53 protein-coding genes (2 of these 53 only partly in view) are annotated in these 57,671 nt (G+C 59.6%); 26 read left to right on the top strand and 27 right to left on the bottom strand.

What is annotated here, in order from left to right; genetic code table 11:
* The 4 genes from RD1_RS12770 to guaA all read right to left on the bottom strand — a co-directional run.
* Window positions 1-306, bottom strand: partial view of a DMT family transporter gene (locus tag RD1_RS12770; protein WP_011568929.1) — the 5' portion only. 606 nt of this gene lie to the left of the window's left edge; the window shows 306 of its 912 coding nt (coding positions 1-306); it begins with the start codon at window positions 304-306; the stop codon falls past the left edge of the window.
* 107 nt (window positions 307-413) lie between these two features.
* Window positions 414-1,535 carry an outer membrane protein transport protein gene (locus RD1_RS12765; RefSeq protein WP_011568927.1) on the bottom strand — a complete coding sequence of 374 codons (1,122 nt, stop codon included), beginning with the start codon at window positions 1,533-1,535 and terminating at the stop codon, window positions 414-416.
* Between the two features lie 133 nt (window positions 1,536-1,668).
* Window positions 1,669-2,532: a DMT family transporter gene (locus RD1_RS12760; protein WP_011568926.1), complete on the bottom strand. Its 864-nt coding sequence runs from the start codon at window positions 2,530-2,532 to the stop codon at window positions 1,669-1,671.
* A gap of 40 nt (window positions 2,533-2,572) precedes the next feature.
* On the bottom strand, window positions 2,573-4,141 hold the full coding sequence (gene guaA / locus RD1_RS12755; RefSeq protein WP_011568925.1) for a glutamine-hydrolyzing GMP synthase: 1,569 nt from the start codon (window positions 4,139-4,141) through the stop codon (window positions 2,573-2,575).
* A gap of 199 nt (window positions 4,142-4,340) precedes the next feature.
* Here guaA and RD1_RS12750 point away from each other — a divergent pair, with 199 nt between their 5' ends.
* Window positions 4,341-5,882 (top strand): trimethylamine methyltransferase family protein, encoded by a 1,542-nt coding sequence (locus RD1_RS12750; protein WP_044033461.1) that lies wholly within the window; start codon window positions 4,341-4,343, stop codon window positions 5,880-5,882.
* Here the strand turns inward: RD1_RS12750 and RD1_RS12745 are convergent.
* Window positions 5,875-6,174 (bottom strand): DUF6477 family protein, encoded by a 300-nt coding sequence (locus RD1_RS12745; RefSeq protein WP_044033130.1) that lies wholly within the window; start codon window positions 6,172-6,174, stop codon window positions 5,875-5,877. The genes RD1_RS12750 and RD1_RS12745 overlap by 8 nt on opposite strands.
* Before the next feature lie 332 nt (window positions 6,175-6,506).
* On the opposite strand from RD1_RS12745, the gene RD1_RS12740 reads away from it, so the two are divergent.
* The 4 genes from RD1_RS12740 (at window position 6,507) to RD1_RS12725 (ending at window position 9,842) form a co-directional block, all read left to right on the top strand.
* Window positions 6,507-7,673, top strand: a complete 1,167-nt coding sequence (locus RD1_RS12740; protein WP_050759088.1) for a DUF6456 domain-containing protein — start codon at window positions 6,507-6,509, stop codon at window positions 7,671-7,673.
* Between the two features lie 189 nt (window positions 7,674-7,862).
* Entirely contained in the window at window positions 7,863-8,474 is a 612-nt protein-coding gene (locus tag RD1_RS12735; RefSeq protein WP_011568921.1) for a hypothetical protein, read from the top strand.
* A 97-nt stretch (window positions 8,475-8,571) separates the two neighbouring features.
* Complete coding sequence (gene lipA / locus RD1_RS12730) at window positions 8,572-9,525, top strand: lipoyl synthase (RefSeq protein ID WP_011568920.1); 954 nt, start codon at window positions 8,572-8,574, stop codon at window positions 9,523-9,525.
* Between the two features lie 125 nt (window positions 9,526-9,650).
* A complete protein-coding gene (locus tag RD1_RS12725) occupies window positions 9,651-9,842 on the top strand; it encodes a hypothetical protein (protein ID WP_050759087.1) in 192 nt (63 codons plus the stop codon).
* Between the two features lie 64 nt (window positions 9,843-9,906).
* Here the strand turns inward: RD1_RS12725 and hpt are convergent, their stop codons facing one another.
* Window positions 9,907-10,452: a hypoxanthine phosphoribosyltransferase gene (gene hpt, locus RD1_RS12720; protein WP_011568918.1), complete on the bottom strand. Its 546-nt coding sequence runs from the start codon at window positions 10,450-10,452 to the stop codon at window positions 9,907-9,909.
* Between the two features lie 68 nt (window positions 10,453-10,520).
* Between hpt and RD1_RS12715 the strand changes: the two genes are divergently transcribed.
* Entirely contained in the window at window positions 10,521-10,979 is a 459-nt protein-coding gene (locus RD1_RS12715) for a type II toxin-antitoxin system RatA family toxin (protein ID WP_011568917.1), read from the top strand.
* On the opposite strand, the gene RD1_RS12710 is transcribed toward RD1_RS12715, so the two are convergent.
* Genes RD1_RS12710 through ispD form a run of 4 tightly spaced genes read right to left on the bottom strand, consistent with a single transcriptional unit; the run spans window position 10,976 to window position 13,070 of the window.
* A complete protein-coding gene (locus RD1_RS12710) occupies window positions 10,976-11,443 on the bottom strand; it encodes a CinA family protein (RefSeq protein WP_011568916.1) in 468 nt (155 codons plus the stop codon). The two genes, RD1_RS12715 and RD1_RS12710, sit on opposite strands and share 4 nt — an antisense overlap.
* Before the next feature lies 1 nt (window position 11,444).
* On the bottom strand, window positions 11,445-11,939 hold the full coding sequence (locus RD1_RS12705; protein WP_011568915.1) for a phosphatidylglycerophosphatase A family protein: 495 nt from the start codon (window positions 11,937-11,939) through the stop codon (window positions 11,445-11,447).
* Complete coding sequence (ispF, locus tag RD1_RS12700; RefSeq protein WP_011568914.1) at window positions 11,936-12,415, bottom strand: 2-C-methyl-D-erythritol 2,4-cyclodiphosphate synthase; 480 nt, start codon at window positions 12,413-12,415, stop codon at window positions 11,936-11,938. The genes RD1_RS12705 and ispF overlap by 4 nt, the downstream gene beginning before the upstream one ends.
* Window positions 12,405-13,070 carry a 2-C-methyl-D-erythritol 4-phosphate cytidylyltransferase gene (gene ispD / locus RD1_RS12695; RefSeq protein ID WP_011568913.1) on the bottom strand — a complete coding sequence of 222 codons (666 nt, stop codon included), beginning with the start codon at window positions 13,068-13,070 and terminating at the stop codon, window positions 12,405-12,407. Before ispD ends, ispF begins: the two co-directional genes overlap by 11 nt.
* 177 nt (window positions 13,071-13,247) lie before the next feature.
* Here ispD and dusB point away from each other — a divergent pair, with 177 nt between their 5' ends.
* The 5 genes from dusB (at window position 13,248) to RD1_RS12670 (ending at window position 20,449) form a co-directional block, all read left to right on the top strand.
* Window positions 13,248-14,231 (top strand): tRNA dihydrouridine synthase DusB, encoded by a 984-nt coding sequence (gene dusB / locus RD1_RS12690; RefSeq protein WP_011568912.1) that lies wholly within the window; start codon window positions 13,248-13,250, stop codon window positions 14,229-14,231.
* Window positions 14,228-15,307: a two-component system sensor histidine kinase NtrB gene (locus RD1_RS12685; RefSeq protein ID WP_011568911.1), complete on the top strand. Its 1,080-nt coding sequence runs from the start codon at window positions 14,228-14,230 to the stop codon at window positions 15,305-15,307. The genes dusB and RD1_RS12685 overlap by 4 nt, the downstream gene beginning before the upstream one ends.
* A 12-nt stretch (window positions 15,308-15,319) precedes the next feature.
* Window positions 15,320-16,684 carry a response regulator gene (locus RD1_RS12680; protein WP_011568910.1) on the top strand — a complete coding sequence of 455 codons (1,365 nt, stop codon included), beginning with the start codon at window positions 15,320-15,322 and terminating at the stop codon, window positions 16,682-16,684.
* A 131-nt stretch (window positions 16,685-16,815) separates the two neighbouring features.
* Window positions 16,816-19,044, top strand: coding sequence for a sensor histidine kinase NtrY-like (locus RD1_RS12675; protein ID WP_050759137.1), 2,229 nt, complete (start codon window positions 16,816-16,818; stop codon window positions 19,042-19,044).
* Window positions 19,037-20,449, top strand: a complete 1,413-nt coding sequence (locus RD1_RS12670; protein WP_011568908.1) for a sigma-54-dependent transcriptional regulator — start codon at window positions 19,037-19,039, stop codon at window positions 20,447-20,449. Before RD1_RS12675 ends, RD1_RS12670 begins: the two co-directional genes overlap by 8 nt.
* Before the next feature lie 83 nt (window positions 20,450-20,532).
* Here the strand turns inward: RD1_RS12670 and RD1_RS12665 are convergent, their stop codons facing one another.
* Window positions 20,533-21,570 (bottom strand): ester cyclase, encoded by a 1,038-nt coding sequence (locus RD1_RS12665; protein WP_011568907.1) that lies wholly within the window; start codon window positions 21,568-21,570, stop codon window positions 20,533-20,535.
* Window positions 21,571-21,623: 53 nt separating this feature from the next.
* Window positions 21,624-22,160, bottom strand: a complete 537-nt coding sequence (locus tag RD1_RS12660; protein ID WP_011568906.1) for a hypothetical protein — start codon at window positions 22,158-22,160, stop codon at window positions 21,624-21,626.
* A gap of 38 nt (window positions 22,161-22,198) precedes the next feature.
* Here RD1_RS12660 and trkA point away from each other — a divergent pair, with 38 nt between their 5' ends.
* From trkA to hflX, 4 genes are all read left to right on the top strand, one after another.
* Window positions 22,199-23,575, top strand: coding sequence for a Trk system potassium transporter TrkA (gene trkA, locus RD1_RS12655; RefSeq protein WP_011568905.1), 1,377 nt, complete (start codon window positions 22,199-22,201; stop codon window positions 23,573-23,575).
* A gap of 4 nt (window positions 23,576-23,579) precedes the next feature.
* Entirely contained in the window at window positions 23,580-25,133 is a 1,554-nt protein-coding gene (locus tag RD1_RS12650) for a TrkH family potassium uptake protein (RefSeq protein ID WP_011568904.1), read from the top strand.
* Between the two features lie 128 nt (window positions 25,134-25,261).
* On the top strand, window positions 25,262-25,501 hold the full coding sequence (hfq, locus tag RD1_RS12645) for an RNA chaperone Hfq (RefSeq protein ID WP_007119530.1): 240 nt from the start codon (window positions 25,262-25,264) through the stop codon (window positions 25,499-25,501).
* Complete coding sequence (gene hflX / locus RD1_RS12640; RefSeq protein WP_011568903.1) at window positions 25,498-26,796, top strand: GTPase HflX; 1,299 nt, start codon at window positions 25,498-25,500, stop codon at window positions 26,794-26,796. Before hfq ends, hflX begins: the two co-directional genes overlap by 4 nt.
* Here hflX and RD1_RS12635 read toward each other — a convergent pair whose 3' ends face one another.
* Both RD1_RS12635 and RD1_RS12630 read right to left on the bottom strand, forming a co-directional pair.
* The gene (locus RD1_RS12635; RefSeq protein WP_011568902.1) at window positions 26,797-27,360 is read right to left on the bottom strand and encodes a pseudouridine synthase; all 564 of its coding nucleotides are present in this window, start codon (window positions 27,358-27,360) and stop codon (window positions 26,797-26,799) included.
* Window positions 27,361-29,826, bottom strand: a complete 2,466-nt coding sequence (locus RD1_RS12630; protein ID WP_011568901.1) for a penicillin acylase family protein — start codon at window positions 29,824-29,826, stop codon at window positions 27,361-27,363.
* Window positions 29,827-29,925: 99 nt separating this feature from the next.
* Between RD1_RS12630 and RD1_RS12625 the strand changes: the two genes are divergently transcribed.
* Complete coding sequence (locus RD1_RS12625; protein ID WP_011568900.1) at window positions 29,926-30,798, top strand: NAD(P)-dependent oxidoreductase; 873 nt, start codon at window positions 29,926-29,928, stop codon at window positions 30,796-30,798.
* Window positions 30,799-30,847: 49 nt separating this feature from the next.
* On the opposite strand, the gene RD1_RS12620 is transcribed toward RD1_RS12625, so the two are convergent.
* Window positions 30,848-31,414 carry a YSC84-related protein gene (locus RD1_RS12620; RefSeq protein WP_011568899.1) on the bottom strand — a complete coding sequence of 189 codons (567 nt, stop codon included), beginning with the start codon at window positions 31,412-31,414 and terminating at the stop codon, window positions 30,848-30,850.
* Window positions 31,415-31,524: 110 nt separating this feature from the next.
* Window positions 31,525-32,523 carry a porphobilinogen synthase gene (gene hemB, locus RD1_RS12615; RefSeq protein ID WP_011568898.1) on the bottom strand — a complete coding sequence of 333 codons (999 nt, stop codon included), beginning with the start codon at window positions 32,521-32,523 and terminating at the stop codon, window positions 31,525-31,527.
* Window positions 32,524-32,643: 120 nt separating this feature from the next.
* On the opposite strand from hemB, the gene RD1_RS12610 reads away from it, so the two are divergent.
* A complete protein-coding gene (locus RD1_RS12610) occupies window positions 32,644-33,171 on the top strand; it encodes a hypothetical protein (protein WP_011568897.1) in 528 nt (175 codons plus the stop codon).
* A gap of 33 nt (window positions 33,172-33,204) precedes the next feature.
* Window positions 33,205-36,669: a transcription-repair coupling factor gene (gene mfd, locus RD1_RS12605; protein WP_011568896.1), complete on the top strand. Its 3,465-nt coding sequence runs from the start codon at window positions 33,205-33,207 to the stop codon at window positions 36,667-36,669.
* On the opposite strand, the gene RD1_RS12600 is transcribed toward mfd, so the two are convergent.
* The 3 genes from RD1_RS12600 to RD1_RS12590 form a co-directional block, all read right to left on the bottom strand.
* Window positions 36,666-37,886 (bottom strand): MFS transporter, encoded by a 1,221-nt coding sequence (locus tag RD1_RS12600; RefSeq protein ID WP_011568895.1) that lies wholly within the window; start codon window positions 37,884-37,886, stop codon window positions 36,666-36,668. The two genes, mfd and RD1_RS12600, sit on opposite strands and share 4 nt — an antisense overlap.
* 125 nt (window positions 37,887-38,011) lie before the next feature.
* Complete coding sequence (locus RD1_RS12595; protein ID WP_011568894.1) at window positions 38,012-38,653, bottom strand: DsbA family oxidoreductase; 642 nt, start codon at window positions 38,651-38,653, stop codon at window positions 38,012-38,014.
* Complete coding sequence (locus RD1_RS12590; RefSeq protein WP_011568893.1) at window positions 38,631-40,163, bottom strand: class I adenylate-forming enzyme family protein; 1,533 nt, start codon at window positions 40,161-40,163, stop codon at window positions 38,631-38,633. Before RD1_RS12590 ends, RD1_RS12595 begins: the two co-directional genes overlap by 23 nt.
* A gap of 65 nt (window positions 40,164-40,228) precedes the next feature.
* On the opposite strand from RD1_RS12590, the gene RD1_RS12585 reads away from it, so the two are divergent.
* A complete protein-coding gene (locus RD1_RS12585; RefSeq protein WP_011568892.1) occupies window positions 40,229-40,852 on the top strand; it encodes a helix-turn-helix domain-containing protein in 624 nt (207 codons plus the stop codon).
* On the opposite strand, the gene RD1_RS12580 is transcribed toward RD1_RS12585, so the two are convergent.
* Entirely contained in the window at window positions 40,853-42,670 is a 1,818-nt protein-coding gene (locus RD1_RS12580; protein WP_011568891.1) for an extracellular solute-binding protein, read from the bottom strand. It lies immediately after the preceding gene.
* Window positions 42,671-43,002: 332 nt separating this feature from the next.
* Between RD1_RS12580 and RD1_RS12575 the strand changes: the two genes are divergently transcribed.
* Entirely contained in the window at window positions 43,003-43,788 is a 786-nt protein-coding gene (locus RD1_RS12575) for a 3-hydroxybutyrate dehydrogenase (protein ID WP_011568889.1), read from the top strand.
* Between the two features lie 75 nt (window positions 43,789-43,863).
* On the top strand, window positions 43,864-44,901 hold the full coding sequence (locus RD1_RS12570; RefSeq protein ID WP_011568888.1) for a patatin-like phospholipase family protein: 1,038 nt from the start codon (window positions 43,864-43,866) through the stop codon (window positions 44,899-44,901).
* On the opposite strand, the gene RD1_RS12565 is transcribed toward RD1_RS12570, so the two are convergent.
* The 4 genes from RD1_RS12565 to RD1_RS12550 form a co-directional block, all read right to left on the bottom strand.
* Window positions 44,902-45,618, bottom strand: a complete 717-nt coding sequence (locus RD1_RS12565) for a DUF502 domain-containing protein (RefSeq protein ID WP_011568887.1) — start codon at window positions 45,616-45,618, stop codon at window positions 44,902-44,904.
* 81 nt (window positions 45,619-45,699) lie between these two features.
* Window positions 45,700-46,632, bottom strand: coding sequence for a pseudouridine-5'-phosphate glycosidase (locus tag RD1_RS12560; RefSeq protein WP_011568886.1), 933 nt, complete (start codon window positions 46,630-46,632; stop codon window positions 45,700-45,702).
* On the bottom strand, window positions 46,629-47,522 hold the full coding sequence (locus tag RD1_RS12555) for a PfkB family carbohydrate kinase (protein ID WP_011568885.1): 894 nt from the start codon (window positions 47,520-47,522) through the stop codon (window positions 46,629-46,631). The genes RD1_RS12560 and RD1_RS12555 overlap by 4 nt, the downstream gene beginning before the upstream one ends.
* 51 nt (window positions 47,523-47,573) lie before the next feature.
* Window positions 47,574-48,386 (bottom strand): DUF4198 domain-containing protein, encoded by an 813-nt coding sequence (locus tag RD1_RS12550; RefSeq protein WP_011568884.1) that lies wholly within the window; start codon window positions 48,384-48,386, stop codon window positions 47,574-47,576.
* Here RD1_RS12550 and RD1_RS12545 point away from each other — a divergent pair.
* Entirely contained in the window at window positions 48,385-49,578 is a 1,194-nt protein-coding gene (locus RD1_RS12545) for a HupE/UreJ family protein (protein ID WP_011568883.1), read from the top strand. The two genes, RD1_RS12550 and RD1_RS12545, sit on opposite strands and share 2 nt — an antisense overlap.
* A 2-nt stretch (window positions 49,579-49,580) precedes the next feature.
* Here the strand turns inward: RD1_RS12545 and RD1_RS12540 are convergent, their stop codons facing one another.
* The gene (locus RD1_RS12540; RefSeq protein WP_011568882.1) at window positions 49,581-50,201 is read right to left on the bottom strand and encodes a thiamine phosphate synthase; all 621 of its coding nucleotides are present in this window, start codon (window positions 50,199-50,201) and stop codon (window positions 49,581-49,583) included.
* A gap of 145 nt (window positions 50,202-50,346) precedes the next feature.
* Between RD1_RS12540 and RD1_RS12535 the strand changes: the two genes are divergently transcribed.
* From RD1_RS12535 to RD1_RS12525, 3 genes are all read left to right on the top strand, one after another.
* Window positions 50,347-51,102 (top strand): RNA methyltransferase, encoded by a 756-nt coding sequence (locus RD1_RS12535; RefSeq protein ID WP_011568881.1) that lies wholly within the window; start codon window positions 50,347-50,349, stop codon window positions 51,100-51,102.
* A 62-nt stretch (window positions 51,103-51,164) separates the two neighbouring features.
* Window positions 51,165-52,313: a heme A synthase gene (gene ctaA / locus RD1_RS12530; RefSeq protein WP_011568880.1), complete on the top strand. Its 1,149-nt coding sequence runs from the start codon at window positions 51,165-51,167 to the stop codon at window positions 52,311-52,313.
* A gap of 2 nt (window positions 52,314-52,315) precedes the next feature.
* Window positions 52,316-53,794, top strand: coding sequence for a carboxypeptidase M32 (locus tag RD1_RS12525; protein WP_011568879.1), 1,479 nt, complete (start codon window positions 52,316-52,318; stop codon window positions 53,792-53,794).
* A 228-nt stretch (window positions 53,795-54,022) separates the two neighbouring features.
* On the opposite strand, the gene gyrA is transcribed toward RD1_RS12525, so the two are convergent.
* The gene (gene gyrA / locus RD1_RS12520) at window positions 54,023-56,779 is read right to left on the bottom strand and encodes a DNA gyrase subunit A (RefSeq protein ID WP_044033129.1); all 2,757 of its coding nucleotides are present in this window, start codon (window positions 56,777-56,779) and stop codon (window positions 54,023-54,025) included.
* Between the two features lie 192 nt (window positions 56,780-56,971).
* On the opposite strand from gyrA, the gene RD1_RS12515 reads away from it, so the two are divergent.
* Entirely contained in the window at window positions 56,972-57,241 is a 270-nt protein-coding gene (locus RD1_RS12515; RefSeq protein WP_013961746.1) for an usg protein, read from the top strand.
* 13 nt (window positions 57,242-57,254) lie between these two features.
* Here the strand turns inward: RD1_RS12515 and RD1_RS12510 are convergent, their stop codons facing one another.
* On the bottom strand, window positions 57,255-57,671 hold the 3' end of the coding sequence (locus RD1_RS12510) for a radical SAM protein (protein WP_011568876.1). 531 nt of this gene lie beyond the right edge of the window; 417 of the gene's 948 nt are visible here — the last part of the coding sequence; its start codon lies off the right edge, out of view; it ends in the stop codon at window positions 57,255-57,257.

Raw genomic sequence — 57,671 nt, 5'->3', positions numbered from 1 at the left:
GGAGGTGAGGCCGCTTTCGATGTGCAATTGCCCCCAAGCCATCAGCGAGAACGGGATGACGTTGTTCAAAAGGCCCATGATCAGAAAGGCGCGCCAGACGGCAAGGTCGCGCGGGATTTTGATGCGCAGGGCCAAGACCACACCCCAAAGCACCAGCATGGCCCAGAACGTGCGATGCGCAACCGACGTCAGCGGGCCTATCTCATCAAGGGCGATGCGGATGGAGACGAAGGATGCGCCCCAGATCGTGCCCAGCAGAACAAGCGCAACCCATGCACTGCCGGAGATGGTTTTCTGTTCAATCATGCGGGCAGGGTAGAAATTGCCATGATCCCGGTCCACCCGAATCCTGCGCAAAGAAAACGCCCGCGCGGGATGTCCGGGCGGGCGTTCAAATGCACTGTCAGTTCAGATCAGAAACGGTATCCAACCTTGACCCCAAAAGCGACGACGTCGTTGTTGTTGAATTCCGCCGCCGGGTTTCCCTGAACCGCAGTCGTTGTGTCACCAATGCGAATATAGCGCACACCTGCCGTGATTTCGTATTTACCCTGCGAGTAGATTGCCGCGAGGCTGATGCTTTCCTGCCCATCTGCCGGACCGAGGTTGGTAAAGAGGTTGCCGGTGTTTTCCTCATATCCGATGGACCCTGCAACCGACCAGTTCTCGTTGATGCGATGCCCGATACCCAAAGTGTAGGTGATCACGTCTTCTTCATAACTGAGCAGCGGTTGCCCCACTGTGTCCACATAGAGCGATGGGTCCAAGGCAAAGTCCGACCAGTCGACCCAACGCACGCCACCGAACATGAGAGTGTCCTGTGCCACGCCGGTCTGGAACTCAAGATTCAAAGACTGCGGTGTTGAAAAATTCGTAGAGGTTTCACGGGTGACCGCGCCACCAGACAGAACCTCAACCGTATCGACATCATGGTGTATTTCAGAGTTGTAGGTCAGTGAGACCCGCAGAGCGATATCGGGGCGTTCATAGGCGGCGCCCGCAACATAACCGATACCGTAGTGCACATCTGCATCGGCGGTGTAATTCAGGGCCGGCCCGAAAACGTTGGAGAAAATGACGTCCGCATCGGCTTCTGCGGATTGCAGACGCAGACCGCCATAAACGGAGAAACCGGAACCTGCGTTATATTGGAGCAATCCCGTCAAAGCGCGGCTGGTAAAATTGGCATTGGATGTCTGGGCGAAGTAACCGCTGCCATCCGCATAATTTGTCTCAGCACCATAGGGTTCGTCGTAGATGATCGCGTAGGACCAGGTGTCGTTAATGTCGGCTTTATATGCTGCACCAAACCGGAAGTAGTTCTCGGCGATGTCGCCTGACCCATTCCCGTTCGGAAGGCCCGGGTTTATCGACTCGCCTGTCAAATCCGGTGACACGCTGGTCGCGCTGAATTCCAGATAGCGCCCTTCTTCGAACAGCACAGCAATGGATTGGCCCGACCGGTCAATTCCGCCTGCATGCGCGCCACCTGCGGCAAGGCAAAGCGCTGCCGTACTCGTAATGTAGTTTCTCATAAATCTCCTCCCCAGAAGACGTGCTCTGCTCAAGGTTACCGTTATGTTAACGCAGATTGGCGCAATAAAGCACGTAATTGTGATGGGTCAATCACTGACGCAGGGGAAAAAGCTGCTGTGACCTAACGTCAGATCAGGTTTTCACGCGGGTTTCCGACCATATGTTCAGATAATTTCCCGCAAAGATGATCGCAGCCCCCGCGAATACCCAGATATCCATCGCTTCGTTGTAAAGCAGCATGCCCACCACTGCGATGGCAGGCAGGCGGATGAAATCGATAGGCACGACCACGGTCGCTGGCGCCAGCGCCAGCGCGTTGGTCAGGCAAAAATGCGCAAGCAACCCGGCCGCGCCAATCAGAATGACGAGGGGCAATGCCTGCAGGGATGGCACCGCAATATCACCGTCATACCCGGCGGCGATGATACCAAAGCCAAGCTGCATGGTTGTGAGGTAGAACAGAATGCAGGTGATGCTTTGGGTACGTGTCAGACGTTTGGTCAGCATGATCGAGAGCGCAAAGAAAATGGCGCTTGAGGCGGCGGCCAGAACACCTGCGTTCAGGCCGGCCATATCGGGGCGGGCCACGATCAATATGCCGATAAACCCCATGACAGCCGCCACAGCCCGCATGAAGGTGAGCCTTTCGCCAAGGATCAAGGGTGACAGCACGATGACCCAGAGCGGAGAGGTGAATTCAAGCGCGAACACCTGTGCGAGCGGAATGACGGTGACGGCGTAGAACCAAAGGTTCTGACCGGTGAAATGGGCAAGGTTACGCACAAAATGCAACCGCATGTTGCCTGTGTTGATCTGACCCAGCGTGCCGGCAAACCCGGCGATGATCACCACGATCAGCACCCCGAAGAGGCTGCGGAACATCATGATTTCAAAGGTATCAAGCTCGCTCGCGACTTCGCGCCCCGCCACGGCCATCGTGGAAAAGGACGCAATGGATCCGAACATCCACAGCATGGCTTTCAGTGTCGCGCTCATACCGGTACAACCGGGATGATCGAACCCCGGCCCTGTTTGGTTATTCCCACTCGATCGTGCCGGGTGGTTTTGAGGTGATATCGTAGGTCACGCGGTTGATGCCGGGCACCTCGTTGATGATGCGTGTTGCGGTCTCTCCGAGAAACTCATGTGTGAAGGGATAATAGTCAGCGGTCATACCGTCCACGGATGTGACAGCGCGCAGGGCGCAGGCGAAATCATAGGTGCGCCCGTCGCCCATCACACCCACGGTGCGCACGGGCAGGATCGCCACAAAGGCCTGCCAGATTTCATCGTAGAGCCCGTGTTTACGGATCTGGTCGATATAGACGGCATCGGCCTCGCGCAGGATATCGAGTTTTTCGCGGGTGATCTCGCCGGGGCAGCGGATGGCGAGACCGGGCCCGGGGAAAGGATGGCGGCCGATGAAGCTTGCAGGCAGGCCCAACTCGTGACCCAGCGCGCGCACCTCATCCTTGAAAAGTTCGCGCAGCGGTTCGACCAGTTGCATGTTCATCCGCTCCGGCAGCCCGCCGACGTTGTGATGCGATTTGATCGTGACCGAAGGGCCACCGGAGAAGCTGACCGATTCGATCACATCCGGGTAGAGCGTGCCCTGTGCCAGGAAATCGGCACCGCCGATTTCCTTCGCGTATTTCTCGAAAACCTCGATGAACAAACCGCCGATGATTTTGCGCTTGGTTTCGGGGTCGCTGACGCCCTCCAGCTTGCCCAGAAACAGGTCCGATTCATCCGCATGGATCAGCGGCAGGTTGTAGTGTTCACGGAACATGCCGACGACCTGTGCCGATTCGTCTTTGCGCATGAGCCCGTGATCCACATAGACGCAGGTCAGCTGATCCCCGATGGCTTCATGGATCAGAACGGCGGCGACCGAACTGTCAACGCCGCCCGAAAGGGCGCAGATCACCCGGCCACTGCCAACCTGTTCGCGAATCTTTGCGATGGCTTCCTCGCGGTAGGCACCCATGGTCCAATCGCCTTTGAAACCGGCCAGCCGCACAAAATTTTCGTATAATCTGGCCCCATTGGGCGTGTGGTGGACTTCGGGATGGAACTGCACCGCATAGAAATGGCGTGTTGTATCAGCCGTGATTGCAAAAGGCGCATTGGGCGAGGTGCCGAACACTTCAAAACCGGGGGCGATCTGGCTGACGTGATCGCCGTGACTCATCCAGACCTGTTCGCGGTCCTGATCGGTTTCAAACCACCCCTGCAGCATGTCCAGCTTTTGCGCGGTCGGGGTGACATAGGCGCGCCCGAACTCCGCCGTGCCATGCCCGCGTTCCACCTTGCCGCCGAGGCAGTGCATCATCACCTGCTGACCATAGCAAATGCCCAGGATCGGCACACCGCGCTCAAAGACGCTGGCCGGGGGCATCGGAGCACCATCGGCGAAAACAGAAGAGGGCCCCCCCGAGAAGATCACGGCTTTCGCACCGAAGGCATCCAGAAAGGCGTCATCCACCAGATTAAAGGGGTGAATTTCGCAATAGACATTCAGCTCACGCAGGCGACGCGCAATCAATTGCGTCACCTGGCTGCCGAAATCAATGATAAGAAGGCGGTCGTGATCAGATGTGCTCATACGCGCTGAGTATGCCGCCTGCGCAGGCGTGGCAAGCCTGAGATTGCGGGGGCTTTGGCCGCCGGGGCCTCTTTTTCAACGATTGATGATAAGGAGAGGTCAGCCATGTCGCTTTTTGACCTGCATCGCCGTTCTGAGCGGGCGGGCCAAAGGCCGGATGGGCTACATCCGGTGCAACAGCGAGCATGAGGGTGTGAACATGTCAGTAGCAGAACGCAGAAGAGGGCGCGGTGGTGGCGGTGCGGCGCGCAGGGCGGCAAGGACTGCCGTGTCGTTTGAGACCGCACGCTACATCGAACGCAACATCCCCAACTTCGAAGTGCTGAGCGAAGAGGCGCTGGAGATCATCGAGACAAACGCCGAAACGGTGCTTGCGGAAATTGGCGTGAATATCGTCGAAAACCCGGCGGCCTTGCAGCGCTGGCGCGATGCCGGTGCGGATGTGGATGGCGAACGCGTGCGAATCCCGCGCGGGCTGGCACGCCAGCTTTGTGCGACGGCCCCGTCCGTCTTTACCCAGCATGCGCGCAATCCGGAGCGGTCGGTCGTGGTGGGCGGCAGGAACCTCGTGCTGGCCCCCGTCTATGGCCCGCCCTTTGTGCGCGATCTTGCGGGCGGGCGGCGCTATGCCACGATGGAGGATTTCCGAAAATTCGTGAAGCTCGGCTATATGTCCAAGTGGCTGCACCATTCCGGCGGCACCGTCTGCGAGCCAACAGATATTGCCGTGAACAAACGCCATCTGGACATGCTGCATGCGCATATGACGCTCAGCGATAAACCGTTCATGGGCTCGGTTACGGAGCCGAGCCGCGCGCAGGACAGCGTGGATATGTGCGGTCTGCTCTTTGGCAATGATTTCGTACAGGAAAACACGGTGATGACATCGCTCATCAACATCAACTCACCAATGACTTTTGATGATGTGATGATGGGCGCACTGGAGGTTTACGCACGCAACAATCAGGCTTGCATCATCTCGCCCTTCATCGTGGGCGGCGCGATGGCGCCTGTTTCCGTGGCCGGCACGCTGACACAGGTTCTGGCCGAGGTTCTGGCAGGCATTGCCTATAGCCAGCTGATCCGCCCCGGCGCACCCGTGATCATGGGTGCCTTCGTGACGTCGATTGATATGAATTCAGGCGCACCGACCTTTGGCACGCCGGAGGCTGCGCATATCACCTATGGCGCCGGACAATTGGCGCGCAGGCTCGGTCTGCCATACCGCTCTGCCGGGTCATTCTGCGGCTCCAAGCTACCGGATGCGCAGGCGGCATATGAGACCTCGAACAGCCTCAACATGGGGCTGTTGTCGGGCGTGAACTTTATGCTGCATGCCTGCGGCTGGCTGGAAGGCGGCCTGGTGTCGTCTTTTGAGAAATTCGTGATGGACGCGGATCAGCTCGGTACGTTGCACCATCTGGCGCGCGGTATTGAGATCGACGAGAATGCGCAGGCGATGGACGCCATTCGCGAGGTGGGGCCGGGTGGCCACTACCTTGGTTGCGATCACACGCAGAACAATTTCAAGTCAGCCTTCTGGAAGTCCGACCTGCTGGATTACAAACCCTTCGAGACGTGGGAAGACGAGGGCGCACGCGATACGCAAACTCTTGCCAGTCTGCGTGTCGAGAAAATGCTGGCAGATTATCAGCAACCTGCACTCGATCCGGCGATTGCCGAAGCCTTGTCCGATTTCGTCGCGCGTAAGAAATCGGAAGAGCCTGACAGCTTTATGTAGAGCACGCGGTTTGTGCGGCGCGCAACACGCGCGCTTCACTGACCATTGCGATCAGCACGTCCACATGTTTGACAAGGCTGTAGCTGCTGTTGCCGCTCACGCGCTGCGCGTTCAACTCGCTTTCGATTTCCATCAACTTCATCAGCGCCGATCCATGTCGCGGCAGGACACCGTAGCCCAACAGCCGTGGGAGATGCGTGGCGCGGCGGTAGTCTTCGGCACCAATTCGGGCCGCGCGCATCAGAAGTGCGGGGCGGCGCAGGGCGTGCAACATGGAAAGAATGTCTTGCATGGGTCGTGTCCTTTTCTTGATCGACATCACATGAGCTGATGTTCGAGCCACGTTTATGACACAGGTTATGCGGGTGTTGCGCAGGCCGCCGGACGGTCGCGCGGGGTGGTTTATACCTTGTTTACCCTTTTTATGGGTAGGCCGGATATTCGAAATAAGGCAGCACTGTTGCGCAAAACAGTATTAGACCGGGCGGTGCTTTAAATACTGTTTATGTAAAAGATACAATACTTTGCATATCTAGCCAAATTAACGAACAGGTAACCAAATTCTTCCTTAGGTTGCATTAATGAATACCATTGCAACCTTAGAAAATGACTGGTGACTGCCCGATGAAAGATCTTGAGACGCTGAATTATCCCCATCCGATTGATGGCCTGCAGCTCCCCGACTGGGTGCCATCTGCGGCGCAAATGTATCTTGCGCATACGGAGGCAGGCCTGCCGATCCGTGCTCTGGCACGGGCAGCAGGCTGCCATGCGTCCACGATACTGCGCCAGATCAGACGAATAGAAACCAAACGTGACGATCCATTGGTAGATGCCGCTTTGCGCAATCTGGGGAATGTGCATTTCAAACCCTGCCTGACGCCCGTTACACCCGAACAAGAGGACCCCACCGGCATGACCTTCCAATCGAAAATCCGCCAATCCGATCAGGCCGCTGACGCCGCCAAAGACGCGACCTTTGAGGCCGAAGCGGTGCGTGTTCTGCGCCGTTTATGTGAAACGGGGGCTGTTCTGGCAGTGGCGGCTGAAATGGAAAAGGCCGTTATCGTGCGCGACGGTGTTGCCGGTGCTGCCACGCGAACCGGGGTGGTCAACCGAAGCTTTGCCGAGGCGCTGGCGCTCAAGGACTGGATTTCGCCCCAGCAGAATGGAAAAATCACGCGCTATACGATCACGCCTGCGGGCCGCTCGGCGCTTGAGGGCATGATGGATCATGTCAGGGCGGACGACCCGCCGGGGTTTGCAGAGAGCCAGACAGCTTTTGTCGGATCGACATCCTCGTGGGGTGCATCGCAGGACATTGAAACCGAACGCCCGCGCCGGATGCGCTATAACCTTGCGGAAAGCCCGCTGACAGCGCTGGCGCGTCGCAAGGACAAAAACGGTGAACAGTTCCTGACAGACAATCTGGTGTCTGCCGGCGAGCAACTGCGCGAAGACTTCGAACTGGCTCAGATGGGGCCGCGCGTGGCGCAAAACTGGGATAGTTTTCTGACCGCCGGAGATCGTGGCAGCTATGTCCCCGACAGCGGTGTAAACGATGGGCCATCCAATGCCCGCCGGCGTGTGGCGGATGCTCTGGCGGAGCTTGGCCCCGGCCTGTCCGATGTCGTGCTGCGGTGTTGCTGCTACCTTGAGGGTCTCGAAACCGCGGAAAAGAAACTCGGCTGGTCGGCGCGGTCGGGCAAGATTGTGCTGCGCATTGCCTTGATTCGCCTCAGACGCCACTACGACGAAACGGTCGGGCCGGGTGGGCCACTGATTGGATGATTGCGTTTCTGATATTGCGGGACGGCGCGATTATGCTGGTTTTGGCATCATCGCAAAGCCTGTGCGCTGCGTAATTCACAACCTATGCTGGATTAATCAAACGATCATCGGTTCGAAGCACAATGCGGTTGAGATCACGTCTAAAACCGTGCATCTCGGTAGGGGAGCAGGGCGATTTTCGGGGCGGGCATGCGTGATAAACACAACAGAGGATCATGGGTTGGCTTGTCCGGGGCATTGATCCTGTTGCTCTGGGGGACATTCGCATCTTATCCGGCCCGCGCGGACGTGCCCGACGAGGGGACGTGGTCACTGGGCTATCAGACGGGGGTCATGACCAATCAACGCGCGCATGAGGCGATCAACCCGTCGGTTGTCGAATTTGTGGACAGTTATCTGCTCGGGGTGCTTGCGGGATATGATGTGCCGATCGGTGAAAGCCGGTTCTCATTCGGCATCGAGTTTCAGGCGAATATGCATTTTGGCGATCAGGGATTTTACGAGATCGTCGTGCCGGTTGTTCTGCGATACCATCCCGAAGAAAGCTGGTGGGATGCTTTTGACAGCTTTTCCTTTGGCCTTGGCGGATCGCACTATTCGGAAATTTCGAACGTTGAGCGTGAAAACTACGGAGAATCGCGCCGCGACCTTGTCTATTGGTTTCTTGAAGCGGAATTTGCCACAAAAAATGCAGATGAAACGATTTTTGCCCGTATTCACCATCGCTCAAATGCCTTTGATGCGCTGGAACCGAATGGGGGATCGAACGCCTTTGTTGTCGGTTTCAGGCGCGCGTTCTGACGATATCGCCTGAGGAATAGCGGCCATGCGTCGCGGGACCTTTCGCTGAAACGTCGGTGTGATACACAAGGGGCAGACAACCACTCTGGAACAGCAGATGCGTGACATTAAAATTCCCGAGCAGCGCCATCCGGAAAAACAGCGCCGCGCCGACAGCCCACAGCCAAAAAAACCCGACTGGATTCGCGTGAAGGCCCCCGGTGGCAAGGGCTATGCGGAAACTGCGAAGATCATGCGGGAAAACAAGCTTGTCACGGTCTGCGAAGAGGCCGGCTGCCCCAATTTGGGTGAATGCTGGAGCCAGGGCCACGCGACCATGATGATCATGGGCGAGGTTTGCACCCGTGCCTGCACGTTTTGTAATATCGCAACAGGCAAACCCCCCGAAGATCTGGATGCATTCGAACCGGGCCGCGTCGCCCATGCGGTCGAAAAGCTGGGGTTGAACCATGTGGTCATCACCTCGGTTGATCGCGATGATGTCGAAGATGGCGGTGCCGATCATTTTGCACAGACGATTCGGGCCATACGTCACCGTAGCCCCGCCACCACCATCGAAATCCTGACACCGGATTTCATCAAATGTGCGCCCGAGGCGCTGGAAACGGTCGTCGCGGCGCGACCGGATGTCTTTAACCACAACCTCGAAACCGTGCCGGGGCTTTACCCGGAAGTGCGCCCGGGCGCGCGCTACTTCCATTCGCTGCGCCTGCTGCAACGGGTGAAAGAGCTTGACCCGCGCATGTTTACCAAATCCGGTATCATGGTGGGCCTGGGCGAAGACCGGCAATCCGTGATGCAGGTCATGGATGATATGCGCGCCGCTGACATAGATTTTTTGACGATCGGTCAGTACCTTCAACCGACGCCGAAACATCACCGTGTTGATCGCTTCGTGACGCCGGATGAATTTGCATCCTACGAAAAGGCGGCATTTGGCAAAGGGTTCCTGATGGTGTCAGCAACGCCGCTGACACGCTCTTCCTATCACGCGGGGGATGATTTTGCGCGTTTGCGTGCCGCACGCGAGGCGCGGCTCAGTGCCGGATGAAAATCGTGTCAAAAATGTGCTGCTTCCATAAAAATGTGCTTGAGCACTTTACACAACCTTAACGATAGTTGAGTGTGGCACAAAATTTCACCCTTTCTACGAACCAAACCGCTGGACGCTACCATATGCCAAGTCAACATTGGGCCATATTCGCATTGCGAGACATCCAAACCGCTTTGGATTGTGACAAATATGATGTCGCATCCTGCCACATCGATGATGCCATTGCGGCCATCTTGGCACAGGACGAGCAGGACGCAACGGGGCACCACAAAGACGCTGGTGACATGGGCTTGGGCGCGGGGATCGGTTCGTAACTGGATCATCACGCGGCGGTGTGTTGTATGAGTACAGTCGAAAAACTGTACGGGCACCGGTACCTTACTCAGGCTCGGTAAAGCGAACTTTTCCGATGAACGGCAGGTTGCGGTTACGCTGCGCGAAATCGATACCATAGCCGACGACGAATTCATCCGGGATCTCGAATCCGGTCCAGTCCGCTTTGAAATCGACTTCGCGTTGGCTTGGTTTGTCGAGCAAAGCGATGGATTTCAGACGTGCTGGCAGGCGGCTTTTGAGCAGGCCCGTCACATGGTTCAGCGTGTGGCCTGTGTCGACGATGTCTTCGACAACCAGCACATCGCGACCTTCGATTGCGCCGCGCAAGTCCTTGAGAATGCGCACTTCACGGCTGCTTTCCATGCCATCGCCATAGCTGGACGCCTCAAGGAAATCGACTTCGATGGGCAGATCAAGCTCGCGCACCAGATCAGCGATGAAGACGAAACTGCCGCGCAGCAGACCAACCACCACCAACTTGTTCGTTTCGGAAAACTCGCTTTGAATTTCCTTGCAGAGTTCTTCAATGCGCGCCGCAATGGATTTTGCCGAGATCATCTCGTCTATGACATAAGGACGCGCTACCATGGGTTTTACCTTGAATTAATCGGGTGGACATAGGACATGAGGGCTAACCGCACGAGCCTGACAAAGCAATGCCAACGCACTCTGAAACACGTACTCTACCGTATAGCGCACAACAAATGTATGATCTGGTTGCAGATGTGGGCCAGTATCCGAAGTTTTTGCCGTGGTGTTCCGCAGCCCGCGTAAAGTCAACCGTGCCGCATGATGCGTCCTTCATCATGGAGGCTGATCTGGTGATCAGCTTCAAGGTCTTTCGCGAACGCTTCACCAGCCGCGTGGTGCTTATGCCAGAGGATAAAAAAATCGACACGGAGTATCTGGACGGCCCGTTCCGCTACATGAAATCCAACTGGGCATTCAAGGACGTCGAGGGCGGGTGCGAGGTGTCCTTTTTCGTGGATTTTGCGTTTCGCAACATGATCTTGCAGCAATTGATCGGTGTGGTTTTCAACGAGGCGATGCAACGTATCGTCCGCGCGTTTGAAATGCGGGCAAAAGACCTGTACGCCAGCACCGCACCCTCTTAGCGCAGCGCAGACAAGAGCATTTTCAGCGCATGATCACGGGCAGCCGCACGCACGCGGTCGCGGCCCAAGGCGCCGAACTCAACGGTTTCCACGTGCAGGGTCGCATCCGATGCGCAGGCAAAACAGACACGGCCCTCTGGCTTGTGCTCTGAACCGCCGGGCCCCGCGATCCCCGTGACGGAAATGGCAAGACCGGCCTGTGAGGCGCGCAATGCGCCAAGCGCCATTTCCTTTGCGATGGGCTCGGATACCGCGCCGAACGCGTCCAATGTCTCAGGCCGAATGCCCAGCATGTCGATCTTGGCCGCGTTCGAATAGGTGACGAAACCGCGATCCACCACCAGCGAGGATCCGGCGATATCGGTCAATGCCGCAGCCACCATGCCGCCCGTGCAGCTTTCGGCTGTGACGATCATCACGTTTTTGGACTTCGCAGCCTGCAGCAAGTCAGTGGCGAGCGTCATCTCACATCATCCCGTGATAAAGTCCGGCAAGCAGCAGCACGCCAAGCGCGGCAAGCAGGCCCGCGATCACATCGTCCAGCATCACACCCAGCGCGTCCCCGCGCCGATCGGCCCACCCGACCGGACCGGGTTTCCAGATATCAAACAGGCGGAACAAGGCGAATGCCGCGATCCAGCCGGGCCACATGACGAGAATATTCATCCCCATGGACCACGCGGCATAAGACAACGGCAGCAGCGCGATCCATTGTCCGACCAGTTCATCCACCACGATTTCCGACGGATCATGCTCGCCACCGCCCCTCGTCATGACGCCCGTTGCCCACCAGCCCTTGGCAAAGGCCACGACCACGCCAAGGCACAACAGGGGGAACCCGCCGATCACATGCAAAAGCCACGCCCAAGGCAGCGCCACGAGAGAGCCCCATGTGCCGGGGGCAGGGCGCACATATCCCACGCCAAGGACGGTGGCGATCATCTTGGCCAGACCGCTCATGCGCGCACCAGGGCCGCGGTGGCGATGCAGGCGATCCCCTCACCACGGCCGGTAAAGCCAAGCCGTTCCGACGTGGTCGCCTTAACGGAGATGCGCGACAGGGCCATGCCCATAATCCGGGCCATCGCCTCACGCATGGCCTGTGCATGCGGGCCGATCTTGGGGAACTCACAGATAAGCGTGCAATCCACGTTATTGATTTCAAACCCCTGTTCACTTGCCTGCGCCACCGCATGTTTCAGAAAGATATCGGATGCGGCCCCTTTCCACTGCGGATCACTCGGCGGGAAATGCTGGCCGATATCGCCCATCGCCAGCGCGCCATAGATCGCGTCCGTCACTGTATGCATCGCCACATCCGCGTCTGAATGCCCAACCAGCCCCTGCCCATGGGGTATTTTCACACCGCAAAGCGTCACATGATCGCCGGGCCCGAAAGCATGCACGTCAAAACCGTTGCCAAGTCTAATGTCCATCGCGGGCCCTCAGGATTGCCTCCGCCCGGGCAAAGTCGCCGGGCAGCGTTATTTTCAGGTTATCTTCATCTCCGGGCACGATGACAACGTCAAGCCCGGCGCGGCGTGCAACCTCCACGTCATCGGCTGCGCCTTCGGGAAACTGCCGGTGCGCTTTAATGATCGCATCAAGGTGAAAGCCCTGCGGCGTCTGCGCGCGATAAAGCCCGGTCCGGTCTGCGGTGCCCGTGACCTGTCCGTTCTCACCGGTCCACAAGGCGTCGACCACGGCGACAGCGGGCGCGGCGGCCTGTGCCGTGCGCAGCGCACTGATGACATCATCAATCACGCGGGTGGTCACGCAGGGCCGGGCGGCATCATGGATCAGCACCGCATCTGTTTTTCCGTTAAGCATGCGCAAACCTGCAAGCACCGATGCGCTGCGTGATGCGCCACCGCTGGCAACAATCAGCCCGGGTTCGCGCGGCCAGAGATCCGTGTCAATGTCATCAGGATGCAGCACCAGCACGACGTCACGGATATCCGCATGTCCGGTGAAGGCGCGAATGGATGCTTGTGCGACTGTCCCCTTGTGCAAAGCGCGCCACTGCTTGGGAATGCCGCCCCCCGCTCGTACTCCGCGCCCCGCCGCGACAATGACCGCACCAACCTTCATGGTATGCCCGCCTCGTTCCTGACATGTGTTTATGGCTTTGTGCTGCGCTGCGCAATCATTGTGAGCGGTGCCTTAAATTTAGGCAAACAGGTAAACCGCGCGTCTTTGAGGGCGTTGGATTATTGAGAGAAAAACCCGTAACTGTTAATAAACGGGCATTGCTCAAGGATTAAGCAGATGAATTCCGCCGCTTTCAACATAGATCTGAGGCCTCCGGTGCTTTTGGCGCCCATGGCCGGAATCACGGATCGGCCGTTCCGCGATCTTGTGGCGTCGTTCGGGGCGGGTCTTGTCGTCTCTGAGATGGTAGCGAGCGCGGACATCCTGAATGCGCGCCCGGGCACCCAGGAAAAGGCGGAGCTTGGTTTATCCGCAGAGGGCACGGCGGTGCAACTGGCAGGGCGCGAACCGGGCTTGATGGCCGAAGCTGCGCGCATGGTCGAAGGGCAGGGCGCGCGCATCATTGACATTAACATGGGGTGTCCGGCCAAGAAGGTCACGCAGGGCTACTCCGGATCCGCCCTGATGCGCACGCCGGATCACGCCATGACGCTGGTCGAGGCGGTGGTGAAGGCCGTCAACATCCCCGTAACCCTCAAAACACGGCTGGGGTGGGATGATGCGATGCTCAATGCGCCCCAGATCGCGCGCCGTGCCGAAGAGGCCGGCATCCGGATGCTGACGATTCATGGTCGCACCCGGTGCCAGTTCTACAAAGGTCATGCGGATTGGGCCGCCATCGCGGGGGTAAAATCCGTGGTCTCGATCCCGGTGATCGCAAATGGTGATATTCTGTGCAGCGCGACCGCCATGGAAGCGTTGCGTCTGTCCGGAGCGGATGGTGTCATGATCGGGCGTGGCGCACGTGGCAAACCCTGGCTGCTGGCACAGATCGCGCATGATGTGTACGGCACGCCAGCGCCAGTCGTACCCATGGGCGGGGATTTTGCGGATATGGTGCGGTCGCATTATGCGGCCATGATCCGGTTTTACGGCCATGATCTGGGCGTCAGGGTCGCGCGCAAACATCTGGGATGGTATATGGACACCTGTTCCGCGCCCAAGGACATCCGCAAGGCTGTGCTGACCGCGCAAGATGCGGTGACGGTGGACGGGCTGCTGGCGCAAGCCTGTGCCTGGCCGGATCAGGTCGCCGCATGATGCAGGACAATTCCCTATGGGCAAGCCTGCCGGTGCCGACGCTGATCGTCGGGCCACAAAACAGCATCGTCGATGTGAATTCCGCCGCCGAAGGGTTTCTGAACGTATCCGCAAAATCCTTGCGTGACACGCCCTTGTGGGACCAGATTGCGGTGAATGACCCCTTGGAGGCGGCGTTTGAACGGGCCCGTGAAACCAGCACGCCGTTGTTCGTCAATGATGTTGATGTGGGCGGGGGCGCGCGCGCGCCGATGCAATCCGATCTGCAGGTCGCACCCCTGTTGGGGCGTCCCGGCCATATGATCCTGATGATCTCGCCGCGCGAACTGGCGGGTCGGATGACGCAGAACTATTCGGTGAAATCGGCTGCAAAATCCGCCATCGGCATGGCTGAAATGCTTGCCCACGAGATCAAGAACCCGCTGGCCGGTATCACGGGTGCGGCACAGTTACTCAGCATGAACTTGAGCCCGGAAGACCTTGAATTAACAGACTTGATCGTCGAAGAAAGCCGGCGCATCGTCAAGCTGTTGGAGCAGGTTGAGCAATTTGGCAATCTGTCCGTGCCGGATTTCAAGCCGGTGAACATTCACGATGTTCTGGATCGTGCGCGTCGGTCTGCGCTGCTGGGGTTCGGGGCGCATATGAACATCATAGAAGAATACGATCCATCCCTGCCGCTGGCCTATGGGGATCCGGATCAATTGCTGCAGGTTGTTCTGAACCTGCTTAAAAACGCGTCTGAAGCGGCGGGCAGTGCGCCGGGTAAAATCCGGCTGCGCAGCTATTTCGAACACTCCTTTCGGCTCAGGCGCTCTGATGGCTCCGGGCGGTCGCTTCCTCTGCAGATCGAGGTGATCGACGATGGTCCGGGCCTGCCGGAAACCATCAAGGGCGACATTTTCGACCCATTCGTATCGGGCAAGGAAAACGGCACGGGTCTCGGTCTCGCGCTGGTCAGCAAGATCATCTCGGACCACCATGGCTGGATTTCCGTGACATCGGTTCCCGGCCAGACTGTATTTCGCATCTCTCTGGCGCGCGCCCCGAAAGATGCCGTTGCCAAGGACACATAGGAGGCTCAGGCCATGGACGGGACAATACTTGTAGCAGATGATGATCGGACAATTCGCACCGTCCTGACGCAAGCGCTGACGCGGGCCGGATGCAAGGTACATGCGACCTCCAGCCTGACCACGTTGCTGCGATGGGTGGGCGAGGGCAAAGGCGATGTGGTGATCTCTGATGTGATGATGCCCGATGGGAATGGTCTTGAGATGTTGCCAAAGATTGCACAGGACCGGCCCGGCCTGCCGGTGATCGTGATCTCTGCACAAAATACCATCATGACGGCCATCAAGGCGGCTGAGGCCGAGGCCTATGATTACCTGCCCAAGCCCTTTGATCTGCCTGATCTGATGAAGCGGACGGCCCGTGCCCTTGAAATGCAGCAGCAGAACCGCCGCGCGCCCGAGATCAGCGATGATCGCCCCGATGATCTCCCGCTCGTGGGGCGCACCGCCGTGATGCAATCGCTTTACCGGGTCGTTGCGCGGGTGATGAACGCGGATCTTCCGGTATTGATCTGGGGGGAATCCGGCACGGGCAAATCATTGATATCGCGGGCAATACATGACTTCTCCGACAGGCGCAGCTTGCCGTTTGTCTCTGCCACGGCGGCGGATTTGCAGGAACTTGAGGGCCCCGCACGTCTTTTGGCGCGGGTCAAGGGCGGCACCTTGTTGGTGGAGGAAATCGCCGATCTGCCAGAAGAGTTGCAGGCGCGGCTGGTGCGCATGATGGATTCGCCGGGCGAATACGCCCCGCGCTTTCTGGCCACCAGCCAGACGGACCTCGCCGGTGCCATGGAGGCGGGCAATGTGCGCAAAGACCTTTATTATCGCCTGAGTGGCGCAACCCTGACAGTGCCATCCCTGCGCGAACGGGTTGATGATATTCCGCTGTTGGCAGAGCATTTTCTGACCCGCGCCGAAAGCTCCGGTGCGGCACCGCGCAGCCTGTCGGATGCGGCGGCCGAGATTTTCCGAAACTACAGTTGGCCCGGCAATGTGCGGCAGTTGGAAAACGCCATCAGACGGCTCGGCCTGACCAGCCGCGCGGCGGAAATCACCGCGTCCGAGGTTGAGCAGGTGCTGGGGGCGCAGCCTGACCTCGAACCGATGCGCGCGGCGGGCAATACCGAAAAACTGGGGGCCTCTGTCGAACGCCACTTGCGGCGGTATTTCGATTTGCATGGCAATATGTTGCCGCCGTCGGGCCTTTATGCGCGCATCCTGCGCGAGGTCGAAGCGCCGCTGATCGAAATCGCACTGGAGGCCACGGGCGGGAATCAGGCCAAATGTGCTGATTTACTTGGGATAAATCGCAATACGCTCAGAAAAAAGATCACCGATCTGGATATAGAGGTGACACGGCGTCGCAAATTGATGTAAAACTGCCACACAAACGTGGCCATCAGGGGACACCCCTTGTTCAGGACCACAAAATAGAGCGGTTCGCGCCCATGGCGCACCATCATATGCGAGGATCTTGAGTGGTTTCCATTGTGGAAAAATCACTGTGGATGAAGCTGGGACGGCTGCGTCGCATTAAACGTGTGCGCAGCGCTGCAACGCTTGGCCTTGTTGTGCTGGGGCCGGTTTTGGCTTTGGCGACCTATCTTATCCTTGGGCCTTTGGGGCAGGCGGGCAATACGCTTGGCTTGCGGCTGATCCTGCTGGCCGATCTCGTCTATATTCTCGTGGTTGCGGCATTGGTTCTGGCGCAGGTGGGCCGGTTGATCGCAGCGCGGCGCGCGAAATCTGCGGGTTCCCGGCTGCATTTGCGCCTCACCGGTGTTTTTGCGCTGCTTGCGCTGATCCCCACGGTGACGGTCGCCATCTTTGCGGGGCTGACCGTCAATGTCGGTCTGGAGGGGTGGTTTTCAGATCGCGTCAGAGAGGTTGTCGGAAATTCACTGGCCGCCGCGCAAGCCTACGAGGCCGAGCAACGTGTCGATCTGGCGGAGGATGCGCGCGTGCTGGCCGCATTGATCAACAAGGCGCGCCAGCGCGGGGTTATCATTTCTGACAGCGAACTCCTGGCCGATGGGCAGCGGCAGATTCAGCGGGGCCTGCGCGAGGCCTATCTGATTGACGGCACGGCAGATATCCGGGCCCGTGGCGATCGCTCATATCTCTTTGACTACGAGGCCCCGACGCAGGCCCAGCTGCGGCAGGCCAGCACCGGGGATGTCGTGGTGATCGAGGATTGGGCGAACAATGAATTCCGCGCGCTTGTGCGGCTGTCCTCATTTGTGGATCGCTTCCTGTATGTCAGCCGTGATGTTGACGGTGAGATACTGTCATTGCTGGATGAAACGCAGGAAACAGTGCGCCTTTACCAGCAACTCGAAAGCGAACGCGGGCGGCTGTTGTTTGAATTTGGCCTGTTGTATCTCGCCTTCGCCCTGATCCTCATCTTGGCGGCGATCTGGCTGGGCCTGTGGTTTGCAGAGCGGCTGTCGGGCCCGGTGGGGCGTTTGACGGGGGCGGCCCAGCGGGTCGGTGCCGGTGATCTGAACGTGCAGGTGCGCGAAGAAGATGGCAACGACGAGATCGCGATGCTCAGCCGCTATTTCAACCAGATGACCAAGCAGTTGAAGTTGCAGCGGGAAACGCTGGTGGAAAACACCGAACAGATCGAACGCCGCCGCCGTCTGTTTGATTCCGTGCTGAGTTCCGTGACCTCTGGTGTTGTGGGACTGGACCCAACCGGGCGCGTGAAATTCGTGAACCGTTCGGCGGAACGTCTGCTGGATTGGCACGAGGACCGCCAGTCGCTGGCCCTTGTCGCGGTGGTGCCTGAATTTGCCAACCTCTTTGACGCGATCAAGAGTTCACCGACCGAAACCGTTCAGGGCGAGGTGAAAGTGACCCGTCAGGGGCGTCTTGAAAACCTGTTGGTGCGGATGGCGACCCGCCGCTCCGAAGATGGGACGCTTGAGGGGTATGTGGTCGCTTTTGACGACGTGACTGATCTGGTGAGCGCGCAGCGCATGGCGGCATGGGGGGATGTGGCGCGCCGCATTGCGCATGAAATCAAGAACCCGCTGACCCCGATCCAGCTGTCTGCAGAGCGCATCAAGCGCAAGTTCTCACCGCGGGTCGGAGAGGATAGCGAAGCGCTTGAACAGATGACCGATGTGATCGTGCGCCAAACCGGTGATCTGCGGCGCATCGTGGATGAGTTTTCGAAATTTGCCCGCATGCCAGAACCTGAGCGTCGGGAAATTGATCTGGCTGCCCTCGTGCGCGATGCGGTGCTGCTGCAGGAAACCGGCCAGCCCAACGTGCGTTTCGAAAGCGACGTGCCCGATAGCGTCGTACCCAGCGATCTGGATGCGACGATGATCACGCAGGCGTTGACAAATCTGATTAAGAACGCCGGAGAAGCCATTGAAAGCCTGTTGGAAAAGAGCGCACCGCCGGGTTATTCGCCGACAATCCGTGTGGCCTTGAAAGCGGGCAAGAACCGCGCAACGATCACCATTGCGGACAATGGGATCGGTCTGCCGGAAGATCGCGCGCGGCTGTTTGAACCCTATGTCACGACGCGCAGCGAAGGCACCGGCCTTGGCCTGCCGATTGTGAAAAAGATTATCGAAGAACACGGCGGCACGCTCGCCCTCGAAGATGCGCCTGCCTTTGGCACGGATACCCATGTTGGCGCGATGGCGGTGATCATGCTGCCCATCGTTGCCTCGCAACCCGAAAAAACACTCCCGCAAGAAGGACTCCTGACCCATGAGTGATATTCTGATTGTTGATGATGAACGCGATATTCGCGAACTGATCTCGGATATTCTGATTGACGAAGGCTATGCCACCCGGCTCGCCGGAAATTCGGACGATGCGATGTCGGCCATCAACGCGGAAGCGCCTGCGCTGATCATCCTCGATATCTGGCTGAAAGACAGCCGCATGGATGGGATTGATATTCTCAAGGCGGTCAAACGCGACAATCCCGATGTGCCGGTGGTGATCATTTCCGGGCATGGCAATATCGAAATCGCGGTCGCAGCCATCAAACAGGGGGCGTATGATTTCATCGAAAAACCCTTTAACATCGACCAGTTACTCGTGGTGATCCGCCGGGCGATGGAGACATCGCGTCTGCGCCAGGAAAACCAGAGCCTGAAACGCCGGGACGTGTCAGCTGCGGATATGATCGGTTCGTCTGCGGCCTTCCGCACCATGGTGAGCCAGCTGGACAAGGTCACGAAATCCAATGGACGCGTGATGCTGACGGGGCCGGCAGGCTGCGGCAAGGAACTGGCAGCGCGGTATATTCACACCAATTCCAACCGTGCCTCCGCACCCTTTGTGACGGTGAACTGCGCCGGTGTTGCGCCGGATCGTATGGAAGAGGTGCTGTTCGGGCGGGAATCATCTGAACGTGGTATCGAACCGGGCCTGCTGGAAGAGGCGCATGGTGGCATCATCTATTTTGATGAAGTGGCCGATATGCCCGAGGGCACGCAGTCGAAGATCCTGCGGGTGCTGGTTGACCAGCAATTCCAGCGGGTCGGGGGCAATGACACGGTGCGCGTCGATTTGCGGGTGATCTCATCGACCAGTCGCAATCTTGAACAGGCGATTGCTGCAGGGACCTTCCGTCAGGAACTCTATCACCGGCTGAATGTGGTGCCGATCGCGGTGCCATCGCTGGAAGACCGCCGCGAGGATATCCCGGAGTTGGCAGCGGCTTTCATCGCGGAAATGAATGCGTCCCAAGGTCTGGCCTTGCGTGAACTCAGCGAGGATGCCATCGCGCTGATGCAAACGATGCAATGGCCGGGCAACGTGCGCCAGTTGAAAAACCTGATCGAACGGGTGCTGATCCTCGGCGACAGCAACGGGCCGATTGAAGCGCGCGAGTTGCCGGGCATCGAGGAAGGCGGCAATAGCGACAGCGGGATCGTCCTGTCAGGTGCCCTCGCTACGCTTGCCCTGCGCGAAGCGCGTGAAGCATTCGAGCGGGAATACCTGCTGACGCAGATCAACCGCTTTGGCGGCAACATCTCGAAAACGGCGAATTTCGTCGGGATGGAACGCAGCGCGCTACACCGTAAACTCAAATCGCTCGGCGTTGTGACATCGGCCAAATCCGGCACGCGGGTTGCGCATATTGATGAGGATGCCGAGGCGGTGGGCTAAAGCGTCATGCGAAAAACCTGAAGTACGCAACGCTGCCTGAAATCAATGATTTCAACGCGTTACGTGATGTTTCATGTGTTTCGTCAGACGCTATGGACGTTGATCTGCGCCAGAACATCGACACCTTGCATCTTGAGAAAATGCAGCATGTCGATAAAGACCCAGTTCTCAACCAGCTTGTCGCCCTCGCGCCGGTAGATATCGACCACGCGCATATCGGCGCGGATGTCGTTGCCGGGCACGCCCATGAAACCGTTCCTGTTGGTCAGCGTGAGGTTTGGCCAGCCAAAAAAGCCGCCGTATGTCCCCTCGGCCATGCGGCACAGATGGCCGTTCAGCACACGCCCCTCCATCGCGCGGCGAAAGGGGCCTTGGTGCTGCTTTATGTAGCGGTCAATCGTGTAGGTCGCGCCGATCCCGGTTGGCCCCCACCAGACCATGTCATCCTGCCAATCCACGCGCAGTTCTTCCTGCGGTGAGGGGGGCTTTGCGGCGGCATTGGCATGATCTATCGAGCCGATCATATTGTTGATCCGCGCCAGCGTTTTCTGCGATTCCGCATGGGGCTGTGGTTTCATCACCAGGCCGTCATGCGTGCGGGGGCCGGGCTGCACCAGTTGCGCGCCCGTTTGCGGCGCATTCAGCGGATGTATTCCCGCTTGCGCCATCAGATGCAAAATATCCACAAAGAGCGCGGATTGCGTGATCTTGCCGTTTTCAACCCGGTTGAACTCCGCATAGCGCAGCATGGCGATCTTGCCCGTGGCCGGAATGCCCAGAAACGGTGCATCGAACAGCCCCAGAAAATGACCCATGGAGGCGGTCCAGGTGCTCTTGAAGCCGTCGATTTCGTTCAGCCCGGCAAAAAAGATGTCCTCGCGCCGTTGCAGGCGCGAAAAGGACGTCAGGAACGGTGCCCAAAAGGTCCTGGCGATATCACGCGGCCCGGTTTGTTCGTGAAAGGGGTGCATGCCGAACCAGTGGCACCTGTCCGATTGATAGGCCGTCAGAACATCGGCCACCGTGTCGGGCGTCGCACGGTCCAGTGACGCCGCGTAGGCCTGAGAGACGGCTTTGATGGGGGTAAGGTCGGGGCCTGTTTCGGGAATCAGTGCATTCATATGATTGGTTTAGAAAGAGCGCGAGGCACTCGCCATACCAAAAGCGACAAAAGCTATGGCGCGGTTTCGACAATCTGCCACATGCCGCTGCGGTCGCGGATCACACAGCTTGCCGGCGTCAAGGGCGGCATCACGTCGGTCTGTGTGGGGCTGATCTCGCGCGCCAGACGGGCAGGGCAATCCGGGATCTCGACAGGGGTATAGCCCTTGTTGCGCATGCATCGCGCTTCCAGATCGCCGCGCAGACGGGCATTGACATCAACCGTGTAGACTTGCCCGTCCACGAAATACCCGCCGCGATGATAGCAGTGCCCGCCCGTGCAATACCGTCGTGGGGGCACGAACACCGGCGGGCGGCGTCTGATCTCTGAGGCCACCGGTGCGTCCCTGAGGGCGGCGACCTCACAGGACAGCAGGTTGTCCTGCATACGCGCAACACTGCCACCGCTTTGATAATAGAGCTCCATCGGGGCGCAGGCCGCAAGCAGGCTGCCGCCGAGCAGCAGTATTCTGAACCACACCATGGGGATAAAATGCCCGCTTTGGCTGCCCAAGACAATTGAATTGACCGTGTGCGGGCCATCTGCCATTCAGAAAGCCTTAGGCATGCCCTGAAGGACACGTAAACATGAAGGTCATCATCTGCGGTGCCGGTCAGGTGGGCTGGCAGATCGCGCGGCATCTTTCAGGCGAACGCAATGACGTGACCGTCGTGGACAGCAACCCTGACCTCGTGCGGCGCGCAACGGATTCGCTGGATGTGCAGGGGATCGCAGGTTTTGCGAGCTACCCCGACGTGCTGGCCCGTGCCGGGGCGGAAGATGCGGAAATGATCATCGCCGCGACCCATTCGGATGAAGTCAACATGGTGACGTGCCAGATTGCCCATTCGGTTTTCGGCGTTAATCGCAAGATCGCGCGTCTGCGCAGCCAGTCCTATCTGGAGGCGATATACTCCGACCTTTACAGGCGCGATCACATGCCGATCGACGTGGTGATCAGCCCCGAAAGGGAAGTCGCCTCCGCCGCCCTGCAGCGTCTGTCTGCGCCAGCGGCCTTTGACACCGAAGTCTTCATGGACGGCAAGGCGCATCTGCTGGGCATCACCATCGAAGAGGAATGCCCGGTGGTGAACACGCCGCTGCGGCAACTCACCGATCTGTTTTCGACGCTGCGCGCAACGGTCGTTGGCGTGCGGCGCGAAGGCAGCCTGTTTGCGCCCGAGGCCAAGGACCAGCTTTTTGTCGGGGATGACTGCTACGTCTTTTGCCACGTCGCGGATATTGCGCGAACGATGGAAATCTTTGGCAAGAAACAGTCAAAGCAGGAACGCGTGGTGCTTGTGGGCGGCGGCAACGTTGGTCTTGCGGTGGCCCAGGCCCTTGAGCAGCGCGCCAAACGCGTGCGCACCAAGGTCATTGAAAAAAACCGCCACTGCGCCGAACGCGCCGCCGAGGCGTTGGAGCGTACCATCGTGCTGAATGGCGATGGTCTGGATTCAGGGCTCTTGGCGGAGGCGGGCATCGCGCGGGCGGATGCGATGCTGGCGATCACCGATGACGACAAGACCAACATGCTGGCCTGTGTGCGTGCCAAATCGGAGGGCTGCCCCTATGTGATCGCGCTGATCAATGACCCGACCCTCGTGCCGCTCATGGGGCCGTTGGGCATTGACGCCTACATCAACCCACGCGCCACGACGGTCAGCTCCATCCTGCGCCACATCCGGCACGGCAGGGTGCGCGCGGTCTATTCGGTCGGCGACGCAGAGGCCGAAGTGATCGAAGCCGAGGTGCTGTCGACCTCGCCGCTGGCGGGCAGCCGGATTGCAGATATCGAATTTCCCGAAGGTGTGCTGGTCGGCGCGGTGCGCAAGGGTGACAAGATCATCCGCCCCATGGGCAGCACGCGCATTGACGAAGGCGATATCGTCGCCATCTTTGCCCTTGCCGAGGACGTGCCCGAAGTTGAACGGTTGATGCAAGTCTCGATCGACTTTTTCTGATCCGATGTCACGCGCTGCTCACAAAACGCCCCGCAAACCCCTGTCGGCCTACCTGCTGGATCAACAGCTGTTTGTGCTGATCTTTGGTCTGGCCGCGTTCTCCATGATCATCCCCGCGCTGCACAGCGGGGCGACGCGTTCTTTGGAAACCTCGCGGGCGTTTTTCTACACGGGCCTCTTCGGGATTGTGATTTTTGCGATGATCGTCATTGCCCAGACCGGGCGCACGCCCAGACATGGGGTGCTCGGAAACCTCATGTCGATTTTCGCGACATTCGTGTTTCTGCCTGCCTTTTTGGCTCTGCCGCTTTATGAAAGCCTTCAGACCACGCGTTTTCTCAACGCCTATGTCGAGATGGTGAGTGCGATCACGACCACGGGCGCAACGGTCTTTGATGACCCCTCCCGCTTGAACAACACGCTTCATTTGTGGCGCGCGCAGGTTGCCTGGATGGGGGGCGTGATGATGTGGATCGCGGCGTCGGCCATTCTTGCACCGCTCAATCTGGGCGGGTTTGAGGTCACGGCCCAAGCGGAACCCGGCCAGCGCGAAAGCCGTTTTGGCGAGCTCGACAAGACCAACCCGCGCGAGAAACTGATGCGGATTGTGGTGGCGCTGGTGCCGATTTACGTCAGTCTCACGCTGCTGCTCTGGGTGCTCTTGCTGATCAGCGGGGATCCGTCCCTCGTCGCGCTGACGCATGCGATGTCGATCATGTCAACGTCGGGGATTTCTGCCATCGGCGGGCTTGAGGGCAGTGGCTCGGGGCTCACGGGCGAGGTGCTGATGCTGCTGTTCATGCTGTTTGCGCTGTCGCGGCTGACGTTTTCCTCGGACACGGTGACGGCCACGCAGGGCGGTATCCAGACCGACCCCGAGTTCCGCCTTGGCATGCTGATCGTGATCGGCGTGCCACTCGTGCTGTTTTTGCGCCACTGGATCGGTGCCTTTGATGTGGCCGCCGAAGATGACTTCTGGTTGGCGATACGTGCCCTCTGGGGGTCGGTTTTCACGGTGATGTCCTTTCTGACGACGACCGGTTTTGCCAGCGCGGACTGGGCGCAGGCGCAGGCGTGGTCCGGTCTTGAGACACCCGGTCTGATCCTGATGGGGCTGGCGCTGATGGGGGGCGGGGTTGCAACGACCGCAGGCGGTGTGAAACTGTTGCGCGTCTTTGCACTCTATCTCAACGGAAAACGCGAGCTTGAGCGGCTGGTGCATCCCTCCTCGGTGAGCCGCGCAGGAAAGGAGAGCCGTCGCTTACAGCGAAACGGGGCCTTCATCGCATGGATTTTCTTCATGCTTTTTGCCATGACGATGGCTGCCTTGACGCTGTTGTTTGCCCTTTTCGGCGTCGCTTTCGAGGATGCGCTCGTGCTCAGCATTGCGGGCCTGTCCACCACCGGCCCCTTGTTGAACCTTGCCACGGAAACGCCGATTTCACTGGCCGAACTGGGACCATATGCGAAATCCGTGTTCTGTGCGGCGATGGTTCTGGGGCGTTTGGAAACCCTTGCGATCATCGCGCTTTTGACGCCGGATTTATGGCGCAGTTGAGCGATTGAACGGTTAGGTCCGTAACGGACTGTTTTTAGGGCTGGAAACTCCGGGAACGGGGCTTCATAATCACGTCGAGGGACGAGTTCGATCTGCGGGCTCTGGCAAGAATAAAGGCGAGGAAGACAATGGCGTCGGACAGACAGAACCTTCAGGATGCGTTCCTGAACCATGTGCGCAAGACAAAAGTTCCTGTGACCATCTTTCTGATCAATGGAGTGAAGCTGCAGGGCGTGATCACGTGGTTTGACAATTTCTGCGTGTTGTTGCGCCGGGATGGGCAATCGCAGCTGGTGTATAAGCATGCCATTTCCACGATCATGCCGAGCCAGCCCATCAGTCTTTACGAGGGCGAAGACGCTTCTTGAGCAAGCCACCCTTTCAAATTGATGAAACCATCCAGACGCGTGTGACCCGCGCCTGGGTTCTGCATCCTGAAATAAAATCCGACCCTGATCGCCGACTGGCCGAACATGCGCTGGCAGAAGCCGTCTCACTCGCGCGCGCCTTGCCCGAACTTGAGGTGGTGGGCGCGGACATTGTGCCGCTGAAAACCGTGCGCGCCGGCATGCTCTTTGGCTCGGGTAAGATCGACGAAATCAAGAAGAGCCTGCACGACGAGGAGATCGAACTGGTTTTGGTGGACGGTCCGGTAAGCCCCGTGCAGCAGCGCAATCTGGAAAAGGCATGGGGTGTCAAACTGCTCGACCGCACGGGCCTGATCCTCGAAATTTTCAGTGATCGCGCCGCAACCCGCGAAGGGGTGTTGCAGGTTGAGATGGCGGCGCTGAGCTATCAGCGGACCCGTCTGGTGCGGGCCTGGACCCACCTTGAACGCCAAAGGGGCGGTTTGGGATTTGTGGGTGGTCCCGGTGAAACCCAGATCGAGGCGGACCGCCGCGCGATTGACGATCAATTGACGCGCCTGCGCCGCCAGTTGGAGAAGGTGGTCAAGACCCGCGCGCTGCACCGGGCGGCGCGGGCCAAGATTCCCTATCCGATCATCGCGCTGGTGGGCTATACCAATGCCGGGAAATCGACCCTGTTCAACCATTTGACCGGCGCGGATGTCATGGCCAAGGACATGCTCTTTGCCACGCTTGATCCCACCATGCGCCGGTTGCGCCTGCCGGATGGGCCGGAGGTGATCCTCTCTGATACGGTTGGATTCATCTCGGATTTGCCCACCGAACTGGTGGCAGCATTCCGCGCCACGCTTGAGGAGGTGTTGGCGGCGGATGTGATCTGCCACGTCAGGGACATCTCGCACCCGGAAACCGAGGCGCAGGCCAAGGATGTGCAGGACATCATGACCACTTTGGGCGTCGAAGAAGACCGGCCCACCTTCGAGCTGTGGAACAAGCTGGATTTGCTGTCCGAGGGTGAGGCGGATGCGATGCGCGCGCGCGCGGACCGCGACCCGTCTGTCTTTGCCATATCGGCGCTCAGCGGTGAAGGTCTTGACGGTCTGCTCGCTGCCGTGACCCAGACCCTGCAGGGCAAAAAGCGCGCAGCGACCCTGACGCTGTCCTTTTCCGAAGGCAGAAAACGCGCGTGGCTGTTCGAACAGGAACTGGTGGAGGAAGAGCACCAGACCGAAGATGGTTTTGAAATTGCCGTGCGCTGGACAGTCGATCAGGAAGCGAAATACGAACGCCTGTGATCACCGCCCGCTGTGGGCTGCAAACCGCCAGGCCCCCGGCACCAGATCATTCAGCGCCCAATCCCCGATACGCATCCGGATCAGGCGCAGACAGGGCAAGCCCACATGCGCGCACATCCGCCGGACCTGCCGATTGCGCCCTTCCGATATGGATATCTGCAGCCACGCATCCGGCACTGTCTTGCGAAACCGCACGGGCGGGCTGCGCTCCCACAGGGTATCGGGCGGCGTTGCGACACTAACTTGCGCGGGACGGGTCATGCCGTCTTTCAGACGAACGCCCGCGCGCAGCGCCTCGATGTGCTGTGGCTCCGGTGTGCCTTCGATCTGTGCCAGGTAGGTCTTGGTCATCTTGTGTTTGGGATTGCTGATGCGCGCCTGCAACTTGCCGTCATCGGTCAGCACCATCAGCCCCTCGCTGTCCCTGTCAAGCCGTCCGGCGGGGTAAAACCCTGGCGCGTCGATGAAGGCCGAAAGCGTCGGGCGCGGTGATCCTTCGCTGCCCTTGTCGGTGAATTGCGACAGCACCCCGAAGGGTTTGTTGAACAGGATGACGCGGGCCATTTACGGGGCAGGCCGAAGCGTCGTGACCCCAACAGCGCCCGCCCGTGCAAGGTCTTCGTCCAGCGACATCGGGATGTATTCGCCCCGCCGCCAAAGCTGCGCCATATCATCGTAATGACGCGACAGGAAATGCCCCGATTGCCCGGTTGACGTGACGAATACCGAACTGTCGGGATCGGCGAAATCATAGACCCCGCGATACCCCGCCCCATGCACATTGGCGAAAGGGTTGTCGCCATATCCACGCGTCAGCCCCCGTTGCAGCGTATTGTCGCCGCCATTGGTCGACTGGCGGATGTTCACAAAATAGCGCAACAGCGGCACGTCGCCCAGCACAGGATGATCATGCGTGGCCTGATGCGCATCCCCCCAACGCAGGGTTTCGAGGGATTGGCCCCAGTTTTCCCCGATCCAGATCAGCGCATCATCCAACGCCAGCCGCGCCATATCTGCGCAGGTCTCAATGGGTTGGGACTGGATGACATCGCACCAGACCGAAGCGCCCTCCACATCGCGGAAGGCCCGTTCGATGAACAGCGGTTCCACATGGGTCAATTCAACCGCAAGCGGTCCAAGTTCATCCTGCACCATGCGCAATTGCAGGCTGCGCACCCATGCAGAATAGATCAAGGGTTCCGGCATGTGTTCGTTCATTTCGCCGGACCATTCCGCCAGCAGGGACAGAGCGCGCTGGCGGCGGCGCAGCGGGGTGCCTTCTTCGGCCGCCTCGCCGGTAAACCAAAGCTCGGTGCCGATCAGGGCGAGCAATGTGCGCGCGGATGTACTGACCGCATCGAGCTGTGCCTCTATGAAGCTGTCCCGAGTGTGTACTTCACGCGCCTGCATCAGCCTTTGCCACCGTTTGACCCGCTGCGTGTCCCCCCAGTCAAACGATACATGGTTGGGGAAGGGGCGCTCGACGACCTTGTTGTTCGTATTGCCCAGAATACCGCCCGCGGGGGCAATGAACTCAGGGTTCGAGGCATAAGGAAAGGTGCCCTGCCAGCGGTTCTCCTCTTTCCAGCCATAGCTGGGCAGGCGGCCTTGCGTCTCGTGGCGGGCATCGCGGCGCGGCATGGCGCCGATCATCTTCATTCCGATGTTCTCGGCGTCCACCAGCATCAGGTTCTGCGCCGGGGCGATGTAGTCTTCCATCAGGGCAAAGCCTTCCTCCACCGATTGCGCCTCCATAAGGCGCAGAGCGGCCATCATGGAGGTGTCATTCGGGCTCAGCAGCGTCCAGCTCAGGGATATCGCATGGCCGGGCTGCATCACATCACCGAGGTTATACAACCGGCCCGGCAACACCGGGCCATTGTCGGTCCAGTGCATGGTGATCGTGACCGGGGGTTCGTCCTTTATGTTGATGATCGACTTGCGGGACGTCAGCTTCTTGAAGCCTGATGGCGTGCGGTATTCGTCCTTGTTCTCGGGGTGCAGCTCTTCGAGGTAGAGGTCCTGATCGTCCATCCCGGCAGAGGTCAGACCCCAGCCCAGCCTGTCGCTGCGTCCGGTCAGAACAATCGGCATACCCGGAATGGTCCCGCCGATCACGCCACCTGATTGCAACTCAAGCCGCGCCAGATACCAGATACCGGGTGCGGAAAAACCAAGATGCGGGTCATTGGCCAGAAGCGTGCCCCCGGAGGCGGAGCGTGAGGGCGCGGCGGCCCAGACGTTCGATGCGCCCGCCATTTCAGCCGGGGCAAAAGGTGACAAAGGGTGCGTGTGAATGTCGGAACGGCCAGCGAAATGCGCAGGCGGGCCCAGCAGATGCGCGTATTCCGGCAGGGCGGCGGTTCCCGTGCCGGGCGCATCGGGCAGGATGTCGATGATGCGCTCGGGATTTGGCAGAGCCTTGATCATGCGCGCGCGCATCACTTCGGTATCCAGATGGCGCGCGAGACGTACACCCATCAGCTTGATGATGGCCATGGAGTCCGCCGGGCGCCAGGGCGCGACGGGGGCATTGAACAGGAACATTTCAGGCGCGCCGCGACCCAATGCTTCGTCATTCACCTGATCAAGCCGGGCATTCACGCCCGTGGCATAGGCGCGTAAAATGCGCATCGTCCTTTCATCCTGCGCCTCAAGCGAGGCCACGGCCAGCGGATAGATGTCCAGCCGACGCATGATGTTGTCAATATCAAGGGTTTCCCTGCCAAAGACTTCCGACAGACGCCCCTGCGCGGTGCGCCGCATCAGTGTCATTTGCCACAGACGGTCCTGCGCATGTGCGTACCCTAGGGCGTAGAACACGTCTTCGTCATTGCTGCCGAAGATATGTGGCACGTTGGCATTGTCGCGCACGATCTCGACCGGGGCATTCAGGTAGGGCACGTCCAGCACGTCATCGTAGTCGGGCAGGGAGCGTGTGCCGAGGTAATACATCATCACAATGGCCAGCACGATGAGCGCAACCAGCGTGCCCGCGATCCGCAATAGCCATGTAAAGACCTGTGCCATGACGCCCTCGTGTCGAAACCGGTTCGAATGAATTGACCCTAGACCTCTGACTGTTAGGTAGGAGGGCAAGGTAACGCAACACCCAAAAGGGGGCTTCAAATGGCCAAACTGGCATTTCTGGGACTGGGCGTGATGGGCGCGCCCATGGCAGGGCATCTGCAAAAAGCAGGGCATGATGTGACCGTCTATAACAGGACCGCTGCAAAAGCCGAGGCCTGGGTCGCGGCGCATGGCGGGGCCATGGCACCCACACCGGCCAAGGCTGCCGCAGGTGCTGATTTCGTGATGGCCTGTGTGGGCAACGACGATGATTTGCGCGCGGTTTGTCTTGGGCCGGATGGGGCGTTTGCGGGCCTGTCTGCAGGGGCGGTTTTCGTGGATCACACGACCGTGTCGGCCGCTGTCACGCGCGAGCTTTATGAGGCTGCGAATAAAGCACAGATCAGCTTTGTCGATGCGCCGATTTCAGGCGGGCAGGCGGGGGCGGAAAACGCGGTGCTCTCGATCATGTGTGGCGGTGATGAGGGGGCTTATGCGCGCGCCTTGCCCATCATGGAGGTGTATTCGAAAATCTGCCGCCGGATCGGGGAGAGCGGCGCGGGTCAGATGACGAAGATGTGCAACCAGATTGCCATTGCCGGTTTGGTGCAGGGCCTGTCCGAAGCGCTGCATTTTGCTGAGAAAGCAGGGCTGGACGGGCGCGCGGTCGTTGAGGTCATCAGTCAGGGTGCCGCGGGCAGTTGGCAGATGTCAAACCGCTATGAAACCATGCTGGACGATCATTTTGACCACGGCTTTGCAACGGATTGGATGCGCAAGGATCTGGGTATCTGTCTGGACACGGCCGATGAAACGGGCGCCAGCCTGCCGGTCACGGCGCTGGTGGATCAGTTCTACAAGGACGTTCAGAAAATGGGTGGCGGCCGCTGGGACACATCCAGCCTGTTCAAACGCCTGCAGGCCTTGGGGTAACGGGGCCTCAGGGCGCGTTCCGGCGCGCCCTGAATGTATTTTTCGGGTGTCAGGGAATGATGCGGCTGTATTTGTTGCCGGCCAGTGACGCCCCGGCAAAGAGCCCCGCACGTCCGAAGACTGCCGCCAGAACGGGCGTCAAAACGGTCGTTGAGTTGGCACTCGCCCCTTCCCCGATATCGGAGATGACGTATTCAATATCGCCGCCAACCGCCCATCCAGACGATCTTCGAAACCTAGTCAGCGCGTCATCTGTCATGAAAAAAAGAACATGCGCATATTGCTGGGCGCCGATTTGAAACCCGCCTGATACTTCTGACAGTGAGTAATAGTCGACAGACACGCCATCGATCCTGAGGGCCCCCTGCCCATAAGCGCCACCAAAGCCAAAACCCGCTTCTGTGACCAGCGGCATCACGAGCATCCCGTTGGCCTTATCCGCCAGATCCCGCGTGTGCGGATAAAGGCGATACATTTCCTGCTCCGTCGCCGCGACGCGCGCATCCAGAAGGGCTGCGTTATTGGTGCCGACGCCGTTACCGCAAGCCGCTGTTACACCGAGTCCGGCGAAGGCGCCGAGGGTAAACACCCGGCGCGATATCTGTGAGTTATCCATAATGTTGCCTGTATCTGATTGCTCTGCTGCCGGTTTGCCCGACTTATGCGGGACAATACGCGCATTGCAGACCAAAGTCACGCGCAAGCGGTGTGTTCAGCGGCAATTCGCTACGGGTTGAGGATACGTGCCGCTGCCGGGGCAAAATAGGTCAGAATGCCATCACAGCCCGCGCGTTTGAACGCCATCAGGCTTTCCATCATGACCTTGTCCCCGTCGATCCAGCCATTGGCCGCCGCACTCTGGATCATCGCGTATTCGCCCGACACCTGATAGGCATAGGTCGGCGCCCCAAAGGCATCTTTGACCCGGCGGCAGATGTCGAGATAGGGCATGCCGGGTTTGACCATGACCATATCCGCCCCTTCGCGCAGATCGCGTTCGATCAGACGCAGGGCTTCATCGGAATTGCCGGGGTCCATCTGGTAGGTCTTCTTGTCACCGCTCAAGGCACCGGATGCCCCCACCGCATCGCGGAAGGGTCCGTAAAAGGCGGAGGCATATTTCGCCGAATAGCTCAGGATCATGACCCGCTGATGCCCCGCCGCTTCAAGTCCTTCGCGCATCGCACCGATCCGCCCATCCATCATATCCGACGGGCCGATGATATCCGCGCCCGCCTCAGCCTGCGCCAGCGTCATCTTGACCAGCGCCTCGACCGTGCGGTCGTTGACGATCTCTCCGTTTTCGACAAAGCCGTCATGCCCGTTGATGTTATAGGTATCCAGCGCCACATCGGTCATCACCGCAATATCCGGCACCGCCTGTTTGATGGCGCGGATGGCCCGATTGACGTGGTTTTCCGGATCCCACGCGCCCGCGCAATCCTCTGTACGCTCTTCTATGCCGGTATAGGGAAAGATGCAGATCGCGGGGATGCCCAGATCTGCCGCCTCGCGCGCAGCCTCCACCAGTTGATCGACCGACCGGCGAAAGACACCCGGCATCGAGGGGATCTCCTCCTTGATCCCCTCACCGGCGCGCACGAAAACCGGCCAGATAAAATCATCCACCGTAAGCGTGTTCTGCCGCGTCAAAGCACGGATGGCCGGGCTTTGGCGCAGGCGGCGCAGACGGGTGGCGGGAAAGGGGGCTTGTGTCGGGCGCATCGCAAATGTCCATTTTGTGTTACACATCCTGATTGCCACGTATTTTTCCCCAAGCCAAGGCTAGGAATTGCCACATTGCCCCGCTAAGAGTGCCGAAAGACAAAAAGAAAAGCACGTCTCGTGGACCTTTACAGCAGCATCTTTGAACTGATCGACATGCGCTCCTTTTCGAACCTCTGGTTCTGGATCGCGCTGGCGGTACTGTGGTCCACGGCGAGCCATTGGGTGCTTGGTGTTCCGTTCGATATGGTCCTGCGTGCACGCCGCAACGGGGGACAGGCGGAACAGGACCTCGAAGATCTGGTGCGGATCAACACCAACCGGTTGCTGTTCATCTCGACGGTTTCGGGATTGTGGATGCTGGCGCTGGGGTGTTTTATCCTGACCGCGCTGCTGTTGACGGGCTTTGTCTACGGGCTTGAGATCGCACAGGCGCTGTTCTTGCTGGGGTTTCCGATGTCACTGGTGGGGTTGCTCTCCTTGTCGACCGCGCGTCTGATCCGAGACGAAGACGCCACGGGTGAGCATTTGCGCCGACGTTTGTCGCGCCATCGGCTCTATGTTCAGATGATCGGCGTTGTGTCGATCTTTGTCACAGCACTTTGGGGAATGTACCAAAACCTGTCGATTGGCGTATTGGGCGGTTGACACTCCGGCGCTGAGACACAATTGAAGCAGCCCATGACTGCGCACACCCATATCACGATCTCCGGCGTGCCCGAGGGCTATGATGCCCGCGTGCTGCTTGACGAAGTTGCAAAGAGCAGCGCGCCGGTGATGCATATCGCGCGTGATGACAAACGTCTGGCCGCGCTGCAGGCTGCGCTGCGTTTCATGGCCCCAGATATGCCCGTGGTGGTCTTTCCGGGCTGGGATTGTCTGCCCTATGATCGCATCTCACCCAATGCGGATATCTCCGCACAGCGGATGGCGACGCTCGCCGCGTTGATCCACGGCATGCCGGAGCGGTTTATCCTGCTGACCACGCTGAACGCCGCCAGTCAGAAAATTCCGGCGCGCGACCTGCTCAAGGATGCCGCCTTCAGCGCGCGCGTTGGCAGTCGGATCGACGAAAAGGCCTTGCGCAATTTTCTGGTGCGCATGGGCTTTGTGCAAAGCCCGACCGTCACCGAACCCGGCGATTATGCGGTGCGCGGTGGGATTATTGATATTTTTCCACCCGGCGACATGGGGCCTGTGCGGCTGGATCTGTTCGGGGACGTTCTGGATGGCGCGCGCCGCTTTGACAGCGCCACGCAGCGCACCACCGAAAAGCTGGACCTCGTTGAGCTTGCGCCGGTCTCCGAGATCATTCTGGATGAGGCTGCCATCACACGGTTTCGCCAGAACTACCGGATCGAATTCGGCGCGGCAGGCACGGATGATCCGCTGTATGAAGCCATCAGCGCCGGGCGCAAGCACCAAGGGGCGGAACACTGGTTGCCGTTTTTCCACGATGGGTTGGAGACGCTATTTGATTACTTGCCACAGGCCTCTGTGTCGCTGGATGATCAGATCACCGCCGCGCGAGAGGCACGCTGGGACAGCATCGCGGATCAATATGAAACGCGCCGCATTGCCATGTCCAACCGCTCCAAGATGGACAGTGTGTACAAACCCTGCCCACCGGAGGCGCTTTACCTCAACAGTGCCGCTTGGGACGCAGCAGTTGGCGGGCGGCGCGTGCTGCAACTGGCCCCATTGCCACAGCCGACGGGGTTGAATGTCACCGATGCAGGGGCGCGGATCGGGCGGAATTTTGCACCTGAACGACAACAGGAAAGCCTAAGCCTTTTCGGGGCTTTGGCTGATCACATTAAGGTAAAGATGGAAGGCGGTCCGGTGCTGATCGCCAGCTATTCGGAGGGCGCGCGTGAAAGGCTGACCGGGCTGATCGAAGACGAAGGGCTGGCCGAAGCGATCCCGGTGCCCGATGCGACACGGATCGGCAAACGTGGCCTTTACCTCGCCGTCTGGGCGTTGGAACACGGGTTTGAAGCCCCTGGCCTCACGGTCATATCCGAACAGGACGTGCTGGGGGACCGGTTGATCCGCTCGAGCCGCCGCAAACGCCGCGCCGAAAACTTCCTGACCGAAACGGAATCGCTCAGCCCCGGCGATCTGATTGTCCATGTGGATCATGGTATCGGGCGCTACAAGGGGCTGGAGGTCGTTACGGCGGCAGGGGCGGCCCATGAGTGTATTCTGCTGGAATACGCGGAGTCCTCGAAACTCTACCTGCCCGTTGAAAATATTGAGCTTTTGTCGAAATACGGCCACGAGGAAGGGCTGCTGGATCGTCTTGGTGGCGGGGCCTGGCAGGCCAAGAAAGCGCGCCTCAAAGAGCGCATCCGCGAGATGGCCGACAAGCTGATCCGGGTTGCAGCGGAACGCGCGCTGCGCAAAGCGCCCGTGCTGGAACCGCCACCGGGCATGTGGGATGCCTTCAGCGCGCGCTTCCCCTATACGGAAACCGATGACCAGCTGCGCGCCATCGCGGATGTGATCGACGATCTGACGTCGGGCAATCCGATGGATCGGCTGGTCTGCGGGGATGTTGGGTTTGGCAAGACAGAAGTCGCGATGCGCGCGGCCTTTGTGGCGGCCATGTCGGGCGTTCAGGTCGCGCTGATTGCACCGACAACTTTGCTGGCACGCCAGCACTACAAGAGCTTTGCCGAAAGGTTCCGCGGTTTTCCGATCAACGTGCGCCAGCTCAGCCGCTTTGTCCCGACCAAGGAGGCCAATGAAACACGCGAGGGCTTGAGCCGTGGCACGGTCGATATCGTCATCGGAACCCATGCGCTGCTGGCCCAGGGCATCCGTTTTCAAAACCTCGGATTGCTGATCATCGACGAGGAACAGCATTTTGGCGTAACCCACAAGGAACGCCTGAAACAGCTGCGCACGGACATCCATGTGCTGACGCTGACCGCGACCCCGATCCCGCGCACGCTGCAACTGAGCCTCACGGGCGTGCGCGACCTCAGCATCATTGGCACACCGCCCGTGGACCGTCTGGCGATCCGCACCTATGTCAGTGAATTTGACACGGTGACCCTGCGCGAGGCCTTGCTGCGCGAGCACTATCGCGGCGGGCAGTCGTTTTATGTGGTGCCACGCATCTCTGATCTGCCGGAGATCGAGGCGTTCCTGACCGAACAACTGCCCGAACTGACCTATGTGGTGGCGCATGGGCAGATGGCGGCAGGTGAGCTTGATGACCGGATGAATGCCTTTTACGACGGTAAATTCGACATCCTGCTGGCCACGACGATTGTTGAATCCGGTCTGGATATTCCAACCGCCAATACGATGATCGTGCATCGGGCGGATATGTTTGGTCTGGCGCAGCTGTATCAGATCAGGGGGCGCGTCGGGCGGTCGAAAACCCGCGCCTATGCCTATCTGACGACAAAGCCACGGGCGCGTTTGACGGCGACGGCGGAAAAACGTCTGCGTGTGCTCTCCAGCCTTGATACGCTGGGGGCAGGGTTCACCTTGGCCAGCCAGGATCTGGACATTCGCGGCGCGGGCAACCTGCTGGGTGAAGAGCAATCGGGTCAGATGCGCGATGTGGGCTTTGAACTTTATCAATCCATGCTCGAAGAAGCGATTGCCAAGATTCGCACGGGTGAATTGGAAGGACTGTCAGAGGCGGACGATCAATGGGCCCCGCAGATCAACCTCGGCGTGCCGGTGCTGATCCCCGAAGACTATGTGCCGGATCTGGATGTGCGGCTGGGGCTTTATCGTCGTTTGAGCAGCCTCACCACCAAGGTCGAACTGGAAGGGTTTGCCGCCGAATTGATCGACCGGTTCGGCAAGCTGCCGCGCGAGGTCAACACGTTGATGCTGGTGGTGCGCATCAAGGCGATGTGCAAACGGGCCGGGATCGCCAAGTTGGATGGCGGGCCAAAGGGGGCAACGATCCAGTTTCACAACGACAAATTCGCCTCACCGCAGGGGCTTGTGTCCTTCATCGAGGATCAGCGCGGGCTGGCCAAGGTCAAGGACAACAAGATCGTCGTGCGGCGCGACTGGAAAGCGGATGCCGACAAGATCAAAGGCGCGTTTGCCATCGCGCGCGATCTCGCCGAAAAGGTCATCGCCGAGAAAAAGCGCAAGAAAGCAAAGGCGGGCTAGGCGCTTTGCGCGCGCGCCTCAACCCGCGCCATATACATCATCAGCAGGAAGGCCAGCAGCGCCAGCACCAAAATGGTGCCAACCAGCGGTCTGATCGTGCCGTCAAACAACAGACCGACGGGCGAGGCGATCACAGCGGCCAGCACGGTCGAAATCGCGCCGATCACACTCGCGGCCATGCCCGCGATATGGCCCATCGGTTCCATCGCGATGGCATTGAGGTTGCCAATGGACAGTCCGGCCTGAAAGAACACAAACGCCTGCCAGATCGCAAAAACGGCAAAGCCCTGACCGGCAGCGCTCCCACTGGTCATCAGAACGAGCGTTGACAGACCAATCTGCATGGCCAGACCGATGGTGATCAGGCGGCGCATGCCAAAACGCACGACCAACATGGCGTTCAGAAAACTGGAAAGCGCCGAGGACAGCGCAATGGCACCGAACCAGAAGGGGAAGGTTTCAAGCTTGTCGAACACAAACTGGTAAACCGGTTGTATCAGCATCAGTAGCGAAAACAGCATGGCCATGGAAAGTGTTTGAACCATGATCGAGATGCGCACGACCGGGTGTTGCAGCATTTGCCGCACGGCATCCACAATCAGCGCTATTTTCAGCGGGCGTCTGTTTTCCACCGGCAAGGTCTCGGGCAGGCGCAGGCCCAACCACACCGCCGAGATCAGTGAGAATATGACAAAGGCCAGAAAAATACTGCGCCAGCCGGCAACGTGGATGATAACAACGCCCATGGCGGGCGCAAAGGCTGGCACAATGGTGAAGATGATCATGACGATCGACAGGATCCGCGCCATTTCGCGCCCCGAGAAGAGATCGCGCACGATCGCAATGCAGACCACGCGCGGGCCTGACGCGCCGATTCCCTGAAACACGCGGGCAATCAACATCAATTCGAGGGACTGGCTGGCCCAGGCCACAGCCGCAGCGGCAATATAAAGACCGGCACCCAGAAACATGATGTTTCGCCGCCCGAAAGCATCCGACAGCGGCCCGGCAAAGAACGTGCCGATCCCCATACCAAGCACAAAGGACGTGATGATCAACGTGGCGCGTGTCGGCTCCAGCGGCGTCAGTTGCGTTGCAATATCCGGCATCGCAGGCAGCATCGCATCAATCGAAAAAGCGATTGTCGCAAACATCATCGCCATCAGGGCAATGAATTCAGCCCGTGCAATGGGCAGATGGCGCGTCGTCTGCGTCAAGTTTCCGGCCTTGTCTCACTCTGCGCGTTCATAATTTGGCGCTACTTGGCGTCAGACATAACCTAGAGTTGAACCCTCTTCAATCGCCACTTGGTGTGGCATTGTCGCATTTTTGCACATTACCGTCAGCTATTCGTAGAGACCTCTTCGATCACCTTGCGCCAGAGCTCTGCAGGCTGCGCACCGGGCACCGCATGTTTGCCCGCAACGACAAAGGTCGGCACCGATGTCACACCCATGCTGCGACTATGCGCATCGCGCGCTTTGATGTCCTCGATGTCCGCATCGGATTTCAAAAGCCTGCCAACCACCGCCGCGTCCATGCCGATGCTGTCGGCAATGTCGGCAAGAACCTCGGTGTCGCCGATGTCGCGGCCTTCTTCAAAATAGGCCTTGAACAGGGCCGACACGGCGGCCGTCTGGCACCCCTCGATCCCGGCCCAGTGAATCAATCGGTGTGCATCTATGGTGTTCGGGGTGCGCTTCATCGCTTCGAAGTCGATCTCCAACCCGGCGGCTTTGGCATGTTCAACGACAGGTGCATAAGCGCGCACAGCACCTTCCTTGCCGCCGAATTTTCCTTCGAGATAGGCGCGCCGGTCCATGCCGTCTGCTGGCATTTCCGGGTTGAGTTGAAAGGGATGCCATTCAATCAGGAAAGGGTGATCCGGATTTTCCGCCAATGCGCGGTCCAGATTCGTCTTGCCGATATAGCACCACGGGCAGATCGGGTCTGATATGATGTCAATCTTGGTCTTTTCGGTCATGGTGCCTCTCAAAGCGTTGGCGCAGAACACGGCGCAGGATTTTGCCATTTGCGCCCATGGGCAGGTCCGGCAGGTGTTCGAACACGCGCGGCTGTTTGTAGCGCGCGAGGGTTTGCGACACATAGGCGCGCAGTTTGTCTGCGTCCAGTGCGTTTGCGCCTGTGTAAAACGCACCGATCACGGTGGTATCCGTTTTGATGCGAACCTCTGTGACCGCCACGGCCGTGATGCCGGGGTAGTCGGCCAGCACGCGTTCCACCTCTATGGGGGACACGCGATAGCCGCCTGCGTTCATCATGTCGTCATCGCGGCCCATGTAGGTGATGTGCCCCTGTGCGTTCATCACCCCCTGATCGCCGGTCAGAAACCACGCCCCGCGCATGCGTTCGGCGGTTTCCTGCGGCGCATTCAGATACCCCAGCATCAGCCCCGGATCACTGCGCGCGACGGCAATCGTGCCTTCATCGCCCAGAGCAACCGGTTCACCGTTTTTTAACAGGGCAATGCGGCGACCCTTTTGGGGCTTGCCCAAGGTGCCCGCGACGTTTTGATCTGCCGGGCATTGCGAAATGAAGGTGGAGCATTCGGACATGCCATAGGCTTCAAAAACGGGGCGACCGGTCGCATGCACCCACCGCTCGGCCAGGGCCGGGGGCAGCTTTTCACCCGCGCTCAACCCATGGCGCAGGGCGGGCAGGGGAACGGGTGTCGCGCGATCCAGCATCTGGCGATATACCCCCGGTGCTGCGGCAAAGATGCTGGCGTCATGCCGGGCCAGTAACGCGGGCAATTCCTGCGGTCTGGTGCCTGCCACCGGTATCACCGCAGTGGCGCCAAGCGTCCACGGGTCCATCAGCCCTGTGCCCAGCGTATAGGTCCAGTTGAAAGCCCCCGCATGCAGCAAACGGTCATCGGGTCGCAAACCGTACCATCCGTCAAACATCATCTGCCGCGCCCAGATGGCCCGATGCGCATGCGCCACCGCACGCGGCTTGCCCGATGTGCCGGAGGTGAAAATGATGTACCCGAGGCGCTCCGGGTCGCCCAGATGATAGGGCGCGGCGGGCAGGCTGCGGAAGGATTGCAGTGTTTCAAGGTCAATCGTCACCGCGAAATCCGGGCAGGGGATATCCGGTGCCGCCACCACCGCCTTGGGGGAGACGGTTTTGATGACAAATGCCGCCTCGCTCTGCGTCAGGGCGGCCGAGGTCGGTACAGGCACCAGCCCGGCGGCCAAAGCGGCCAGATAGGTGATGGGAAAGTCGATGGTATTGCCAAGGCGCATGACGATCACATCACCGGGTGTCAGCCCCTGGCGCAGGAATCCCGTGGCCGTGCCGCGCACTGCCGCCTCCAATGCGCCGAACGACCATGTTTCGGTATGATCGGCGGATACAATCAGCAAGGCCTGTTTTTGCGGATGCGCACGACCTGCGGCCAGCACATGACGCGTCAGGTTGAACGGGGTCGGGCACGGCGGGAAAGGGCCTGCGTCATAGAGAGATACCATATCGCGGTGCTACCGGGCGGGCAGCGGCGTTGCAAGCCTGCGGGCTTGCGCATACAAGTGCATACATGAGCCGGAGCAAGCCAAACAAACTGATCACCATCGCCCGTGAAAACGGCAGCGATGAACCCGTGGCCCCCTTGGATCTGGGGGTGCGCGTGCGCGAGTTGCGCAAGGCGCGCGACTGGACGCTCGAGCAGGCCGCGACCAAGGCCGGGCTTGCCCGCTCGACGCTCAGCAAGATCGAAAACGGGCAGATGTCGCCGACCTATGATGCGCTGAAAAAGCTGGCCACGGGCCTGAACATCTCGATCCCGCAGCTTTTTACGCCCCCGCATGCGGAGCAGGCCAGCGGACGCCTCGCGGTGACCAAATCGGGCGAAGGTGCAGCACAAGCCACCGTCACTTATGAGCACGAGTTGCTGGCGGATACACTGAGCAAAAAGAAGATGCTGCCGTATCGCACCCGGGTTCGCGCCCGCAACATGGCGGAGTTTGACGGCTGGGTGCGCCATGATGGGGAAGAGTATCTTTATGTGCTGACCGGGGTCATTCGTCTTTACACGGAATTCTATGAACCGATCGAGATGCGGCGCGGCGACAGCGCCTATTATGACGCCACGATGGGCCATAATGTCGTCTCGGTCAGCCCCGAAGACGCCAATATCCTGTGGGTGACATCGCTGGTGTGATCAGTCGTCTTCGAACCACCAGACCTGCGGCATGAAATTCGGCCCGTCCCCGTAAATCGGCAACTGGTCGGGAAAGTGCAGCCGCGCGTCATGGGCAATCCGACCGATGGTATACTGCCAGAACGGGATCACATAGCGCCCGGCGGTCAGCGCGCGGTCCAGTGCCCTGACGGCGGCGACGAAATCCTCTTGTGTGCGCGCATCCAGCATGGCGTCAATCATCGCATCGATGACGGGTGATCTCGCCCCCATCAGATTTCGCGACCCTTCCTGATCTGCCGAGGCCGAGCCCCAGTAAAACCGCTGCTCATTGCCCGGCGAAAGGGACAGGGCGCGCCGGTAAGGCGTCATGTCAAAATCAAAGGCGTTGGTGCGCTGGATATATTGCGCGTTGTCCGTCGTCTCGACCGAAACATCGACGCCAAGGCGGCGCAGCGCACTGACGTAGAGATCCGTGATCGCCTTGTTTTCGCTGCTGCCCTGGGTCAGAAGGATCGTGAATGCCAGCGGATCACCCGCCGCATTTCGCATCACACCCTCCTTTACCGTCCAGCCTGCATCGTTCAGCAAGGCCAGCGCTCGCCGGATGCCGCGACGGTTGCGCTCGGAGCCATCGCTTTGGGGCAGCACATACCCCTCCAGTGTGCCGGGCAGCAGGTCATCCGCGAAAGGAGACAGCAGGTCGGCAACTTTGCCCGTGGCAGGACCCGGCACGAATGCAAGTTCCGAGTTCGAAAAATAAGAGGTGATCCGGGGCTGCGATGACCCGGTCAGCGTGTCGTTGATGAACTCGAAATTGAACGCAAGGATCATCGCCTCGCGCACGCGCCAGTCATCAAAGGGCGGGGTGCGCGTGTTCATCACAAAACCGGTCATGCCCGATGGTTTGCCATGCGGGATTTCCGATTTGACAATATCGCCGCGCGCCACCGCCGGGAAGTCATATTGCGTGGCCCATTTTTCCGCGTTGAACTCGCGCACGGCGGAGATATCGCCGGCCTTGAAGGCCTCGAACATCACCGAAGCATCGCCATAAAAGTCCAGCTTGATCCGGTCGATGTTATGGGTGCCCCGGCGAAACGGAATATCTGCGCCCCAATAGTCCGGGTTGCGCGTCAGCTGCACAAAACGGCCCGCCTCAAAATCGCTGATCACATAGGGCCCGGTGCCAAGGGGGATATCCGCAAGGGGCGCGTTGGCAAAATCCCGCCCCTCCCATTGCGCTTTGCTCAGGATCGGGCGCAGCCCCGCGAGCAACGCCAATTCGCGGTTGTCGGTATTAAAGGTAATGCGCAGGCTGCGGGGGCCGGTTTGCGTGATGTCTTCGATCTGCGACTGCAGACTGTGATAGCGCGGATGCCCCTGTGTTCCCAACAGGTCGTAGGAAAACACCACATCTTCGACCGTGACGGGCGATCCATCAGAGAATTGTGCGCCCTCACGCAGGGTGAACTCGACCCATGAGCGATCCTCTGGCACCTCGACCGATTCGGCCAAGACGCCGTAAAGCGTGAAGGGTTCATCCCACGAACGGCCCATCAGCGCTTCATGGGTGAAAAACCTCAACTGCCAGGGCGCCGTACCTTTATGCACGTAAGGGTTGAGGCTGTTGAATCCACCTGTATTGCCCAGGGTGATGCTGCCTCCTTTGGGCGCTTCGGGTCTGGCGTATGGCAGGGACACAAAATCCGGTGGAAGGGCAGGGGTGCCGTACATAGATATCCCGTGCATTGGCTCCGCACGTGCCTGCAGCCCGGCGAGAATCACCATGAAAAACGTGAAATTCCGGAACAGCCGAAAGAAAAAAACCGTATTCATTTTGGAGACAATTCCCTGCTGCCCTTGTTTTATTGCGCCGAAACCTACCGGGGTATTTCTATCTTATCAAACTTTTAGCTTGGACTGTTGTGGTAGATTGATTATAACCAAGTCACTGCTCGATAGGTTTCTTGCCTGTATGAAACCTGCCTCAATAACTCAACGCCTGCCTTGTGCAGGCGTTTTTTTTATTTGGGCATATCGCGTCCTTCAAGGCTATGCTGGACAGATGTGGGGCGCGTGAGCCGTTTTCCGCTTTTGGCATTTTATTTGCACGCGCAGCACGTCATGATGCGTGCAATGCAGCATTATGAACAAGCAAGGACATCGCCATGAGTTTCGAGATTTCTCTTTCCGGTAAAACGGCCATCGTGACAGGGTCAAATTCGGGCATCGGGCTGGGTATTGCATGGGAATTGGCGCGCGCTGGTGCGGATATCGTGATCAACTCTTTCAGTGACACCGCCGAAGACCATGCGCTCGCGAAAGAGATCGCGCAGGAAACGGGCGTCACGGCGCGCTATATCCAGGCGGACATGTCCAAGCCCGATGATTGCCGCGCGCTGATCACCAAGGCGGGCAACTGTGATATTCTGGTCAACAACGCCGGCATCCAGCATGTCGCGGGCATCCCCGATTTTCCGGTTGAGAAATGGGATGCGATCATTGCGATCAACCTGTCCTCGGCGTTTCACACCACCGCCGTGGCCTTGCCGATGATGCGCGCCGCAGGCTGGGGCAGGGTGATCAATATCGCCTCGGCGCATGGGTTGACCGCGTCGCCCTATAAATCGGCCTATATCGCGGCCAAACACGGCATCGTCGGGCTGACCAAGACGACGGCGCTGGAAACCGCGAAAGAACCGATCACCGCCAATGCGATCTGTCCGGGGTATGTGCTGACACCGATTGTCGAAAAGCAGATTCCCGACACCATGAAGGAATACGACATGACGCGCGAAGAGGTCATCGAGAACGTGATGCTGACGCGGCAGCCGTCGAAAGAGTTTGCAACGGTCGAGCAAATGGGCGGCACCGCGACGTTTTTGTGCTCGGACGCCGCCGCACAGATCACGGGGACGACGATCAGCGTCGATGGCGGCTGGACGGCGCTGTAACGGCCTGTTGTCTCCTGTTGCTATAGGAACGGGCGCAGGTATCTTTGACAAATCGACCAGAAGGGGCGATGGAAAATGGCGAAAAAACGGATCAACCTCGCACTTCAGGGCGGAGGCGCGCATGGCGCGTTTACCTGGGGTGTGCTGGACCGGCTGCTCATGGATGAAGATCTGGAAGTGGCCGCGATTTCCGGCACAAGTGCCGGGGCACTGAACGGTGCGGCCTTCAAGGCGGGCATGATTGAGGGCGGGCGCGAGGGCGCGCGCGACATGCTGGAGTGGCTGTGGAAAGAAGTTGGCGCGCGGCCCGAGATGAAAATGTCGGAATGGATGGCGCCGTTTTCCCTGACCTCCGTGTCCTCGGCGCTTGAAAACTCATGGCCTTACCTTGCTGCGGATGCCTGGTCGCGGGTGGTATCGCCCTATGCCTACGGGCCGTTTTATACCAACCCGCTCAGGCCGATCGTGTCCAAGTTCAACTATGATGAAGTGTGTGCAGAAAACGGCAAGGGTCCCTGCCTTTTCGTGTGCGCAACGCGGGTGCGCAGCGGCAAGATCCGCGTGTTCAAGGACAGCGAAATCAGCACCGATGTGATCCTTGCCTCTGCCTGCCTGCCGACGATGTTTCAGGCCGTTCCTGTCACGGACCCCGTCACCGGCACAACCGAGGATTACTGGGATGGCGGCTATACCGGCAATCCGGCCCTGTTCCCGCTTTTCAACCCGTCCCTGCCCGAAGATATCGTGGTGGTGAACATCAACCCGCTGGAACGTGTCGACACTCCGCGCACAGCGCAGGCGATCCAGAACCGGATCAACGAAATCAGCTTCAATTCATCGCTGCTGCGCGAGATGCGCGCCATCCACTTCGTGCAACGGTTGCTTGACAGTGGCAGGTTGGAATCCGATGAAAAACAACGTGTTCTGATGCATATGATTGCCGATGATGCCTTGATGAACGAATTGTCCGTGGCAACAAAAGTGATCCCGACCGCTTACACGCTGGCGAAGCTGAAAGAGGCCGGACAGCGGGCCGCGGATGATTTTCTGAGCGTGCATCGCGATGATCTCAACAAGCGCAGTTCCGTCGATATGGTCGAGATGTTCCAGTAATTACGCCTGCCCGGCAGGCCTTTGCTCATCCTTGCCGTTGGGATAGACCAGACCGGCGGAAATCACCAGTTTGGCGGCTTCTTCGACCGTCATATCCAACTTGATGACATCGGTTTCCGGCACAAAGAGCAAAAACCCCGATGTCGGATTCGGTGTCGTGGGGAGAAAGATGCTCAGCATTGGCTGCCCGTCATTTGCCCGCACGGCGATCTCGCCCTTGGTATTGGTCGAGATAAAACCGATCGCCCAGATGCCCTTGCGCGGGTATTCGATCAGGCATGCCTTCTCGAAGGAGCGTTCGGACTGTGCGAAAACGGTCTCGGATATCTGTTTGATGCCGGAATAGATGGAACGCACGACGGGGGTGCGCTCCACCAGACCTTCGGCAAAAGAGATCAGCGAGCGCCCGATCAGCCCTTTGGCCATCCAGCCCACGATCATCGTGAACAGCAAAAAGATCACAACGCCGATGCCGCGCACGTCAATCTGCACCGAAGGGTCAAGGCCCAGCAAATCCTGCAGCACGCGGTCTGGCTGGTAGCTGTTGGGCACCAGCGGCAGAACGAAGCCGTCAATCCAGCCGACGACCGACCAGATGAGCCAGATGGTCAGCCCTACCGGCGCAATGACAACAAGTCCGGTCAGGAAATTGGAACGCATCCGGGCAAGAATACCGCGACGCGGTGGTGGCATATCAGGGTCGAAGGGCGTGTTCATTCAGTGTCCGTCTTTGCAAGGCACTCGCGATAGTTAGGGGGTTTGGCAGCGGTTAACAATGGGGGCTGCCCGCGCAATGGCTCACTTTCCCGCAATGCGGGCATTGGCGATCAAGGCTTGGGCGATCGCCCCGGCCAGCCGCGCGTTATTGCGCACCAGCGCGATGTTTGCCGTCAGGGACCGTCCTTGCGTCAACTCATAGATGCGCTGCAGCAGATACGGGGTCACGGCCTTGCCCTTGATGCCGTGCTTCTCGGCATCCGCCTGCGCTGTGGCGATGATCGGCGCGAGTTCGGTTGCCGGGATTTCATCCGTGTGCGGAATGGGATTGGCCACCAGTTGACCGCCGGGCAGGCCGAGATCGACGCGCATCTGATGGGCCGCTGCGATCCCGACGGGATCATCCATGCGCAGGGGCGATTTGAAAACGGATTCCGCGCTCCAGAAGGCGGGGAAACTGTCCTGACCCACGGTGATGACTGGCACGCCCTGTGTTTCCAGCACTTCCAGTGTTTTGGCCACATCCAGAATGGCCTTGGCCCCGGCGGCCACGACGGTCACGGGGGTTTGTGCAAGCTCCAGCAGGTCGGCAGAAACGTCAAAACTGGACTCCGCGCCGCGATGGACCCCGCCGATACCGCCCGTTGCAAAAACCGATATGCCCGCAAGATGGGCCGCGATCATCGTCGCTGAAACGGTCGTCGCCCCGGTGCCGCCCGTGGCCATGCAGGCGGCGATGTCGGCGCGCGAGAGTTTGGCGACCCCCTTGGCCTGCGCAAGCGCCTCGAGTTGATGCGCCTCAAGCCCGATGTGCAGCGTACCGTCCATCACGGCGATGGTGGCGGGTGTTACCCCTGCGGCGCGCAAATCATCCTCGACCTGACGGGCCACCTCAAGGTTTTGGGGATAGGGCATGCCGTGGGTGATGATGGTGCTTTCCAGCGCCACGATCGGGCGTCCGGCGGCTTTGGCGGCGGCCACTTCGGCACTATGGCGCAAGGGTAGGTTGGTCATGAGGGTGTTTCTCCGGATACATAGGTTGCGGCGGCCTTGAGGGCCCGGTCCAGGGCAGCGGCAGGGTCCAGCCCCTGCGCTTCAGATGCGATATGGGCGGCCATGAAGGTATCGCCCGCACCGGTCACGCGCGCAACCAGCACCTGTGGCGGCGTCTGCGTCAGCAGCCCATCCGGTCGCCCTTCGCTCGCATCGGCACCACCATCGGTCACCAAGACCCGGGCGGCGCCCAGTGCCAACAGGTTTTCTGCGGCAGCGCGTGACGTTTTGAATGTTTGGTTACACAGCAATCCAGCCTCTTCAAGATTGACGTAAAGCGTGCCGCGGCTCTGTTTGACGAAAGGAAACAACCGCTCGGCCTTGCCGGGGGAGGCGGGCGCGACGCGCAGATCGGCGCAGGAGAACAGCGGGCTTTGCGCGATCTCGCTCAACAAGGTCAGCGTCAGATTGCCATCCAAAGCGACGCGGCCCTGAAAAGGCGCGTTTTCGCAGGCCACACGCCCATCCGAGAGCGGTGCGAGAATCTTGGCGCCTGCCGCTTCGAGAGAATGGGCATCGGCGATGGCCGCGATCAGGCCGTTTGCCCCCTCGATGGCCATGTACTGATCCGTCGGCAGGTCAGCGGAGCGATACACAAGGTCCGTCACAATGCCGCGCGCCGCGCATGCGCTGAGCAATTCATCCCCTGCGCTGTCCTGCCCGACGGTGGTCAGGATGGCAGGCGTCAGGCCGAATCGAGCCAGCGTCATTGCGATGTTCATCGCGACCCCGCCCGGCAGGCGCGTGATCCGCCCCGGCACGTCGGAGCCTTGCCGCATGGCGCTGGCCGAGCGGCCGATCACGTCCCATAAAACGGAGCCGATGCAAAGGATATCAGGCTTGGACATCATGCGGTCTTGTGACGGGGAAGGCGCAAAGGATCAAGCCCCTGCTGCGCAGCTTCATCGGGAAGGGACGGAAAAGGTCAAAGCCGCCCACAGGGTTTCCCAGACGGGGGCCTGTTCTGTACTGCCGGCCAGCGGGCTGGGGCGCAGGACAACGGCGTCAAAGAGGTAGTCGTGACCCGGTTTGACGGGAACCGTTGCAAGCCCCTGTGCGTCGGTGCGCAACAGGGACACGGCCACATTGCCCGCTGCGTCACGTTCAAACACTTCGACTTGTGCATCCGGTCTTGGCGCGCCGTCATAGGTCAGACGCACCCGCATTTGTCCGTCGAAATCGGCATCATAGGGGTTCGTCAGCGCGGTGAATTCCGTTGCAAGCCCAAAGGGTCGGTCCGCGCCGCGCCCATGCCCCACGGCGATCAGGGATTTGACATGCCGGGTGTAGCTTTCGCGAAATCCCGCTCTGGGCCAACCGCGGTCGTCATGCATTCTGGCTGCCGCGCTGAAGTCCTTATGCGCGGCGAATTTCAGAAACCTGTCCCAGTCGCGGTAGGTGAGGGTGGCGGCGCTGGTCTCATGCAGCACGATCAGCAAACCATCAGGATGATCCGACATCTGCAGCGCGGGCGTGTCGCCCATACGTCCCGTCACCGGGCGCACCACGTCGCCGGATACGGTTTCAAAACGTGTGAAGCGATTTTCGAACCACGCCAGCGTGATGCCCTTGAAATTCTCTCCGTTTTTCAGGTCCGCATGGACCGCTGCGCCGCTTTCGACTTGATATTGCTGCGGTTCAATCCAAAACTCGTGAGAGAAGACGGGGCCGACGCTCAGAACCGTCAGAAAAATCGAAAGGCGCAGAAAGCCCATGGTGACATCCTTTGTAAATGCAGTCGCAAGGCTGGGCTTTTTCCTGCTGGTGTCAACGCTGTTTTGGAGCGCGCAGGCAAACCAGAGCCGTGCGCATGAGGTGGTGCCGACGATTGCCGATATGACGCTGGCGGAAAACGGAACGCTTCTGTTTGATTTCCGCATCAATATCGAGGCGTTTCTGGCGGGGATTGATCTGGATGCGGTTGCGGATACGGATGAAGACAGCGCCGCGCCTGATTATGACGCGCTGCGGGCCTTGCCAAATTCAGATATCATCGCACGCGCGCAAGATATCATCGACGCGTGGAATGCGTTGCCCTTGCTGTCAGCCGATGGTGCAACGCCCCTGACCCTCGGCACCATCACCATGCCCGAAGACCTTGATTTTGAACTGCCGCGGATTTCCCAGATGCAGGTGAGCGCGCAACTGCCGCCGGAGACCACGTCGGTGATCGTCAATTGGCCCGCAGGATCAGGCGCTCTGGTGCTGCGTCAGCAAGGGGTCGAGGCCCCCTACACCGGCTATCTCGATGGGGGCCAATCCAGCGCACCGATCGTGCTGGCCGGTGGCGATGCACAAAGCCCGAGCGATGCCTTCATGGCGTATATCCCTGTCGGGTTCGATCATATCCTGCCCAAGGGACTCGACCATATCCTGTTTGTCTTGGGCCTGTTCTTTCTTTCGACACGGTGGGGTCCGTTGCTGTGGCAGGTCAGTGCTTTTACGCTGGCGCATACGGTGACGCTGGCGCTGGGTGCTCTGGGCTGGGTCAACGTGCCGGGCAGCATCGTGGAGCCCTTGATTGCCGCCTCTATCGTTTATGTCGCCGTGGAAAACCTGTTTCAGCGCGGGCTGAGTAAATGGCGACCCTTCATCATATTTGGATTTGGTCTGTTGCACGGGCTCGGCTTTGCCTCCGTGCTGGGCGAATTTGGGCTGCCCGAAAGCCAGTTCATCCCCGCGCTGATCGGGTTCAATGTGGGTGTGGAACTGGGTCAGTTGACCGTGATCGCGCTGGCCGCCCTGATCCTGTTTGGATGCACCCGTCTGGCGCGCCGCTCGGATTTGTCCGAAATCGAACGACCGGTCGGCACCTATGCGGTGATGTTCCGGGCGGTGTCGATCCCGGCCTCGCTGATCATTGCCATCATCGGGGCCTATTGGTGTGTCGAGCGGGTATTTCTGTAACCCTAGCCCATCGCCTCAAGCAGTTCACCCAAACGCTGCGCGGGATACTCGGCGCTCCAGACTTCTTGTCCGAAGGCAAAAAAGTCGGTGAAGGGCGTCAGCTGTGCGATCCGGGCCGCATCAAGACCGCCCTCGGCGACCACGGGCACCTCGATGAACTCGGACCACCACTCAAAGACCTCCTGCGCGACATAGCTGCCATCGCCAAGGGACGAGGCCGCAACAGGTCCGAAACAGATGTAATCGGCACCCGCCTCTCCAGCGGACATCCCGTCGTGTCGCGATGTGCCGCAAAAACTGCCGATGATGGCGTCTTCGCCCAGCAGTTTGCGCGTCTCACGCACGGAGCGGGCCGCATCGCTGAGATGGACCCCATCCAGCCCAAGGCGATCCGCCAGAACCGAATGATCGCTCAGCACCAGCGCGATATCGCGCGCATGGGTCACCTCGCGCAGCGCATCGGCTGCGCGCGACACCGTGTCTTCATCGCGCGCCGCCAGTTCCAGACGCACGCAAGCCACTTTGTGCGTGTCAAGAACCCGCGCCAGCACATCGGGAAAACTGCTCAACTCAAATTCCGGTGGCGTGATCAGGTAGAGCTGCGGTTTTTCGGGCAATTCCATATTCGGGGTCCTTGAGGTCTGACGTGCGCAAAGCCCTACCGCAGACCATGGGGAATGAAAACGCATTTGACCCCGGCGCGTCAAAATTGCCGCCCGACTGTTGCGGCCCGTTGCGCCGCCGCGCCGCGCGACGTAAGACGCAGGCATGACAGAAACAATCACCACCCCAACCACCCCGGCCTTTGTTCTGGTCCGTCCGCAGATGGGCGAAAACATCGGTGCCTCCGCCCGTGCGATGTGGAATTTCGGGCTTGAGCATATGCGTGTGGTGGCCCCGCGCGATGGTTGGCCAAATCAGGCGGCGGTTGCGCTGGCCAGCGGCGCGGGCCGGGTTCTGGACAATGCGCAGTTGAGCGATGATTTGCCCGGTAGTGTGGGCGATTGTTCCTTTGTCTTTGCGACGACAGCGCGCCCGCGCGACCTGACCAAACCTGTGTTCAGCCCCGAAGAGGCGATGCGCGTGGCAGCGCAGCGGATCGCGGCGGGCGAGCGCATTGCGGTGCTTTTCGGGCCGGAGCGGGCAGGGCTGGAAAACGATGACATTGCGCGCGCCAATGCGATCATATCGGTGCCTGTCAACCCGGCCTTCCCCTCGCTGAACCTTGCGCAATGCGTGTTGCTGGTGGGCTATGAATGGATGCGGGCCACGCACGATGTGACGCCGCACACGGTCGATATGTCGGGAACGCAATGGGCTGATCATATCGAGGTTGAACACCTCGCCACCCATTACGAGGACCGGCTGGAAGAGATGGGGTTCTTTTTCCCGGCGCATAAATCGCACTCCATGCGGGTCAATCTGCGCAACTTCTGGAGCCGGATGCCCATGACGCGCGCGGATGTTCAGATGCTGCACGGGATGATGCGGCAGATGGTCCGCTGGAAGACGCGCGGCGACTAGTCGCGCTGGACCTCTCCAGCGCATCCCCCTAGGGTCGCGGCGCGACAGTTTGAGGATATCCAATGAGCAGCAAACGCAAGTTGTTTGAAGAAGTTGGGGCAGCGGCGGCCACCCGGCCAGCGGCGCAACCCGGTCTTATCGACAAGCGGCACAGCGGTGCCCGCAAAGCCATTCGTGTGTGGTTGCAAATTCTTTTCGCGCTGGTCTTTATCATGATCGCGGTCGGGGGGCTGACCCGCCTGACCGACAGCGGGCTCAGCATCACCGAATGGCGCCCCCTGACCGGCGCATTGCCGCCCCTGTCGGAGGCGGAATGGCAGTCCGAATTCGAAAAGTATCAGGCCATTGATGAGTTTCGCATTCAGAACCAATGGATGCAGATGGCCGATTTCAAGGTCATCTACTGGTGGGAATGGGGCCACCGCCAGCTTGGGCGCGTGATTGGCGTGGTCTGGGCGCTTGGCTTTGGCTATTTTCTTGTGCGCAGACAAGTGCCTGCGGGGTGGCATGGCAAGCTGTTGTTCCTCGGTCTGCTCGGGGGCGCGCAGGGTGCCATCGGCTGGTGGATGGTGGCCTCTGGCGTGACGCAGGGCGAAGGGGTGACCGATGTGGCCAGCTATCGCCTCGCCACCCATCTGGGGCTTGCCTTTGTGATCCTCGGGTTCATTGCGTGGTATATCATGGAACTGGGCCGCAGTGCGCCCGATCTGATGCAGGCGCGCCGGATCAAGGAGGGCAAGCAATGGGGCATGTCCACGGGGCTGTTGCATTTCACCTTTCTGCAAATTCTTCTCGGGGCGCTGGTAGCCGGGATCGACGCCGGGCGCAGCTATACCGACTGGCCCATGATGGGCGGGCAGTGGTTCCCCTCAACCGCGCTTGTGCTGGAACCGATCTGGCGCAACTTCTTTGAAAGCCCGGGATTGGTCCAGTTCATGCATCGTGTGACGGGCTATGTGCTGATCCTCTTTACGGTCGTGGTCTGGTTGCGCGGGCGCAGATCGAGCCATCCGCACACGCGTTTTGCCTTCAATGCCGTACTAGCGGCCATGACGTTGCAGATCGTGCTGGGGATCGTGACCGTGCTTTATGGCGCGCCCGCGCATATTGCCATTTTCCACCAGACCCTTGCGGTGATTGTCTGGGTGCTGATCCTGCGGGCGCGCTTCCTGAGTGGATACCCGATTGCCACATCCGTAAGGGGGACCTGATTATGGCCGATGCCTATGGTGAACTGATGGCCTTCATGCGCGACACCCAAGCGCTGGCCTCCATTGCCGGTCGGCTGGACTGGGATCAGGAAACCGTGATGCCGCGCGGTGCTGCACCCCAACGGGCCGAGGAATCCGCCGCCCTTGAGGCGGTGCTGCATGCACGGCGGACCGATGCGCGCATGGGCGATTGGATCGCCGCGTCCGAGGCCGGCGCCACCGATGATGTTGCCAGGGCGCAGCTGCGCCACATCCGCCGCAGTTTTGAGCGCGCCTCGAAAGTACCGGCAAGCCTGGCGAGCGAATTGGCGCGTGTGACCTCCGCGGCACAGGGCGTGTGGGCCGAGGCGCGCGCCGCGGATGATTTCGCGGCCTTTGCGCCAACGCTGGAACAGGTGATTGCCCTGCGCCGCGAAGAGGGTGCCGCCCTCGCGCAGGGGGGCGATGTGTATGACGCGCTTTTGTCGGATTATGAACCCGGAACCACCGCTGCCGAGCTTGAAGCGATGTTTGGCGCCTTGCGCCCCGAACTCAGCGTATTGCGTGCCGCGGCACTTGAGGCGGAGCCACCTGCGCCGCTGCAAGGGCAGTTCGATCCGGATGCCCAGATGAAGCTGACGCGGAAACTGGCGGAGGCGTTCGGCTATGACCTGCACCACGGGCGGATCGACAAGGCGGTACATCCTTTCAGTTCCGGCTCCGGTCTGGACGTGCGGATTACCACGCGCACAAATGCGGATGATCCGTTCAACTGCATCTACTCGACCATTCACGAGGTCGGCCATGCCTGCTACGAGCAAAACATTGACGATGCCTATCTGCTCACCCCTCTGGGCAGTGGTGTGTCGATGGGCGTGCATGAAAGCCAAAGCCGTATCTATGAAAACCAATTGGGCCGCAGCCGGGCCTTCACCGGTTGGCTTTATGGTCAGATGCGTGATGCCTTTGGCGACTTTGGCACTGCCGATGAGGATGCGTTCTATGCAACGGTGAATCGCGTGCACGACGGGTTTATCCGCACCGAATCCGACGAGTTGCAGTACAACCTGCATGTCTTGCTGCGGTTCGATCTGGAGCGTGCGCTGATTGCGGGTGATCTGACCGTGCGCGATCTGGAAGCTGCATGGAACGACCGTTTTCTCGCCGATTTCGGGTTCGCGGTCGACAAGGCGTCAAATGGCGTGTTGCAGGATGTGCATTGGTCGGTCGGCCTGTTCGGCTATTTTCCCACGTACAGCCTTGGTAATGTCTATGCCGGGTGCCTTCACGCGGCGCTGCGGCGCGCGGTTCCGGATCTGGATAGGCAACTGGGGCAGGGGGATACGCGCGCGGCGACCGGGTGGCTCAAGGAGAATGTGCAACGCCACGGGGGGCTTTATGAACCGCGTGATGTGATTGCCCAGGCCACCGGCACCGCCCCGTCAGAGGCGCCCTTGCTGGCCTATCTGAAAGACAAGTTCAGCCGGATCTACGCGCTCTGACATGATTGCTTATGGTGATCGGGCGGCGCGTTAGTCACACCCTGGCCGCAACACTTGAAGGCGCACGGGTAGACGACCCGTGCCCATACGTGACCCGGCCGACTGTCAGGATCGTCCTGCTGATCCAAACGCGGGCCAAAGCCTCATGCGAAAAACCTCAATCACGCAACACTGCCTGAAATCAGAGGGTTCAACGCGTTACGTGATGCTCGATGTTTCAGCTTTTGGTCAGGCGTTCTGGGCGTCCTCACCGTCGGTGTCATCCTCGCCTTGATCTGCGATCCACGCGACGCTCACGACCTCTTCGCCCTTGCCGGTGTTGAAGACCTTGACACCCCCGGCCGAGCGGGAGCGGAAAGAGATGCCTTCCACGGGAACCCGGATCGACTGGCCCTTGGAGGTGGCAAGCATGATCTGGTCGTCCATCTCAACTGGGAAGGAGGCCACGATTTGACCCGTCTGCATGCGTTTGTCCCAAGCGGTCACACCCATGCCCCCACGTCCGCGCACCGGATAATCATGGCTGGAACTCAGCTTTCCCGCGCCTCCCGCCGTAAGTGTCAGGATCAGGTTTTCCGCCGCAGACATTTCCGCATAGCGATCCGGGCTGATCGTGGCGTTGGCACTGGTTTCGTCCTCATCAGAGGTCTCACTATCATCTGTCAGGCCCACCATCGCGCGTCGCATTTTCAGATAGGCCGCTCTTTCGTCCGCAGTCGCGTCAAAATGGCGGATTACGGACATCGATACAACTTTGTCATGCCCAGAGAGTTTTACACCGCGCACGCCCACAGAGCTACGGGAATTGAACACGCGCACGTCTTCGCTTGGGAACCGGATCGCGCGCCCCGACGCGGTGACAAGCATCACATCATCATCCGGAGAGGCGATGCGCGCGTTGATCAGCGTGGTTTCGGCATGTTCATCCTCAAACTTCATCGCGATCTTGCCGTTGGATTTCACGTTTGTGAAATCGGATAGCGCGTTGCGCCGCACTGTGCCCGCCGAGGTGGCAAAGACGATCTGCAATTGCGACCAGTCCTTTTCGTCGCGGTCAATGGGCAGGATCGCCGCGATGGAGACCCCCTGCGGGATCGGCAGAATATTGACAATCGCCTTGCCCTTCGAGGTGCGTGCGCCCTGCGGCAAGCGCCATGTCTTGAGCTTGTAGGCCATGCCGTCGGTGGTAAAGAACAGCAGTTGCGTGTGGGTATTTGCCACGAACAGCGTGGTGACCACATCATCTTCCTTGAGGCTGCCACCTGACAGACCCTTGCCGCCGCGCCGCTGGCTGCGGAAATCGGCGAGCGGCGTGCGTTTGATGTAGCCACCTTGGGTGACGGTCACGACCATATCCTCGCGCGCGATCAGGTCTTCGTCTTCCATGTCACCGGACCAATCGACGATCTCTGTGCGGCGTGGTACGGCGAACAACTCGCGTACCTCGCGCAGCTCATCCGCGATGATGCCCATGATCCGGTCGCGTGACCCCAGAATTTCGAGGTATTCCTTGATCTTGCCTGCCAGTTCTTCAAGCTCGTCGGTGACTTCCTTGACACCGATCTGGGTCAGGCGCTGCAAGCGCAGATCGAGAATGGCGCGGGCCTGTGTTTCCGACAGGTTATAGGTGCCGTCGTCATTGGCCGTATGGGTCGGATCATCAATCAGCGCGATATAGGGCAGGATGTCCTGCGCGGGCCAGCGCCGGGTCATCAGCTTTTCGCGCGCCTCGGCGGCATCGGCGGAGGCCCGGATGGTCGCCACGACCTCGTCGATATTCGTCACGGCCACAGCCAGACCACAGAGCACATGGCTGCGTTCGCGCGCCTTGCGCAACAGATACGCAGTGCGGCGCGCCACAACGTCCTCGCGGAAGTCGATGAAATAGGTCAGGAACTTGCGCAGGGTCAGCTGTTCGGGGCGCCCACCGTTCAGCGCCAGCATGTTGCACCCGAAATAGGTTTGCAGCGGCGTAAAGCGATAAAGCTGGTTCATCACCACTTCGGCGGTCGCATCCCGTTTCAATTCGATCACGACCCGCACGCCATTGCGGTCGCTTTCGTCCTGCACATGGGCGATGCCGTCGATCTTTTTCTCGCGCACCTGTTCGGCGATCTTTTCGATCATCGTGGCCTTATTGACCTGATAGGGGATCTCATCGACGATGATGGCCCAGCGATCCTTGCGGATTTCCTCCACCCGTGTCTTGGCGCGGATGATGACCGAGCCGCGCCCTTCGAGATAGGCTTTGCGGGCCCCGCCGCGCCCCAGCATGATGCCACCCGTCGGGAAATCGGGGCCGGGCACATAGTCGATCAGCTGCTCGGACGTCAGATCCGGCTCCTCGATCAGCGCCAGCGTGGCGTCGATCACCTCGCCCAGATTGTGCGGCGGAATATTGGTGGCCATGCCGACAGCAATGCCCCCCGCACCGTTGACCAGCATGTTGGGAAAGCGCGCGGGCAGCACGGTCGGCTCTTTCTGTTTGCCGTCGTAATTGTCCTGAAAATCAACCGTGTCCTTGTCGATATCCGCCAGCAGATAGGCGGCAGGCTTGTCCATGCGCACCTCGGTATAGCGCATGGCCGCAGGGTTATCCCCGTCCATCGAGCCAAAATTCCCCTGACCATCCAGCAGCGGCAGTGACATGGAAAAATCCTGTGCCATGCGCACCAGTGCGTCATAAATCGCGCTGTCCCCATGGGGGTGATACTGACCCATCACATCGCCCACGGGACGCGCGGATTTGCGATAAGGTTTATCGTGGGTATTGCCCGTTTCATGCATCGCGAACAGGATGCGGCGGTGCACCGGTTTCAATCCATCCCGCAGGTCCGGGATCGCGCGGCTGACAATGACCGACATCGCATAATCCAGATAGGATGTGCGCATTTCTTGTTCGATGCTGACCGAAGGCCCGTCGTAAACAGGGCGCTCAGGGCGCATTTCATCATCATTTTCAGGAGGTTGTGGTGTGTCGCTCACGTTGTCTGCCCATTTTTTGCGCCGGGTCTATATATTGTGTCTGCAGCATAACAGAGCCCGTACATAAGGTGCAATCCAATTGTCTGCTGCGGCTTGGCAGCCACCGCAGCCAAGTGCCAACATATTGTTTTTATTGAAAAGTAATTTTTTGGTGGCATGCTGAACGAACAGTACGCAAAAAAGAGGAAAGAAATGGTCCAATCAGAAACAGAGTTGATGCTTAAAGGGTATGGCCTGACCACGGCTGAGTTTTTTTACCACATGCCGGATTATACGCATGTGCTGAACAGTTATATCTGGCAGGATTATGACCTGGCGCCGGATCATCCGAAACTCTTCAAATTCGTTGAGTTCTGGCAGTCAGAAATAGAAGGCCCCTTGCATTCGGTGCGCTTTACCCATCGCAAAATGGTATCGCCGGGCGAATGGCGCAATGTCACGGGCGAATTGACGATCCACTGACATCACGGCTGCGTCAGGCTGAGCAGCTTGCGCCCCCCAGCACGCAGAACTTCGCGCAATGCGGATGGTTCAGCGCCACGTCCTGCTCGGCCTCCTCCAGCGTCTTGCCCAATTCGAACGCGGGCGTATAGGGCAGCAGCGTGCAGGCAAGCACGGCGGGCGCATCGGCACCGCGCCGCTTAACCACCATGCGGGAGGATGCGCACATCATGTCGTTGGGGGATTTGTTCAGAATGCCCCAACAGGCGGTCGTGATTTCCGGCACCTCGACAGACACATCCATCTCTGGAAACAGCACAGTCATCGCCGGGTTGTGCGCATCAATGTCAAATCCATGCTGCGCAAAGAACGCAGCATAGCCCGCGCGGCTTTCCGCCTCGCTATCGCCCATGATGGAACGCCCGGCAACGGCCATGGTAAAGCCATTGTC

The organism is Roseobacter denitrificans OCh 114 (genome assembly GCF_000014045.1).
GTDB classification, from domain to species: domain Bacteria; phylum Pseudomonadota; class Alphaproteobacteria; order Rhodobacterales; family Rhodobacteraceae; genus Roseobacter; species Roseobacter denitrificans.
Note: the sequence above shows the minus strand (reverse complement) of the source record. Positions and strands in the feature narration are given on the sequence as shown.

Bases quoted from the DNA above. Each gene is read 5' to 3' on its own strand.
- RD1_RS12765 (WP_011568927.1), bottom strand. From the start codon at position 1,535: ATGAGAAACTACATTACGAGTACGGCAGCGCTTTGCCTTGCCGCAGGT.
- RD1_RS12760 (WP_011568926.1), bottom strand. From the start codon at position 2,532: ATGAGCGCGACACTGAAAGCCATGCTGTGGATGTTCGGATCCATTGCG.
- guaA (WP_011568925.1), bottom strand. From the start codon at position 4,141: ATGAGCACATCTGATCACGACCGCCTTCTTATCATTGATTTCGGCAGC.
- RD1_RS12750 (WP_044033461.1), top strand. From the start codon at position 4,341: ATGTCAGTAGCAGAACGCAGAAGAGGGCGCGGTGGTGGCGGTGCGGCG.
- RD1_RS12745 (WP_044033130.1), bottom strand. From the start codon at position 6,174: ATGCAAGACATTCTTTCCATGTTGCACGCCCTGCGCCGCCCCGCACTT.
- RD1_RS12740 (WP_050759088.1), top strand. From the start codon at position 6,507: ATGAAAGATCTTGAGACGCTGAATTATCCCCATCCGATTGATGGCCTG.
- RD1_RS12735 (WP_011568921.1), top strand. From the start codon at position 7,863: ATGCGTGATAAACACAACAGAGGATCATGGGTTGGCTTGTCCGGGGCA.
- lipA (WP_011568920.1), top strand. From the start codon at position 8,572: ATGCGTGACATTAAAATTCCCGAGCAGCGCCATCCGGAAAAACAGCGC.
- RD1_RS12725 (WP_050759087.1), top strand. From the start codon at position 9,651: ATGCCAAGTCAACATTGGGCCATATTCGCATTGCGAGACATCCAAACC.
- hpt (WP_011568918.1), bottom strand. From the start codon at position 10,452: ATGGTAGCGCGTCCTTATGTCATAGACGAGATGATCTCGGCAAAATCC.
- RD1_RS12715 (WP_011568917.1), top strand. From the start codon at position 10,521: ATGCCAACGCACTCTGAAACACGTACTCTACCGTATAGCGCACAACAA.
- RD1_RS12710 (WP_011568916.1), bottom strand. From the start codon at position 11,443: ATGACGCTCGCCACTGACTTGCTGCAGGCTGCGAAGTCCAAAAACGTG.
- RD1_RS12705 (WP_011568915.1), bottom strand. From the start codon at position 11,939: ATGAGCGGTCTGGCCAAGATGATCGCCACCGTCCTTGGCGTGGGATAT.
- ispF (WP_011568914.1), bottom strand. From the start codon at position 12,415: ATGGACATTAGACTTGGCAACGGTTTTGACGTGCATGCTTTCGGGCCC.
- ispD (WP_011568913.1), bottom strand. From the start codon at position 13,070: ATGAAGGTTGGTGCGGTCATTGTCGCGGCGGGGCGCGGAGTACGAGCG.
- dusB (WP_011568912.1), top strand. From the start codon at position 13,248: ATGAATTCCGCCGCTTTCAACATAGATCTGAGGCCTCCGGTGCTTTTG.
- RD1_RS12685 (WP_011568911.1), top strand. From the start codon at position 14,228: ATGATGCAGGACAATTCCCTATGGGCAAGCCTGCCGGTGCCGACGCTG.
- RD1_RS12680 (WP_011568910.1), top strand. From the start codon at position 15,320: ATGGACGGGACAATACTTGTAGCAGATGATGATCGGACAATTCGCACC.
- RD1_RS12675 (WP_050759137.1), top strand. From the start codon at position 16,816: ATGAAGCTGGGACGGCTGCGTCGCATTAAACGTGTGCGCAGCGCTGCA.
- RD1_RS12670 (WP_011568908.1), top strand. From the start codon at position 19,037: ATGAGTGATATTCTGATTGTTGATGATGAACGCGATATTCGCGAACTG.
- RD1_RS12665 (WP_011568907.1), bottom strand. From the start codon at position 21,570: ATGAATGCACTGATTCCCGAAACAGGCCCCGACCTTACCCCCATCAAA.
- RD1_RS12660 (WP_011568906.1), bottom strand. From the start codon at position 22,160: ATGGCAGATGGCCCGCACACGGTCAATTCAATTGTCTTGGGCAGCCAA.
- trkA (WP_011568905.1), top strand. From the start codon at position 22,199: ATGAAGGTCATCATCTGCGGTGCCGGTCAGGTGGGCTGGCAGATCGCG.
- RD1_RS12650 (WP_011568904.1), top strand. From the start codon at position 23,580: ATGTCACGCGCTGCTCACAAAACGCCCCGCAAACCCCTGTCGGCCTAC.
- hfq (WP_007119530.1), top strand. From the start codon at position 25,262: ATGGCGTCGGACAGACAGAACCTTCAGGATGCGTTCCTGAACCATGTG.
- RD1_RS12635 (WP_011568902.1), bottom strand. From the start codon at position 27,360: ATGGCCCGCGTCATCCTGTTCAACAAACCCTTCGGGGTGCTGTCGCAA.
- RD1_RS12630 (WP_011568901.1), bottom strand. From the start codon at position 29,826: ATGGCACAGGTCTTTACATGGCTATTGCGGATCGCGGGCACGCTGGTT.
- RD1_RS12625 (WP_011568900.1), top strand. From the start codon at position 29,926: ATGGCCAAACTGGCATTTCTGGGACTGGGCGTGATGGGCGCGCCCATG.
- RD1_RS12620 (WP_011568899.1), bottom strand. From the start codon at position 31,414: ATGGATAACTCACAGATATCGCGCCGGGTGTTTACCCTCGGCGCCTTC.
- hemB (WP_011568898.1), bottom strand. From the start codon at position 32,523: ATGCGCCCGACACAAGCCCCCTTTCCCGCCACCCGTCTGCGCCGCCTG.
- mfd (WP_011568896.1), top strand. From the start codon at position 33,205: ATGACTGCGCACACCCATATCACGATCTCCGGCGTGCCCGAGGGCTAT.
- RD1_RS12595 (WP_011568894.1), bottom strand. From the start codon at position 38,653: ATGACCGAAAAGACCAAGATTGACATCATATCAGACCCGATCTGCCCG.
- RD1_RS12590 (WP_011568893.1), bottom strand. From the start codon at position 40,163: ATGGTATCTCTCTATGACGCAGGCCCTTTCCCGCCGTGCCCGACCCCG.
- RD1_RS12585 (WP_011568892.1), top strand. From the start codon at position 40,229: ATGAGCCGGAGCAAGCCAAACAAACTGATCACCATCGCCCGTGAAAAC.
- RD1_RS12580 (WP_011568891.1), bottom strand. From the start codon at position 42,670: ATGAATACGGTTTTTTTCTTTCGGCTGTTCCGGAATTTCACGTTTTTC.
- RD1_RS12575 (WP_011568889.1), top strand. From the start codon at position 43,003: ATGAGTTTCGAGATTTCTCTTTCCGGTAAAACGGCCATCGTGACAGGG.
- RD1_RS12570 (WP_011568888.1), top strand. From the start codon at position 43,864: ATGGCGAAAAAACGGATCAACCTCGCACTTCAGGGCGGAGGCGCGCAT.
- RD1_RS12565 (WP_011568887.1), bottom strand. From the start codon at position 45,618: ATGAACACGCCCTTCGACCCTGATATGCCACCACCGCGTCGCGGTATT.
- RD1_RS12560 (WP_011568886.1), bottom strand. From the start codon at position 46,632: ATGACCAACCTACCCTTGCGCCATAGTGCCGAAGTGGCCGCCGCCAAA.
- RD1_RS12555 (WP_011568885.1), bottom strand. From the start codon at position 47,522: ATGATGTCCAAGCCTGATATCCTTTGCATCGGCTCCGTTTTATGGGAC.
- RD1_RS12545 (WP_011568883.1), top strand. From the start codon at position 48,385: ATGGTGACATCCTTTGTAAATGCAGTCGCAAGGCTGGGCTTTTTCCTG.
- RD1_RS12550 (WP_011568884.1), bottom strand. From the start codon at position 48,386: ATGGGCTTTCTGCGCCTTTCGATTTTTCTGACGGTTCTGAGCGTCGGC.
- RD1_RS12540 (WP_011568882.1), bottom strand. From the start codon at position 50,201: ATGGAATTGCCCGAAAAACCGCAGCTCTACCTGATCACGCCACCGGAA.
- RD1_RS12535 (WP_011568881.1), top strand. From the start codon at position 50,347: ATGACAGAAACAATCACCACCCCAACCACCCCGGCCTTTGTTCTGGTC.
- ctaA (WP_011568880.1), top strand. From the start codon at position 51,165: ATGAGCAGCAAACGCAAGTTGTTTGAAGAAGTTGGGGCAGCGGCGGCC.
- RD1_RS12525 (WP_011568879.1), top strand. From the start codon at position 52,316: ATGGCCGATGCCTATGGTGAACTGATGGCCTTCATGCGCGACACCCAA.
- RD1_RS12515 (WP_013961746.1), top strand. From the start codon at position 56,972: ATGGTCCAATCAGAAACAGAGTTGATGCTTAAAGGGTATGGCCTGACC.